At 33.1% G+C, this 57671-nt stretch carries 52 protein-coding genes and 2 tRNA genes (1 of these 54 running past the window's edge); 23 read left to right on the top strand and 31 right to left on the bottom strand.

The features are described from left to right. Positions 1 to 810, top strand: partial view of an Ig-like domain-containing protein gene (locus BSF41_RS11410; protein WP_172426893.1) — the 3' portion only. Its footprint begins 2307 nt before the window's first position; the window shows 810 of its 3117 coding nt (coding positions 2308-3117); the start codon falls outside the window, past its left edge; the stop codon is at positions 808 to 810. A gap of 58 nt (positions 811 to 868) precedes the next feature. Here the strand turns inward: BSF41_RS11410 and BSF41_RS11405 are convergent, their stop codons facing one another. Beyond that, on the bottom strand, positions 869 to 1423 hold the full coding sequence (locus BSF41_RS11405; RefSeq protein WP_095929620.1) for a DUF5683 domain-containing protein: 555 nt from the start codon (positions 1421 to 1423) through the stop codon (positions 869 to 871). Between the two features lie 179 nt (positions 1424 to 1602). Between BSF41_RS11405 and BSF41_RS23755 the strand changes: the two genes are divergently transcribed. Both BSF41_RS23755 and BSF41_RS11400 read left to right on the top strand, forming a co-directional pair. Next, positions 1603 to 1752 (top strand): hypothetical protein, encoded by a 150-nt coding sequence (locus tag BSF41_RS23755; protein ID WP_172426892.1) that lies wholly within the window; start codon positions 1603 to 1605, stop codon positions 1750 to 1752. Continuing rightward, on the top strand, positions 1736 to 2242 hold the full coding sequence (locus tag BSF41_RS11400) for a DUF6169 family protein (protein ID WP_095929619.1): 507 nt from the start codon (positions 1736 to 1738) through the stop codon (positions 2240 to 2242). Before BSF41_RS23755 ends, BSF41_RS11400 begins: the two co-directional genes overlap by 17 nt. 64 nt (positions 2243 to 2306) lie before the next feature. Here the strand turns inward: BSF41_RS11400 and mfd are convergent, their stop codons facing one another. Then, positions 2307 to 5672, bottom strand: coding sequence for a transcription-repair coupling factor (gene mfd / locus BSF41_RS11395; RefSeq protein WP_095929618.1), 3366 nt, complete (start codon positions 5670 to 5672; stop codon positions 2307 to 2309). Next, entirely contained in the window at positions 5665 to 6273 is a 609-nt protein-coding gene (locus BSF41_RS11390; RefSeq protein WP_095929617.1) for a hypothetical protein, read from the bottom strand. Before BSF41_RS11390 ends, mfd begins: the two co-directional genes overlap by 8 nt. A gap of 320 nt (positions 6274 to 6593) precedes the next feature. Here BSF41_RS11390 and BSF41_RS11380 point away from each other — a divergent pair, with 320 nt between their 5' ends. Further along, positions 6594 to 7532, top strand: coding sequence for an L-threonine 3-dehydrogenase (locus tag BSF41_RS11380; RefSeq protein ID WP_095929615.1), 939 nt, complete (start codon positions 6594 to 6596; stop codon positions 7530 to 7532). A gap of 177 nt (positions 7533 to 7709) precedes the next feature. Then, a complete protein-coding gene (locus BSF41_RS11375; protein ID WP_095929614.1) occupies positions 7710 to 8906 on the top strand; it encodes a DUF418 domain-containing protein in 1197 nt (398 codons plus the stop codon). A 130-nt stretch (positions 8907 to 9036) separates the two neighbouring features. Here the strand turns inward: BSF41_RS11375 and BSF41_RS11370 are convergent, their stop codons facing one another. The 3 genes from BSF41_RS11370 to BSF41_RS11360 all read right to left on the bottom strand — a co-directional run bounded on the left by BSF41_RS11370 (position 9037) and on the right by BSF41_RS11360 (position 12785). Next, on the bottom strand, positions 9037 to 10095 hold the full coding sequence (locus BSF41_RS11370; RefSeq protein ID WP_095929613.1) for an SDR family oxidoreductase: 1059 nt from the start codon (positions 10093 to 10095) through the stop codon (positions 9037 to 9039). A 94-nt stretch (positions 10096 to 10189) separates the two neighbouring features. After that, positions 10190 to 10774 (bottom strand): Crp/Fnr family transcriptional regulator, encoded by a 585-nt coding sequence (locus BSF41_RS11365; RefSeq protein WP_095929612.1) that lies wholly within the window; start codon positions 10772 to 10774, stop codon positions 10190 to 10192. 136 nt (positions 10775 to 10910) lie between these two features. After that, the gene (locus BSF41_RS11360; protein ID WP_095929611.1) at positions 10911 to 12785 is read right to left on the bottom strand and encodes a M1 family metallopeptidase; all 1875 of its coding nucleotides are present in this window, start codon (positions 12783 to 12785) and stop codon (positions 10911 to 10913) included. 47 nt (positions 12786 to 12832) lie between these two features. On the opposite strand from BSF41_RS11360, the gene BSF41_RS23750 reads away from it, so the two are divergent. Next, positions 12833 to 12991: a hypothetical protein gene (locus BSF41_RS23750; protein ID WP_172426891.1), complete on the top strand. Its 159-nt coding sequence runs from the start codon at positions 12833 to 12835 to the stop codon at positions 12989 to 12991. 24 nt (positions 12992 to 13015) lie between these two features. Here BSF41_RS23750 and BSF41_RS11350 read toward each other — a convergent pair whose 3' ends face one another. Continuing rightward, on the bottom strand, positions 13016 to 14662 hold the full coding sequence (locus BSF41_RS11350) for a S8 family peptidase (RefSeq protein WP_095929609.1): 1647 nt from the start codon (positions 14660 to 14662) through the stop codon (positions 13016 to 13018). A gap of 299 nt (positions 14663 to 14961) precedes the next feature. Between BSF41_RS11350 and BSF41_RS11345 the strand changes: the two genes are divergently transcribed. Beyond that, the gene (locus BSF41_RS11345) at positions 14962 to 16788 is read left to right on the top strand and encodes a T9SS type A sorting domain-containing protein (protein WP_095929608.1); all 1827 of its coding nucleotides are present in this window, start codon (positions 14962 to 14964) and stop codon (positions 16786 to 16788) included. Positions 16789 to 16860: 72 nt separating this feature from the next. Here the strand turns inward: BSF41_RS11345 and BSF41_RS11340 are convergent, their stop codons facing one another. Together BSF41_RS11340 and BSF41_RS11335 are read right to left on the bottom strand one after the other, a co-directional pair. Then, positions 16861 to 17718, bottom strand: coding sequence for an MBL fold metallo-hydrolase (locus BSF41_RS11340; RefSeq protein WP_095929607.1), 858 nt, complete (start codon positions 17716 to 17718; stop codon positions 16861 to 16863). A 78-nt stretch (positions 17719 to 17796) separates the two neighbouring features. Next, on the bottom strand, positions 17797 to 18711 hold the full coding sequence (locus tag BSF41_RS11335) for a hypothetical protein (RefSeq protein WP_095929606.1): 915 nt from the start codon (positions 18709 to 18711) through the stop codon (positions 17797 to 17799). A gap of 318 nt (positions 18712 to 19029) precedes the next feature. On the opposite strand from BSF41_RS11335, the gene BSF41_RS11330 reads away from it, so the two are divergent. The 4 genes from BSF41_RS11330 to sufD all read left to right on the top strand — a co-directional run bounded on the left by BSF41_RS11330 (position 19030) and on the right by sufD (position 23143). Further along, a complete protein-coding gene (locus BSF41_RS11330) occupies positions 19030 to 19359 on the top strand; it encodes an iron-sulfur cluster assembly accessory protein (protein WP_068841559.1) in 330 nt (109 codons plus the stop codon). Between the two features lie 85 nt (positions 19360 to 19444). Further along, positions 19445 to 20893: a Fe-S cluster assembly protein SufB gene (gene sufB / locus BSF41_RS11325; protein WP_095929605.1), complete on the top strand. Its 1449-nt coding sequence runs from the start codon at positions 19445 to 19447 to the stop codon at positions 20891 to 20893. 120 nt (positions 20894 to 21013) lie between these two features. Further along, positions 21014 to 21760: a Fe-S cluster assembly ATPase SufC gene (gene sufC, locus BSF41_RS11320; RefSeq protein WP_008466070.1), complete on the top strand. Its 747-nt coding sequence runs from the start codon at positions 21014 to 21016 to the stop codon at positions 21758 to 21760. 66 nt (positions 21761 to 21826) lie between these two features. Further along, complete coding sequence (sufD, locus tag BSF41_RS11315) at positions 21827 to 23143, top strand: Fe-S cluster assembly protein SufD (protein ID WP_095929604.1); 1317 nt, start codon at positions 21827 to 21829, stop codon at positions 23141 to 23143. Between the two features lie 115 nt (positions 23144 to 23258). Here the strand turns inward: sufD and BSF41_RS11310 are convergent, their stop codons facing one another. Next, positions 23259 to 23729, bottom strand: a complete 471-nt coding sequence (locus tag BSF41_RS11310; RefSeq protein ID WP_095929603.1) for a hypothetical protein — start codon at positions 23727 to 23729, stop codon at positions 23259 to 23261. 3 nt (positions 23730 to 23732) lie between these two features. Further along, a complete protein-coding gene (locus BSF41_RS11305; protein ID WP_095929602.1) occupies positions 23733 to 25082 on the bottom strand; it encodes a serine hydrolase in 1350 nt (449 codons plus the stop codon). Positions 25083 to 25303: 221 nt separating this feature from the next. Here BSF41_RS11305 and BSF41_RS11300 point away from each other — a divergent pair, with 221 nt between their 5' ends. The 6 genes from BSF41_RS11300 (at position 25304) to BSF41_RS11275 (ending at position 29417) form a co-directional block, all read left to right on the top strand. Continuing rightward, positions 25304 to 26518 carry an aminotransferase class V-fold PLP-dependent enzyme gene (locus tag BSF41_RS11300; RefSeq protein WP_095929601.1) on the top strand — a complete coding sequence of 405 codons (1215 nt, stop codon included), beginning with the start codon at positions 25304 to 25306 and terminating at the stop codon, positions 26516 to 26518. 11 nt (positions 26519 to 26529) lie between these two features. Beyond that, a complete protein-coding gene (locus BSF41_RS11295; protein WP_095929600.1) occupies positions 26530 to 26955 on the top strand; it encodes a hypothetical protein in 426 nt (141 codons plus the stop codon). A gap of 2 nt (positions 26956 to 26957) precedes the next feature. Then, entirely contained in the window at positions 26958 to 27383 is a 426-nt protein-coding gene (locus tag BSF41_RS11290; protein ID WP_095929599.1) for a SufE family protein, read from the top strand. A gap of 89 nt (positions 27384 to 27472) precedes the next feature. Beyond that, a complete protein-coding gene (locus BSF41_RS11285) occupies positions 27473 to 27796 on the top strand; it encodes an SUF system Fe-S cluster assembly protein (RefSeq protein WP_012023258.1) in 324 nt (107 codons plus the stop codon). Positions 27797 to 27878: 82 nt separating this feature from the next. After that, positions 27879 to 28388: a DUF2480 family protein gene (locus BSF41_RS11280; protein ID WP_095929598.1), complete on the top strand. Its 510-nt coding sequence runs from the start codon at positions 27879 to 27881 to the stop codon at positions 28386 to 28388. Positions 28389 to 28466: 78 nt separating this feature from the next. Continuing rightward, positions 28467 to 29417 carry a DUF3078 domain-containing protein gene (locus BSF41_RS11275; protein WP_095929597.1) on the top strand — a complete coding sequence of 317 codons (951 nt, stop codon included), beginning with the start codon at positions 28467 to 28469 and terminating at the stop codon, positions 29415 to 29417. A 163-nt stretch (positions 29418 to 29580) separates the two neighbouring features. Here the strand turns inward: BSF41_RS11275 and hflX are convergent, their stop codons facing one another. The 18 genes from hflX to BSF41_RS11190 all read right to left on the bottom strand — a co-directional run bounded on the left by hflX (position 29581) and on the right by BSF41_RS11190 (position 51360). After that, positions 29581 to 30816, bottom strand: coding sequence for a GTPase HflX (gene hflX, locus BSF41_RS11270; protein WP_095929596.1), 1236 nt, complete (start codon positions 30814 to 30816; stop codon positions 29581 to 29583). A gap of 166 nt (positions 30817 to 30982) precedes the next feature. Then, the gene (locus BSF41_RS11265; protein WP_095929595.1) at positions 30983 to 31840 is read right to left on the bottom strand and encodes a hypothetical protein; all 858 of its coding nucleotides are present in this window, start codon (positions 31838 to 31840) and stop codon (positions 30983 to 30985) included. A gap of 201 nt (positions 31841 to 32041) precedes the next feature. After that, positions 32042 to 33055 carry a hypothetical protein gene (locus BSF41_RS11260; protein WP_095929594.1) on the bottom strand — a complete coding sequence of 338 codons (1014 nt, stop codon included), beginning with the start codon at positions 33053 to 33055 and terminating at the stop codon, positions 32042 to 32044. A gap of 1 nt (position 33056) precedes the next feature. Next, entirely contained in the window at positions 33057 to 35675 is a 2619-nt protein-coding gene (locus BSF41_RS11255) for a hypothetical protein (protein ID WP_095929593.1), read from the bottom strand. 11 nt (positions 35676 to 35686) lie between these two features. Then, positions 35687 to 36184, bottom strand: a complete 498-nt coding sequence (locus BSF41_RS11250; protein ID WP_095929592.1) for a DUF4280 domain-containing protein — start codon at positions 36182 to 36184, stop codon at positions 35687 to 35689. A 13-nt stretch (positions 36185 to 36197) separates the two neighbouring features. Then, positions 36198 to 37433: a hypothetical protein gene (locus tag BSF41_RS11245; protein ID WP_095929591.1), complete on the bottom strand. Its 1236-nt coding sequence runs from the start codon at positions 37431 to 37433 to the stop codon at positions 36198 to 36200. Between the two features lie 192 nt (positions 37434 to 37625). Continuing rightward, complete coding sequence (locus BSF41_RS11240; RefSeq protein WP_095929590.1) at positions 37626 to 38963, bottom strand: DUF5689 domain-containing protein; 1338 nt, start codon at positions 38961 to 38963, stop codon at positions 37626 to 37628. A gap of 11 nt (positions 38964 to 38974) precedes the next feature. After that, positions 38975 to 41794 (bottom strand): carboxypeptidase-like regulatory domain-containing protein, encoded by a 2820-nt coding sequence (locus BSF41_RS11235; RefSeq protein WP_095929589.1) that lies wholly within the window; start codon positions 41792 to 41794, stop codon positions 38975 to 38977. Positions 41795 to 42010: 216 nt separating this feature from the next. Continuing rightward, positions 42011 to 43231 (bottom strand): MFS transporter, encoded by a 1221-nt coding sequence (locus BSF41_RS11230; protein ID WP_095929588.1) that lies wholly within the window; start codon positions 43229 to 43231, stop codon positions 42011 to 42013. A 421-nt stretch (positions 43232 to 43652) separates the two neighbouring features. Further along, positions 43653 to 44696, bottom strand: a complete 1044-nt coding sequence (locus tag BSF41_RS11225) for a Gfo/Idh/MocA family oxidoreductase (RefSeq protein ID WP_095929587.1) — start codon at positions 44694 to 44696, stop codon at positions 43653 to 43655. 185 nt (positions 44697 to 44881) lie between these two features. Beyond that, the gene (locus tag BSF41_RS11220) at positions 44882 to 45952 is read right to left on the bottom strand and encodes an NADH:flavin oxidoreductase/NADH oxidase (RefSeq protein WP_095929779.1); all 1071 of its coding nucleotides are present in this window, start codon (positions 45950 to 45952) and stop codon (positions 44882 to 44884) included. A gap of 116 nt (positions 45953 to 46068) precedes the next feature. Then, positions 46069 to 48219, bottom strand: coding sequence for a peptidase domain-containing ABC transporter (locus BSF41_RS11215; RefSeq protein ID WP_095929586.1), 2151 nt, complete (start codon positions 48217 to 48219; stop codon positions 46069 to 46071). A 6-nt stretch (positions 48220 to 48225) separates the two neighbouring features. Continuing rightward, positions 48226 to 49284, bottom strand: coding sequence for an HlyD family secretion protein (locus tag BSF41_RS11210; protein WP_253251810.1), 1059 nt, complete (start codon positions 49282 to 49284; stop codon positions 48226 to 48228). Positions 49285 to 49392: 108 nt separating this feature from the next. Beyond that, entirely contained in the window at positions 49393 to 49638 is a 246-nt protein-coding gene (locus tag BSF41_RS11205; RefSeq protein WP_095929584.1) for a putative signal transducing protein, read from the bottom strand. Positions 49639 to 49649: 11 nt separating this feature from the next. After that, the gene (locus BSF41_RS11200) at positions 49650 to 50222 is read right to left on the bottom strand and encodes a DUF3267 domain-containing protein (protein WP_095929583.1); all 573 of its coding nucleotides are present in this window, start codon (positions 50220 to 50222) and stop codon (positions 49650 to 49652) included. Positions 50223 to 50696: 474 nt separating this feature from the next. Further along, on the bottom strand, positions 50697 to 50837 hold the full coding sequence (locus tag BSF41_RS23745; RefSeq protein ID WP_172426890.1) for a hypothetical protein: 141 nt from the start codon (positions 50835 to 50837) through the stop codon (positions 50697 to 50699). A 20-nt stretch (positions 50838 to 50857) separates the two neighbouring features. Next, on the bottom strand, positions 50858 to 51010 hold the full coding sequence (locus BSF41_RS11195; protein ID WP_141248136.1) for a class IIb bacteriocin, lactobin A/cerein 7B family: 153 nt from the start codon (positions 51008 to 51010) through the stop codon (positions 50858 to 50860). Between the two features lie 65 nt (positions 51011 to 51075). Then, on the bottom strand, positions 51076 to 51360 hold the full coding sequence (locus BSF41_RS11190; protein WP_095929778.1) for a hypothetical protein: 285 nt from the start codon (positions 51358 to 51360) through the stop codon (positions 51076 to 51078). A gap of 373 nt (positions 51361 to 51733) precedes the next feature. Here BSF41_RS11190 and rseP point away from each other — a divergent pair, with 373 nt between their 5' ends. From rseP to BSF41_RS11170, 4 genes are all read left to right on the top strand, one after another. Further along, a complete protein-coding gene (gene rseP / locus BSF41_RS11185; protein WP_095929581.1) occupies positions 51734 to 53077 on the top strand; it encodes an RIP metalloprotease RseP in 1344 nt (447 codons plus the stop codon). Between the two features lie 83 nt (positions 53078 to 53160). Next, positions 53161 to 53234 (top strand) — tRNA-Asn (locus tag BSF41_RS11180). A gap of 38 nt (positions 53235 to 53272) precedes the next feature. Continuing rightward, positions 53273 to 53346, top strand: a tRNA-Asn gene (locus tag BSF41_RS11175). Positions 53347 to 53399: 53 nt separating this feature from the next. Then, positions 53400 to 53684 carry a GIY-YIG nuclease family protein gene (locus tag BSF41_RS11170; protein ID WP_095929580.1) on the top strand — a complete coding sequence of 95 codons (285 nt, stop codon included), beginning with the start codon at positions 53400 to 53402 and terminating at the stop codon, positions 53682 to 53684. A gap of 1116 nt (positions 53685 to 54800) precedes the next feature. On the opposite strand, the gene BSF41_RS11160 is transcribed toward BSF41_RS11170, so the two are convergent. Then, positions 54801 to 55481 carry a hypothetical protein gene (locus tag BSF41_RS11160; RefSeq protein WP_095929578.1) on the bottom strand — a complete coding sequence of 227 codons (681 nt, stop codon included), beginning with the start codon at positions 55479 to 55481 and terminating at the stop codon, positions 54801 to 54803. Between the two features lie 120 nt (positions 55482 to 55601). Next, on the bottom strand, positions 55602 to 55880 hold the full coding sequence (locus BSF41_RS11155; protein ID WP_095929577.1) for a hypothetical protein: 279 nt from the start codon (positions 55878 to 55880) through the stop codon (positions 55602 to 55604). A 176-nt stretch (positions 55881 to 56056) separates the two neighbouring features. Between BSF41_RS11155 and BSF41_RS11150 the strand changes: the two genes are divergently transcribed. Together BSF41_RS11150 and BSF41_RS11145 are read left to right on the top strand one after the other, a co-directional pair. Then, positions 56057 to 56455, top strand: coding sequence for a helix-turn-helix domain-containing protein (locus BSF41_RS11150; RefSeq protein ID WP_095929576.1), 399 nt, complete (start codon positions 56057 to 56059; stop codon positions 56453 to 56455). Positions 56456 to 56751: 296 nt separating this feature from the next. Further along, positions 56752 to 57671, top strand: a 920-nt coding sequence (locus BSF41_RS11145) for an ATP-binding protein (RefSeq protein WP_172426889.1), incomplete at its 3' end; no start/stop codon positions are given.

Raw genomic sequence — 57671 nt, 5'->3', positions numbered from 1 at the left:
GCTGTTGCAACTGTAAATGCTTCTGGTTTAATTACCGCTGTAGCGAATGGAACGGCAACAATTACTGTTACAACTGTAGACGGAAACAAAACAAACACTTGTTTAGTATCGGTTACGACAGCACCTAGTGGAGGAAATTATTATACGATTAAAAACAGATGGACAGGTGCTTATTTATCTGATGCAGGAACAAATACAGGATACGGAGCAAGCGTTTCTGGAGACAATTACAAATGGCAGAAAATCGCTATTGATGCCACTTATTTTGTACTTAAAAATGTGGCAACAGGTGAACTAATGAATATCGAAGGCCAAACTGGAAATGTACAGTGCAATATAACTGATACTACTTTCTGGAGTGCACAATGGTCAAGCGATTATATCGACGGAACTTGGACTCGTTTAAGAAACAGATGGCAGTCAGGAAATATTATTCATGTTGAAAATCAAACTGGCTCCGCGCAATACGGAAATTCACAAGATGGTTGGTACAGCGCACAATGGCAATTGGAAGCGACAACGGTTGGAACTTCAAAAATGGCTCTAAATGTTGAAGAAGTTTCTACAACTGAACCCGAAATTAGCATTTATCCAAATCCTGCAATTAATAATGAGTTTAATATTGTAATGCCTGAATTAGCAAAGGGAAATTCTGCTGAAATTTTCGTTTCAGATTTAAACGGAAGAACTCTTTTAACAGAAAGACTTTCTGCTTCAGGACAAGTGAATCATCATTTATCTTCAGGAGTTTATGTTGTAAATATTATTTCTAAAGATTTTAAAGCTACCAAAAAACTGATCGTTAAATAAATTCGATTTGGTTGAAATAGAAAAGCGCATGAAATTATCATGCGCTTTTTTTTATTTTTTAAAATGTATAATTCAGAGCAAATCCGAAATTATTCTCCGATGTGATTTCATTTTTATTTAATGCGGGTTTAAAAGCTAAATTCTCATTTACATTAAACTGAGATAAAGCAGCATCAACGTTAGCGTCGATAATATTTAAGACATAAAAACCAACCATAAACAAAGCAGATAAATCTCTATTTCTTTGATAGCCTTTTTGAGCTGTAATCAACTGGCTTTCGCTTAATCCTGCTAAAAATTCCGAATCGCTTTTTTTACCTTCAAGCCTATTTTTATATTCGTTTCTATAAAGATTGTAATTCTTCTGATTGTCGATGTAGAAATAAGCACTCGTGCCAATAGCACCATATACCAAAGGAAGTTTCCAATATTTTTTATTATAAATCTGCCCTAAACCAGGCAAAACTGCAGAATAAAAAGCTGCTTTTGCTGGACGAAGCGGATCGATTGTTTCTGATTTTAAGGAATCATTTGAAATAATTCTATCTTTTCCCTGAGCGAAAATTGAAGTAAATCCAAGAAGTAAAAAAAGAACAAGAAATTGATTCTGCATATAAAGTGTCTTTGAAAATTTTGGCTCAAAGAAAACTTTTTAATTCTAAGGTTTTTCTTAAATAAAAGATAAAGAAAACTTAATTTTTAAATTAACTGATAACCAGTTAAATATCTCTAAAATATAAAAATAATACTACAATTTTTGTATTATTCAACTTAAAACTGTTACTTTGCAACATGAAAACTACAACAGTAAACAAGGAAGCAATTAAACAAGCCATTATCAAGATGAGAGATGATAAGGTTGCTGTACGCTCTTTTTTACAAGGAAAAACTTCTGCAGAAACCTTAACTTTAAAAGGTATCAAACTTGTTAAAACCATATAATTATACTTTTAATTCTGATTCTGGTTATTATAGTTTCTTTACAAAAAGACAAATTGAATACAGAGTTGCTTTCTACGAAGATTTCACATTAGCATCTTGCGTTGGGAACGATAAAGAACTTGGAAATGTTTATCAAATTACCATAGACAAAATTAGCTCTCAGCCTCAACAATTTGATGTGTTGATTTCAGAAACAATCAAAAACATTATTGCCTCGTTTTTTGAAAATATTCATGATGCATTAATTTATATTTGTGATGATAATGATAAAAAAGCATTTCAAAGATTTTCTGTTTTTGATAGATGGTACAAAAAAAGTTCCATGACCAATTATATCACAAAGCTTGATAATATTATTGAACTAGATTCTGATACAGAAACTATTAAACTTTATACATCTTTAATGTTTCATAAAGAAAATACTAATTTTAAAACCATAACAGAAGCTTTTAATAATATCAGTAATGTTTTAAATGGAGAAAAATCATAGTTAGTTCTAGCAACAAAAAACCGATATATTTCTATATCGGTTTTATTATTTATTAGTGTACACTTTACTCCTCAAACAACTCCATCAATTCCAGCGCACGTTTTATCGACTTCACATTTTCAAAAGTCAATAACAAACGTAAGCCGTTTACGGTTTGTTTTTCTTTCATTTTGCAAAGATTACTATGCTTTTGAACAAAGTTTAAAACATTTCTAAACTTCACCGACTGGTAATAATCTGATTGCTGATCGGATACGAAATAACCAATCATTTTGCCTTGTTTCAACACCAATTTCTCGATTCCGACTTTAGTCGCAATCCATTTTATTCTGATGCTGTTTAACAATGCTGTTGCTTGTTTTGGCAAAGGCCCGAAACGGTCAATTAGTTTTTTCTCGAATTCCTGTAAGCCCGCTTCGTCTTTTATTGCTCCTAATTCGTTGTATAAAACCAAACGTTCTGAAACGTTATTGATATATTCATCTGGGAATAATAATTCGAAATCGGCATCGATTTGAATATCTTTTACATACTCTTTGGTATCGATATCATTTTCTTCAGGATACAAATCTTTGAATTCGTTTTCCTTCAATTCTTCAATCGCTTCATTCATGATTTTCTGGTACGTATCAAAACCAATTTCGTTAATGAAACCGCTTTGTTCTCCGCCCAATAAATCTCCAGCACCACGAATCTCCAAATCTTTCATGGCAATATTGAAACCACTTCCCAATTCGCTAAATTGTTCCAATGCTTGAATACGTTTTCTGGCATCTTCGGTCATTGACGAATACGGCGGACAAATGAAATAACAGAATGCTTTTTTGTTGCTTCGCCCTACTCGACCGCGCATTTGGTGCAAATCTGATAATCCGAAATTATTAGCATTATTAATGAAAATCGTGTTTGCATTTGGAACGTCCAAACCGCTTTCGATAATGGTGGTTGCTACCAAAACATCAAAATCACCGTTCATGAAACCTAACATCAATTCTTCGAGTTTAGCGCCATCCATTTGTCCGTGGCCAATTCCGACTCTCGCATTTGGAACCAAACGCTGAATCATTCCTGCCACTTCTTTTATGTTTTCGATTCGGTTATTAATGAAGAAAACTTGTCCGTTTCTCTGAATTTCATACGAAATCGCATCACGAATAATTTCCTCATTAAAACCAACAACATTCGTTTCAATCGGATATCGGTTTGGCGGAGGCGTTGTAATTACCGATAAATCTCGAGCTGCCATCAAAGAAAACTGAAGCGTTCTCGGAATTGGTGTTGCCGTTAAAGTCAATGTATCAACATTGGCCGCAATGGTTTTCAGTTTATCTTTTACGTTTACACCAAACTTTTGTTCCTCATCAACAATCAATAATCCTAAGTCTTTAAAAACTACATTTTTATTGACCAATTGATGTGTTCCAATTACGATATCTAGTTTTCCTTCGGCTAAATCTTTTAAAGTCTGCGTTTTTTGTTTTGCCGTTCTAAATCGGTTTAAGTAACCAATTGTAACCGGCATATCTTTTAATCGTTCCGAAAAAGTTCTATAATGCTGGTACGCTAAAATAGTAGTCGGAACCAAAACAGCAACTTGTTTACTATTATCAACCGCTTTAAAAGCAGCACGAATCGCAACCTCTGTTTTTCCGAAACCAACATCACCACAAACCAAACGATCCATTGGGCGATCGCTTTCCATATCGGCTTTCACTTCTGCCGTCGATTTCATTTGATCTGGCGTATCTTCGTAAATAAACGAACTTTCCAATTCGTTTTGAAGATAACTGTCAGGCGCAAACTGAAATCCTTTTTCTAAACGGCGTTTTGCATAAAGCTGAATCAAGTTGAATGCAATATGTTTTACACGCGCTTTGGTCTTTTGTTTTAAAACCTTCCAAGCGTTCGATCCCAGTTTATAAATTTTCGGAGGCGTTCCGTCTTTTCCGTTGTATTTCGAAATTTTATGCAGCGAGTGAATGCTCACATACACAATATCATTATCGGCATAAACCAGTTTTATAGCCTCTTGCGTTTTGCCTTCAACCTGAATTTTTTGCAAACCGCCAAACTTTCCAATTCCGTGATCAATGTGTGTTACATAATCGCCTACAGAAAGTGCGGTTAATTCTTTTAAAGTAATATTCTGCTTTTTAGAATATCCGTTTTTAATGTTGAATTTATGATAACGCTCAAAAATCTGGTGATCGGTGTAAGCCGTAATCTGATTTTCTTCGTCAATAAAACCTTGGTATAAAGGCAATACAATGGTATGATATTGCTTTCTGATGTTTTCTGAATTAGCTTCATCTAAAGATTCAAAAATATCGTGAAAACGTTTTGCCTGCGTATCATTGGAACAAAACAGATAATTGACATATCCGTTAAAATGATTTTCGCTCAGATTATTCAGCAATAAATCAAATTGCTTGTTGAAAGACGGCTGAGGCTGAATATGAAATTCGAATTTTTTAGTCGTTTTAAAAATCGGTCTTGAGGCCAATTCTACCACCGAAAAATCTAAAGCACGTTTTATAAACGAAGCCTGATTTAAGAACAATTGCTCCGGAGTGGCGTGTTTGATTTCTTTCGACAATTTCTCAAAAGCTTCTTCTGCTCTTGCAAATTGTTTGTCCAGCTGACTAAAAAGTCCGTCAGTATTTTGGATGAAAAGAACTGTTTTTTCGGCAATATAATCTAAGAAACTTTCTCGGTTTTCCTGAAAAAGTTTGTTCTCCACATTTGGGATAATCGTGATTTTTTTATGTGTTTCGACAGACAATTGCGTTTCCACATCAAAAGTTCTGATGCTGTCTACTTCGTTCCCAAAAAACTCAATTCTGTATGGATGATCATTTGAGAAAGAGAATACATCGACAATTCCCCCACGAACTGAAAATTCGCCAGGTTCTGTAATAAAATCTACTCTTTTGAATTCATATTCAAATAAAACTTCGTTAATAAAATCAATCGAAATTTTATCGTTTAAAGCCACTTTTAAAGTGTTTTTATCCAGTTCTTTTCTCGTAACAACTTTTTCAAAAAGTGCTTCAGGATACGTAACAATTACGGCAGGTTTTTTTCTTGAATTAATTCGGTTTAAAACCTCAGCGCGAAGCAGCACATTGGCGTTGTCTGTTTCATCAATCTGATATGGACGGCGAAATGACGCTGGATAAAACAATACATCTTGTTCTCCAATCATTTGCTCCAGATCGTTTAAGTAATATGCCGCTTCTTCCTTATTGTCTAAAACAATCAGAAAAGGCAGTTCGGTTTTCCTGAAAACAGAACGTGTTATAAAAGAAACAGCAGATCCCAACAATCCGCTGATATTCATTTTTACCTGATTTCCTTCCAGTAAACTTTTAGCAATCTGCTCGGCTTTTGGCAGATTATCGTAGGTTGTATATAAGGCGTTTTTACTCAACTTTTGGTATATTTTTATCTAAAGGCGGTGCCGAACTCGGAATCGCGCGTGTTGTGTCTAACATTCTAAGGAAATCTTCTTCTCCTTGTTCTTTAGGTATTTTGGCTTTTTCGACAATTTTATCCATTTGTCTTTCTAAAGAAATCAGCTCTTTATTGATTTCTTGTATCAAGAACACCACTTTATCATCTGGAATGGTGCTCAAATGAATGAATAAATCCAGCATTTTAATTTTAGTAATCAAAATAGAAATACGGCTTTTGATCTGTGGCTGATTAAATTGAGTCGGAATATTATTGTTTAAAGCCATTGCTTTCTTAGAAATCGCAGCCGATTTTTTCTGAAAAGCCCCAATTGTCTTTCTAGGCTTTTCTGAAATTTCTTTATTAAATTCACGCCACTCTGTCCATGAATTCAATTGTGATTCTGAAATTTCATTAATGGGTTCGTCTAGAAAAGTCCAACCTTTATTTATGTTGTTAAAAATAGCTTCTTTCTTTTTTGCTTCTTTTGCATTTTCTGCAAGGCGTTTTTCATTTTCATTTTGGCAAGAAAATAACACAGTTGTCAAAAGCAGAAAAAGAGATATTTTGTATTTCATTTATTAAAATGTTAGGTTGCAAAGTTACGAAGTAAATTTACAATTACGAATTCTGTTTTTTGCTAAAGATTCTATAAATCAAGGTTATTTTTTCGTCTTTTTATCCCTATTCGAGAATCAATTTAAAAAAAAATCATTTGATCATTATATCAATAAAATAGCGCTTTTTCATGGGATCTTAAAAAGGCACAAAGACACACTCTTAAAAGAGAATAATATAACAAACAAACTTTTAAATTATTGAATTTATAATTTATTATTCAAAAAAGCGCAAGTAATTGCGAAAACGTTATATTTGTGTCTCTAAAAATCATCATGAAATGAATCCTAAAATATTGATCATTGGCGCCTGCGGTCAGATTGGAACAGAACTGACGCAAAAACTGCGCAAAATATACGGAACCGAGAATGTAATCGCTTCTGATATTCGAAAATTAAATACTGATGTTGTTAATTCGGGACCTTTTGAAGTGGTCAATGCTTTAGATTTTAATCAGATCGAACATTTGGTAGAAGTGCATAAAATTACAGATGTATATCTAATGGCGGCACTTTTATCGGCAACTGCCGAGAAAAATCCAGCTTTTGCTTGGGATTTGAATATGAATTCACTTTTTCATGTTTTAAATTTAGCTAAAGCCAAAAAGATTCAGAAGATTTTCTGGCCGTCGAGTATTGCGGTTTTCGGACCAACAACTCCAAAAGAAAATACGCCTCAATATACCGTAATGGAGCCTTCTACAGTTTACGGAATTAGTAAACAGGCAGGCGAAAGATGGTGCGAATACTACCATAATATTTATGGTGTAGATGTTCGCAGTATTCGTTATCCAGGCTTAATCAGCTGGTCTACTCCTCCAGGCGGCGGAACTACAGATTATGCAGTTGATATTTTCTACAAGGCGATTGCCGATAAAAAATACGAATGCTTTTTGTCTTCTGAAACCAAAATGCCAATGATGTATATGGATGATGCAATCGATGCGACGATTAATATTATGAAAGCGCCAGCTGAAGAAATCAAAATACATTCTTCATACAATTTGGCTGCTATGAGTTTTACTCCAACTGAAATTGCTGCAGAAATTAAAAAACATATTCCTGAATTTGAAATTACGTATAACCCAGATTTCCGTCAGAAAATTGCAGACAGCTGGCCGGCAAGTATCGACGATGCTGAAGCAAGGAAAGATTGGGGATGGAATCATAAATTTGATTTGGAAACTATGACAAAAGATATGCTGGAGCATTTAGCATAGTCTGAGATGATAAAATTTTAAAAGCGTGTTATTTAAAAAAATAACACGCTTTTTTTGTGAATTTTATTTATAAGAAAAAATACTGATTGTATAATTTATGTACTTTTGATTGCGTTTAAATAATAATCAAGTTTATTCCAAAATCATCAATCAAATCACAACAAAAACATCAATCAAATGACAAATTCTTATCATCCTGTCGAGCAGAGCAAAAGAACTGCAATTGTCGACATTCTTCGGGGCTGGGCTATACTGGGTGTAGCCATTGGCAATTATCTGGATTTTCTATACATCGGTATAGAAAAAGAGCTTAAGCACAGTGCTTTCTCTGAAACTCTTCAATTTATTAACCGCTATTTATTTGCGGCAAAATCTTGGACATTATTAACTCTTTTATTTGGCTACGGATTTGCAATTTTGATTAACAATGTTGCTTCTAAAGGAAAAAATCCTGTCGCTTTTTTTGCATGGCGAATGTTTTTGCTATTTATTTTAGCCTTTATTAATTCTGCTTTTTGGCTTGGCGACATTTTAAAAGATTACGCCTTTTTAGGAGTTGTATTATTGCTTTTTTACAGATGTTCTGCCAAAACTTTAGCCATTATTTCTGCCGTAATTATACTTACAATTCCTTTTGTAATGGCTTATGTAAATGGTTTAAAAATTGAACATCCTGCAATTGCAACAAATCCCGAATATTTAAAACTGTATCATTCTGGAAACTGGATTGACTTTTTCAGATTTAATCTGCTTGCGTCATTCTACGAACAAATTATAATTCCAGGCTATGCAATTACTGCTCATTATGTAATGTTGGGCTGTATGCTTTTTGGATTTATGCTTCAAAAACTAAACTTCTTCAATCGCTTAACAGAATTAAAGAAACTTTTAAAATCTGTCTGCATCATTAGTTTAGCTGTTGCTGTACTTATCGCGATTGGATTTAATATTGCTATAATATACAAAGCTCCGTTATTAAAATTCTTTCACCCACTTTACTGGTTAGTATTAAGTACAATGATTTTTATCTCGACTGGAATCTGTCTTTTATACGTCAATGGAAAATTAAAAACAGTTTTCAGTTATTTTAGCGCAGGCGGAAAAATGACATTGACCAATTATATGAGCCAAAATATATTGGCTGGTATTATTTTTTCTGGAATTGGATTCGGAATTGCAGATTCAATGCCGTATTGGTTTTACTTTTTATTGGCTGTTTTTATCTTTATCATTCAATTGTTTATTAGTAAATGGTGGCTTTCAAAATACAATTATGGCCCAATTGAATGGTTATGGAGATCTGCAAGTTATAGAGAATGGGTTCCTTTTAAAAAAGCACAACCAGAGGTTGCTGCTGATATAAAAATGGTCTAAAATTAAAAATTTGGAATAACCTTGAATATAAAAGAAAAGCCCTTAAATTTAGATTTAAGGGCTTTTTTAAGTAGTCTAAAGGAATTACTTCACTTCAAAATATTGTTTGTTTTACATCTGTCGCTTCAATTTATGGTATGATTTTTTTCTGACGCAATTGATCAAAAAGACTAAAAAACATTTCTTCGGTATCTATAAATTCATAAAAACCCAAACGTCTTGCTTTGGTTCCATCAGCAAAAAAATCATAATCCCACGAAAAAACAAAATCTCCAAAGTTCCAACTGGCTAATTTTTCATAATCGTGTTTTTCTAAATTGTATTTTCCCTGAATATTTCCCCATAAAACCTTTTTGTCAGCCATAACTGTTTTTAATTCCATTTGAAGCGGAGGTGCAACAGGAATATCAAAATAAGAAGCAATTTTAGGCCAAAGTTCTGTCCATCGAAACAGATCGCCATTTGTTATATTAAAAGCCTGATTGGCACATTGCAGATTTGTAGCTGCCCAAACAGTTGCTTTGGCTAAGAGCCCTGCATCAGTCATTTCCATAAGTTTATCGTATGCCCCTGCTTTCCCCGGAAATCGAAGCGGAATATTTAATTCTTTAGAAATTGATGCGTAAACAGCTATCAAAAGTGCCAGATTCATTGGATTTCCTATTGCTGTACCGCCAACAACCGATGGACGGATTGCACTCCAATTCCACTTTTTTCCTTCTTTCTTTTTTTCTAAATATTGCTGCTGATCCATGTTAAATTCAGGAGGCATGTGTCCCGCATCTGTTTCTTTGGCTGGAGTTTTAAATGGCCCTAAATGAGCTCCATAAACTTTATAACCTTGCATCAAACTAATATGCTGTAAGTCTTTAGATATTGGTTCAATTATCTCAACTACATTTTTAAGCATGTTTAGATTTGGCTCAACAAGTTCAGACCATGATGGACGATCTTGATAAGCGGTATAAAATATATGGGTAATATTTTTAAGATCAGATAATTGTTTCTTACTGTTTTCAGTATCCAGCAAATCAACTGGAATGTATTTCAGATTAGGTGCATCGTTGCCTCCTTTTCGGGATAATCCAATAATATCCCAATTGTTAGTAGATAAAAGATATTCTATAAGATTTGCACCGATAACGCCATTTGCGCCAACAACCAATGCTGTGTTTTTATTTGCTGTCATTTTCTTTGTATTTAAAATTGTTTTACAAAGTTCAGACAAGCTAAAGAGCTATAAAATGAAGTGGATTATGAAATAAGGTTGAACTAGTTCAAGTTTACTTTTTCAATTTATTGTTTTTTATTTTTGAAAGAAATTCTGTTGTCATTCCCAAATAAGAAGCCAAAACATATTGAGGTACCCGATTTGCGATTAAAGGGAATTGATTTATAAATTTCTCATAACGCTCTTCTGCCGAAGAAGTGAGATTTGTAATAATTCTTCGTTGAAAAAATGCAGCCGTACGTTCTGCTGTAATACGAAAAAAAGTTTCAAATTTTGGATTAGCCCGTTTTAATTTCGCTTCCGTTTCGAAATCTATTTGCAGCAAAACAGCATCTTCTAAAGCCATAACAAACATCGTAGCTGGTTGCTGATAAATGTAACTATTATAGTCAGAAATCCACCAGTCTTCAATAGCAAAGGCAATCGTATGTTCCTGACCTTCATCATTTACCACATAAGCTCTTAAAGCACCTTCTACCACATAGTTTCTATGTTGAGCCACAAAATCTGGCTGCACTATAAATTGCCGTTTCTTTATCTTTTTTATTTTAAAATTAGAAACAAATTGATTGGCCTCTTCGTCAGAAAGTTCTATTCGGTCTTGCAAATGCTTGATTAAAAACTCGTATTCTGTCATCCTTTTTTGATTTAAATATTTCAATCTACAAGATTACTATTGGATCAAAATTACAACTCTTTTAAATTTATAAAGCAAAAAAAAATCCAAAGCCAGAAACTGCTTTGGATTTTTTCTATTTGAAAATATAGAATCTTTACTTCACTTCAAAAACATTATTTGTTTGTTTTACATCAGCCATTAATCCGCTTGGATCGATAGTGATTTTTTTGATTGCCGTTTTGTTTTTGTCAATTGTAAAACTATAGTTTTGCTGTGCCCAAGCCCAGTCTTCTAGAACTGTTCTTTTCTCGTTCGGGTTTGGATTTGGTTTAATGAAATTCATCATTCTTAATGGAATGTAGAATGTTTCAGATGTTCCGTCTGTGTAATCCACTTTCAAGTCAATTGGCATTGGCATTCTTCCAATTCTTTCTAAAGAAACGGTTGTTTTTCCTGCATTGTCAGCAACGTCTTTAATTCCGTAGTCGATCGTATTTGTAGTTTGTGTCCAATCAATCAAATACCAATCTAACTCAGCTCCAGAAACTCTTTCAGCTGTTCTTTTGATGTCGTTTGGCGTTGGGTGTTTGAATTTGAAATCGTTGAAATATCTTTTTAAAGTTGCATCAACATTTTCTTTTCCGATTATATATTCTAATTGAGAAAGGAAAAGACTTCCTTTAATATAAGAAGAAATACTATACGGACGGTTTTCATCGTAACGATCTCCGTGCGTAGTTTGTGGCTGTTCTTTACCAGAATTTACTAAACTGTAATATGCTTTATAATTTCCTACAAAAGGATTTACTTCTTTTTTGTCTCCTTTTAATTCATTCAAAGCACTGTCTTCGATGTAAGTTGTAAAACCTTCGTCCATCCAAGGGTGTTTTGACTCGTTTGAAGCTAAAATGTGTTGGAACCAAGAGTGTCCTAATTCGTGCGTAGCTGTTCCAAGAATTCCTTCAAGAGTTCCGTTTCCTAGCATTAAAGTACACATTGCATACTCCATTCCGCCGTCTCCACCTTGAATAAATGAATATTGTTTGTATGGATAAGCTCCAACTCTTTGGTTGTAATAATCCATTACTTTAACCATTAAAGGCTCTAACTGTTTCCAGTTTGCAGTTGTTTTTTCGTTGTTTTTGTAGAAGAAATGCAAATCAACATCGTTTGGTCCTTTTACAATATCATGAGTATATTCTTTATCTGCAGCCCATGTAAAATCGTGAACATTTGGTGCGATAAAATGCCAAGTAAGTGTTTTTGCTTTTTTAGGATATGTAACTGTTACGCCCGCATCTTGGTAACCGTGTCCGATAGAGTTTTTGTCTTGCAAATATCCAGAACCACCAATTGTATACTCTTTATCGATTGTAATTTTCACATCAAAATTACCCCAAACTCCATGAAATTCTCTTGCGATGTATGGATCTGCGTGCCATCCTTCGAAATCAAATTCTGCTAATTTTGGATACCATTGCGACATAGAAAGTTCTACTCCTTCAGAATTGTTTCTTCCAGAACGACGAATCTGAACTGGAACTTGTCCGTCAAAATCTAATGTAAAAGTAGTTTTAGAATTTGGAAGGATTGGTTTCGCCAAAGTTACTTCTAAGATCGTTCCAGAAACTCTTGTTTGAGCAACAGCACCGTCTTGTTTGAAGTTTGTAATTTTTAAATAACCAGCTTCATTTGGTTTTAAAGTCTCAATACGGCTTTGTTTTACTTCTTTTCCATCAGCTTGTTTTACTTTGTTTACCATTCTTCCGTCTGGATCTTTAATAAAATGAAGACGTGCATCCATTTCGCTTCCTGGTTGAAATGCGTTTGGATATAAATGATAGAATACTTTTTTTAAAGTATCAGAAGAATTATTGGTATAAACCAATTCTTGTTTCCCTTTGTACTGATAGTTTTTTACATCCATAGAAACCTCCATTTTATAGTCAGCGTGCTGCTGCCAATAAGAAGTGCTCTGTGAATAAATGTTAAAGTGAAGAAAAAAAATAAAAAGAAGTATTTTTCTCATAAAATTTAGTTATGTTTGACATTATATTAATTAAAATTCTTACAATTATGGAATTATCATTAGAAGATTTTTCAACTTTTGAATTAAATGTTGAAGAACAACAAACGATTTCTGGTGGAGACCAAGGAAAAAGATTAAAATTAGGAAACAACTATGACTGTAGTGGCGACGAATACTGCGTAGGTTGGTATTACATGGTTTATTAATCTTTAAAAAGGAAAGTTCAATAATTATTTGGACTTTCCTTTAGATATTTGATCTGCCATCAACAACGCATTATAAGCATTTACCATTTTTGCAGTTTTAGAAGATTCTACAGAAGAAACTGCGACTGGTTTTTCTCCAGGGTTTTCAGGTTTACCTAAAACAACCATTGAAGGAAGCGCTACTCCAGAGTCCATTAAAATCTTTTTAACTTGAGCTGCTTTCAATTTTGGATAGTACGAACGAATTAAAGCTGCAACACCTGCTGCATTTGGAGATGCCATTGAAGTTCCTTGCAAATATTTGTATTTGTTGTTTGGCACTGTTGCATAGATTTCTTCACCTGGAGCAAAAACGTCTACGTTTATTTTTCCAAAGTTTGAAAATGGAGCAACAACATTTTCTCCGTACGATTTATTAATCGCTCCAATTGTAATTACATTATCTGCAAATTCTTTTACGTTGTCTTTAGAATCGTTTGGATAATTGATGTTTTTTGTTTCATCGATATTGTAACCGTCATTACCTGCAGCATGCACAATTAAAACGTCTTTTTTGGCTGCATATTTAATCGCCTCGTAAACCCACTCTTTGTGTGGAGAGAAACTTTTTCCGAAACTTCCATTGATTACTTTAGCTCCATTGTCTACCGCATAACGAATTGCCAAAGCAATATCCTTATCGTATTCGTCTCCATCTGGAACGGCTCTAACTGTCAAAATTTCAACATTTGGAGAAGCAACTCCGTCTCCACCTAAATTGTTGCCGCGAATTTGAGCAATAATTCCAGCTACGTGAGTTCCGTGAAGCGCTTTTTCTTTATCTGGGCCAAAAACGATGTTATTTCCATAATGATTGTCTTTAATATCGTTTGGATTATCGCCAACAATTTTTCTTCCGTCAAAATCTTTGTTTAAATTATATTTTAACTGTTCTTCAACTTGTTCGCTATATTCAGTTAACTCAACTTCTGGATCAAAAGTTGAACCTGCATTTGTGAAAATTTGAGTCATGATTGCTTTACTTCTTGATACTTTTGGATCTGTTGAAGTAATGGCACTTAAATCTTCGACTTTATAGGTCGTCTTATTAAGCTCTTTTTTGATTGTATTATGAACTTCAAGTAAAAAATCAGCTTGTTGTTTATCTTGAAGCGCCTCTTCATATTTCTCTGTGTATTGCGCTAAAGCTGCTTTATATTCTGGAGAACCGTCATCAGCTTTTTTTACGATACGTGTCATTTCTAGATTTTCGTGAACAGCATTTCCAAGGAAATTCCATCCGTGAACGTCATCTATAAATCCGTTTTTATCGTCATCGATTCCGTTTCCTGGAATTTCTTTTTTATTCGTCCAAATCATTCCTTGAAGATCTTCGTGCTCGATATCGACACCAGAATCTACAATTCCTACGATTACTTTCTGCCCTTTTTTACCTTGTAGTAATTCAGCGTAAGCTCTGTCTACACTCATTCCTGGAATAGAATCTTTTATCAAATCAAGATGACTCCATCTTTTTAATTCATTTTCGCTAACTGGTGCTTTTTTTACTACTGCTAAAGGAGCCACAATTGGCTGTTTTGGCACTGAAGTTTGTGCTTGTAAAGTGGCATTACAACCTGCTAAAACAAGTAATGCAAACGCAGATAATTTAAGTGGTTTTATATGACTCATATATCTATAAATAATTGTAAAGTTAAAAGATGGGTCTAAATTATGCTTTTTTGTTACAAAATGCTAACTGTTAACAATGTGTTATGAAATTACGATTATTTTTTTCCAAAATATCTTTTCAATAAAACTATTAACAATCAAATTATTACATAAAAAGCCGTAAGAAAAATATATTATAAATAAACAAATCGTTTTTATAACTGTAAAAAAACAACAAATAATATACCGTTTACGGGTTCACGTAAAGATTATCAGTCAAAAATATGTAGAATTGCGCGACCTAATTCTAAACATGTTCTATGAAGACAAAACTACTCTTGTTGCTGTTACTGGCAAATTTTTCTATTTATGCCCAAACAAACTTAGTTCCAAATGGAAATTTTGAGACTTGGTCTGTGTCATCTAAACCAGATAACTGGTTTCAATATTTTAGCGGTTATATCTCTAAAAGCACCGATGCTCAAAATGGTTTATCAAGCATTAATATGATGGTTGCCAGCGGAACATTTAACTTTATTAATACTGACTATTTTCCTGTAACAGCAGGTAAAACGTATATAGTTACAATGTATCACAAACTTGCAAAAGGTACTTTTTCTTCTGTAGATTTTAGTTTGCAACATAAACCAGGCACTTTTAAAGAGGTAATAATTAAAAAATCAGATGTGGTTTTTTCTTCTACAGAATGGAGAAAAATTGAATTTGAGTATACGCCAACCGTTTCTGAAAATGTCGAAGTTGATATCTGGACTACTGGTTCTCTTAATTCTGAAATTTTAGTTGACAATGTTTCTGTCATAGATAAATACACATCTATTCCAGACATAAATTTCGAAAATAAATTGATTGACCTAGGCATAGATTCTGGTACTGCAGATGGAAAGGTTTTGACTTCAAGCATTTCATCAGTAACTAGTTTGGATGTTTCAAGAAGTTCTATCTCAGACTTGACAGGAATTGAAAACTTTACCTCTTTACAAACTTTAATTGCAAGCCGAAATTCTCTAATAAGTGTCAATCTTTCAAAAAATACAAAATTGACTTATTTAGATCTTGGCACTAATCAACTAACTGCATTAGATTTAAATACAAATACAGCATTAGATAATTTAGATTGTCAGAAAAATAAATTAACGGCATTAGATATTTCTAACAACACTAGTCTTACTCGATTAAATTGTGCCTCAAATGCATTGACTAGTTTAAATGTCACTGCAAATACATTATTAACTGCATTAGCTACTAATACCAACAAAATAACTTCCTTAAATATCGACAGCAATTTAGCATTGCAAAGCATAAACTGTGGAGGCAATCTGTTAACTGCTTTGAATGTAGATAAAAATCTTGCTTTGAAAAGTTTATGGTGTGGAAGCAATAAATTGACAAGTTTAAACATCAATAAAAATCTAGAGTTAAGTGATTTAAATTGCGGAATTAACGAACTAACAAGTTTAGATGTATCAGACAATAAAAAATTAGTTTCTTTAGTTTGTCACCAAAATAAAATTTCAATTTTAAATGTTTCTCAAAACATTCTATTAGAACAGCTGATGTGCCATTACAATGAATTGACAAGCATTGATGTATTACTTAATCCAGAATTGTACATGTTAAACTGTCATTTCAATAAGATTACAGATTTAGATATTTCTAAAAATCCAAAAATTAACGAAATATCGTGTAATGACAATGAACTAAAGTCCCTGAATTTAAAAAACGGAAACAACAATAATTTCGATCTTGTATATACAACCTTTATCAACAACCCTAATTTAACTTGTATCACGGTCGATGATGTGACTTTTTCTAATACAACATGGGCAAATAAAAAAGATGCTTCGACAGTCTATTCTCTAAATTGTTCTGTATTAAGCGTTGAAGATTCAGTATTTTCTAAAGCAGCAATATATCCAAATCCTACAAAAGGAGAATTAAACATAAACAATATTGCCCTAGACAAAGCAACAGTTTACAACTCATTAGGCCAATTAGTAAAATCTTTTACTTTAAACAATGCAAACACAGATTATACAATCAATTTATCTGGACTGCCAAAAGGAATTTATTATATATACTTAATCAATGGAGACACGGCTTCTGCGAAAAAAGTAATAATAGAATAATAGGTTTAGAATTTAATTTGATTTAAAAATCCCGTTTTCAGAATGTTGAAAACGGGATTTTTTATTTGATTGCTACAAAATTTCTTCGCAACTAAAAACATCTTTTAATCGAACACCTTTTTCGGTGTGTTCAACAGTTATAATCTGATTATGGGCATCGTGTTCCAGAAACAAATAATGATTCTGATCTGCAGCTAAGTTCAAGAATTTCGATTTCTCAGGCATTGTCAGCAAAGGTCTTGTATCGTATCCCATAACATATGGAAGTGGAATATGACCCGCTGTAGCCAATAAATCGGCACAAAAAACAATTGTTTTATCTTGGTATTTAATGTACGGAATCATTTGCTTTTCAGTATGTCCGTCAACATAATAAATATCAAACTCAAGTTCTTTTGAGAAACCAAAATCAGATTCTGGTCTTTCAATAAAATTCAATTGACCGCTTTCCTGCATTGGCAAAATATTTTCAGACAAGAAAGAGGCTTTTTCTCTAGCGTTGGGTTTTGTCGCCCATTCCCAATGATTTTCGTTGGTCCAGAATTTAGCATTTTTAAAAGCTGGCTCGTAACCTGTTTTATCAGCATTCCATTGAACACTTCCTCCGCAATGATCAAAATGAAGATGCGTCATAAAAACGTCGGTAATATCATCTCGATTGAAACCATATTTTGCCAGAGATTTATCTAAAGAATGCGATCCCCAAAGTGAATAATACCCGAAGAATTTTTCTGATTGCTTATCGCCCATTCCCGTGTCAATCAAAATAAGACGATTCCCGTCTTCAATCAATAAACAGCGAGCCGCAATATCGATAAGGTTATTGGCATCGGCAGGATTTGTTTTATTCCAAATGGTTTTAGGAACAACGCCAAACATTGCGCCGCCATCTAACTTAAAATTTCCAGATTCTATTGGGTAAAGTTTCATGAGAATGATTTTCTAAAAGAACAAAGCTAGAAAATTCAAACTCCTTTTGCTAAAATTTAAAGCTAAAAAACTTTTAGATTATTCTAATGTAATCGAAGTGCTTCCCATTATTTCCTGCTTATCAAAATAATTCACAAAATAAGTTCCTTTCTTAAACCCATCTGCATTTAAAATTCCATAAGCATTGAGAGATTTACCTTGAAAATCGGTGCTGACAATAAAACTATAAACTAGTGCTTTATCATTTCCAAATTCAATTAATTTGTTATCTCCTAAAACCGTATTTTTTTGATCCAAAACCTGAACATAAAAAACTCTTTTTCCTGTTTTTGCAACCGCATTTCCGTTTACGGTGAAACTAATTTTAAGCTTTTTCGTATTCTTTGCTTTTGTTGTTTCCAATTCGGCTCCAGAACTTTTTTCGCGAAGCGCGATAGCCTTAAAATTGCTTAAATAAAGTTTTGAAGCATCTTTTAAAGTCGATTCCAATTTCACTTGTTTAGAAATCAAAGTGTCATTTTCTGCCTTTTGTTTGTACATGACAACATTCTGACTTTCTATTTCTGTCAATAAATTTTTATTCTGGGATTTTAATTTTTTAATCTCTACGACCTTACTGTCCAATGAAGATTTTAGCCCCGAAAGCTGGTTTCGGTAAATTCTAATTTGATCTGCCGACGGATTTTGAGAAACTTTTATAATTTCCATTAAATTTTCGACATTCTTGCGTTCCAGTTCCAACTCTTTAGATAGAGCCATATTTTCCTGAATGACCAGATCGTATGCTGCTTTCAGTGTACTTAATGAATCTAAAATGTTTTCCTGCTCCGTTCTTTCATTATTAACCACTAAAGCTTTATCGCTTTCCGCTTTAACTTCTTCCTTAATTTTATCAGATTCACTGCTAAAAACCAATACTGCAGCACCTAATCCAAAAACAAAAATTACTGCCAATAAGGGTTTTAGCCACTTATTTTTGTGTTGTTTTTTCATAATTACTCACAATTTTCTGCAAAAGTACCGAATAAATAATGGCTATAATCAGTAGAAATACTTGTTTTTTAACATTTAGGAGCGATATTTGCATCACGATTCAAAAAACAATTCTTTTCGAATTTTGATTTCGATTTTGTCAAAATAAGTATTATCTATTTTCACATTTGTTATAATAATGTGAACCGTTATGGAAAAAGGTTTTTAAGTCGTATCTTTGCAGATAATTTCTATTTAACATTGAAAATTAGCGTTTTAAATCTGTAATAAATTCATTACAGACAAAAAATGTTCATTAAAAACAAACATCTAAGAACAATGATAAAAGTTTCTGATACTGCCAAAAAGAAAATCATCGACCTGATGACGGATGATGGTTTTGACGCCGCAAGCGACTACGTAAGAGTAGGCGTGAAAAGTGGTGGATGCTCTGGTTTGTCTTACGATTTAAAATTTGACAAAACCAAAGGAGATGACGACAAAATATTCGTTGACAACGACATACAAATTGCTGTAGAAAAAAAATCATTCCTTTATTTAGCTGGGACAATTTTAGAATTCTCTGGCGGATTAAACGGAAAAGGATTTGTTTTCAACAATCCGAACGCAAGCAGAACTTGCGGATGCGGAGAATCATTCTCTCTTTAGTCAAAAGCTGAAAGTTGTAAAGTCATAAAGACTTCAATTGACTTTCAAATTTTAGACTTTAAAACATTAGACAATAACAAAAATAATGAGCAAATACACCGAAGACGATTTAAAGATCGAACTGGAAACTAAAGAATATGAGTACGGATTTTATACCAATATAGAATCTGAGACTTTCCCTATTGGCTTAAACGAAGAAATTGTAAGAGCTATTTCTCTTAAAAAAGAAGAACCTGAATGGATGACCGAATGGCGCATCGAGGCTTTCCGTGCATGGAAAGAAATGATCGAACCAGAATGGGCAAACGTTCGTTACGAAAAGCCAGATTTTCAGGCCATTTCATATTATTCAGCTCCAAAACAAGTAGACCCTAATAAAACGCTGGACGATGTAGATCCAGAATTATTAGAGATGTACAAAAAACTTGGAATTTCTGTTGATGAACAAAAAATGATGAACAATGTCGCTATGGATATTGTTGTCGATTCTGTTTCTGTAGCAACAACTTTCAAGAAAACTTTGGCAGAAAAAGGAATTATTTTCTGTCCGATTTCTGAAGCTATTAAAGAACATCCTGAATTAGTGAAAAAATATTTAGGAACTGTTGTACCTCAAAAAGACAACTTCTACGCAGCATTAAACTCAGCTGTTTTCTCTGACGGAAGTTTCTGTTATATTCCAAAAGGTGTAAAATGCCCAATGGAACTTTCAACTTATTTCAGAATCAACCAAGCAGGAACAGGGCAATTCGAAAGAACTCTTGTTATTGCTGATGCTGGAAGTTACGTTTCTTACCTTGAAGGATGTACTGCTCCTAGCCGTGACGAAAATCAATTACACGCTGCTGTGGTTGAATTAATCGCTTTGGATGATGCTGAAATTAAATATTCTACCGTTCAAAACTGGTTCCCAGGAAATAAAGAAGGAAAAGGTGGAGTTTACAACTTTGTAACTAAAAGAGGTTTATGCGAAACAAACGCTAAAATTTCTTGGACACAGGTTGAAACTGGTTCTGCTGTAACTTGGAAATATCCTTCTTGTGTATTAAAAGGAGATAATTCAGTAGGAGAATTTTATTCTATCGCCGTTACCAATAATTACCAACAAGCAGATACTGGAACAAAAATGATTCATTTAGGAAAAAACACTAAATCGACTATTATTTCTAAAGGTATCTCGGCTGGAAAATCACAAAATAGCTACCGTGGTTTAGTGCAAATCTCTCCAAGAGCTGAGAATGCAAGAAACTTTTCTCAATGTGATTCATTGTTAATGGGTAACAATTGCGGAGCGCATACTTTCCCTTACATCGAAAGTAAAAATCCATCTGCAAAAATCGAGCACGAAGCAACTACAAGTAAAATTGGAGAAGATCAGGTATTTTACTGTAACCAAAGAGGTATACCAACTGAAAAAGCGATTGCCTTAATTGTAAACGGTTTCAGTAAAGATGTATTGAATAAACTTCCAATGGAATTTGCTGTTGAAGCTCAAAAATTATTAGAGATTTCTTTAGAAGGATCTGTAGGTTAAGAACCGAGTTTTTAACCATTAAAAAAGAATTTTATATCATATTAAAATAAAAGATTTTTCAAAGTTTCGCTTTTCGGCACAACTGAGAACTTGAAACTTGAAACTTTAAACAAAAAAAAGATGTTATCAATAAAAAACCTTCACGCCGCAATTGGTGATAAAGAAATCCTTAAAGGAATTAATATAGAAGTTAAAGCTGGAGAAGTTCACGCTATCATGGGACCAAACGGTTCTGGAAAAAGTACACTTTCTGCTGTTATTGCAGGAAATGAAAATTATGAAGTTACAGATGGAGAGGTTATCCTTGACGGAGAAGATCTTGCTGATTTAGCTCCTGAAGAGAGAGCACATAAAGGTGTTTTCCTTTCTTTTCAATATCCTGTAGAAATTCCTGGGGTTAGTGTAACTAACTTCATGAAAACTGCAATCAACGAAACTCGTAAAGCAAACGGACAGGAAGAAATGCCTGCAAACGAAATGCTAAAAGTAATTCGTGAGAAATCTGAATTGTTAGAAATTGATCGTAAATTTTTATCTCGTTCTTTAAACGAAGGTTTTTCTGGAGGAGAGAAAAAAAGAAACGAAATTTTCCAAATGGCAATGTTAGAGCCAAAATTAGCTATCCTTGACGAAACCGATTCGGGTCTTGATATCGATGCTTTAAGAATTGTGGCTAATGGTGTAAACAAATTGAAAAGCGACAAAAACGCAATTATTGTTATCACGCACTACCAACGTTTGTTAGATTATATCGTTCCTGATTTCGTTCACGTTCTTTACAACGGAAGAATTGTAAAATCTGGAGGAAAAGAGCTAGCATACGAATTAGAAGAAAAAGGATACGACTGGATCAAAGCAGAAAACTAGTTTACAGTTACAGTTTACAGTTTGCAAAAACTCATAACTCATAACTCATAACTTACAACTAAAGAAATGGATTTAAAAGAAAAATTAGTATCGTCTTTTATGGCTTTTGAAGAACGTGTCGATGTACATTCAGATTTACATGACATACGCACAAATGCCTTAAAAAACTTCGAAAATAAAGGTTTCCCAACCAAAAAAGAAGAAGCTTGGAAATATACATCGCTAAATGCCATCTTAAAAAATGACTTTACGGTTTTTCCAAAACAGGAAAATGCAATCGAATTCAATCAAGTTAAAAAATACTTTTTACACGAAATTGATACTTATAAATTAGTATTTATCGATGGCGTTTTCAGTTCGCATTTGTCTTCTACAACGCATGACGGAATCGATGTTTGTTTGATGTCATCGGCATTGACCAAACCAAAATATAAAATGGTTATTGATACGTACTTTAATCAAATCGCAAGTAAAGATGACAGCTTGACTTCATTGAATACTGCATTTGCAATTGAAGGTGCTTTTATCAATATTCCGAAGAAAAAAGTAGCCGATAAACCAATTGAGATTATGTATTTCTCAACTGGAAATGAAGCTGCTTTAATGGTTCAGCCAAGAAATTTGGTTATTGTGGGCGAAAATTCACATGTTCAAATTATTGAGCGTCACCAAAGTTTGAATGAAAATCCAGTTTTAACAAACTCTGTTACGGAGATTTTTGCTCAAAAACGTGCAATTGTTGATTATTACAAAATTCAAAACGACAACAGCGAAGCGAATTTAATTGACAATACATACGTTTCTCAACAACAAGAAAGTCATGCTTATGTTCATACTTTCTCATTTGGTGGAAATCTAACTCGTAACAACTTAAACTTTTACCACTTTGGTGAAAGATTGACAAGTACGTTAAACGGAATTTCTATTTTAAATGACAAACAACACGTTGATCATTATACTTTGGTAAACCACGCGCAGCCAAACTGCGAAAGTTTCCAAGATTATAAAGGAATTTTCTCTGATCGTTCGACCGGAGTTTTCAACGGAAAAGTTTTGGTAGAAAAAGAAGCTCAAAAAACAAATGCGTTCCAAAAAAGCAATAATATTTTATTGAGTGACAAAGCTACTATCAACGCAAAACCGCAATTAGAGATTTTTGCAGATGATGTAAAATGTTCTCACGGTTGTACTGTTGGACAGCTTGATGAAACAGCAATGTTCTACATGCAGTCTCGCGGAATCCCGAAAAAAGAAGCTAAAGCTTTATTGATGTACGCATTCTCAAATGCCGTTATCGAAAGCATTAAAATACCAGAATTAAAACAAAGAATTACTAAAATCATTGCCATGAAATTAGGCGTGAATTTAGGATTTGATTTGTAGAATTGTTTAACCGAAAGGTTCGCAAAGATTTACGCAAAGTTCGCAAGGTTTAGTTTAAACTTTGCGAACTTTGCGCTTTTTACTTGGCGTCTTTGCGGTTAATTATCTGTAATACTTATAAAATTTCTGCATTTCCAATCAAATTCGGTCCTTCATGAATCCACCAGACCTGTCCTTTATTAAGATATTTTTCAATTGACTGATTAAGCAAAAATCTGACTGTAACTATTTTTTCTTCTCCTAATTCTATAGTCGATTGATTTTCAAATATAATATCTCCCATAAAAGTTTGATTTATTTTCCCACCAATTCCATACTCAAAAACATGATTAGGTCTATAACCACTTATAATTCCAGTTCGCCTTCCTCCCTCAACAGTATCTTTTAATTTAATCTTTGCTTTAACAGATAATAATTCATTTGAATTTTCATACTGTAAATCTGTATAACTCATTAACGTATACTTGTCATAAGCCATTATGTCAAATATTTTAGAATTCCCAGTATTTAACCAACGTTTGTAAATTAGAACTCCATTCATATATAAATAAAGCTCATCATTTTCTATTCTTTTTAGAATCGCCATTTATTATTTGTTGACACTTTCAATTATCTCTTTCAAAAACCCATTAAAGTCAAAACTTTTATCACCTTCTCTTACTCCCATTCTTACAATTACCATATCCAGAGACGGAATAATCGCTACCATTTGACCTTGATAACCGCTGCAATAAAACATATCCCGAGGAACATCAGGGAATTTTCCTCCAGCGTTTAACCAAAACTGTGCACCATATTTGCCATCAGAAGTATTTGTTGGAGTTACGGTGTATTTTACCCAGCTTTCGTCTAGAATTTGCTCACCATTCCAGTTTCCTTTGTGCAGATATAATAATCCAAATTTTGACCAATCTCTTGGCGTTGCCCATCCGTAAGATGAACCTACGAAAGTTCCTGACATATCTTGTTCGACAATCATAGAATTCATTCCGATTTTGTCAATTACGGCGCTGTACCAAAAATCAAGATATTCTTGTTGTGTTTTGAATTGTCTTCTTAAAATCAGAGATAATAAATTGGTCGTTCCTGACGAATAATTCCAATGTGTATTGGGTTTAAATTGTGCTGGTTTATCCAATTGTACTTTTCCCATATCTTCGGCCTGAAAAAGCATTTTTGTAGCATCACAGATTGTACTGTAATTCTCTTCCCATTCTAAACCAGAATTCATGTGAAGCAAATCATTAAGTGTGATGTTTTTACGCTCATCATTTTTCCATTCTATAACTGGAGCAGGTTTGTAAATATCTATTTTTCCTTGTTTAGCCAAAACTCCAAAAGCCGAACTTGTAATGCTTTTTGTCATTGACCAGCCTAAAATTTTACTGTCTTTATTAAAACCTGTATCGTATTTTTCGGCTATCAATCTATCTTTATACAAAACCACAACAGCACGAGTTCTTTTGATTCTTCCGCCTGTTTTGTCAAAAGCATTATCGACAGCTTTTTTCAATTTCGAATAATCTACATCAGAAAATGCAGTGTCTTTTGGCTCATTATTTCCGTATGGAAAAGGAAGATTGTTTTCTAATTTCGTTCTCTTTGGAAGTAGATATGGTTTTGAAACATCAAAATTATCATTAATCAAAGTTGCTCCAAGGCCTTCACGATAAATTGCTTTTCTTTCTTTCAATCCATAAACAGAAGAAATAGCATATTTTCCTGCATCATCAATGGAGTTTTTCGCCAGATCAATCATATCGATATCATTGTCGGTTTTCTCAATTAGATCCAACGGACGATTATCTATAAAATGTCCAGATGCGACACTTTTGGCCGAGAAGCCTGAAATCAAATCAAGCTTTGGATAAGTTGTAAATCCGAAATATAAAAAAGCAAGAACCACTGCAAGCAAAAGTACTTTGAGAAATTTTTTCATGATGATTTAATTTATTTTTAATGCAATATAAATAATTTATGTTCACGATTTTAAGCATCAAATTAGAAAACTGTTTCAGATAATTCAGAAAATCGAACCGATTTTTAAAAAATCATCATTTAAGCCTTTAATCAATGGCATCATAAAAGGAAATTATAGAATTGCTGTATAAACAAATTTAGTTTTAGTACTTTTGTAAATAGATTTTTTCTAAATAAGACATGCTAGATATTCAAAAAATAAGAGCTGATTTCCCAATACTTTCTCAAACTGTAAACGGAAAGCCATTAGTATATTTCGACAACGGAGCTACTTCGCAAAAACCACAAGTTGTAATTGATGCAGAAGTAAAATATTATAACGAAATCAATGCCAATATTCACCGTGGCGTTCACACTTTGAGCCAGTTAGCAACTGATGCTTACGAAGTTGCTCGCGGAAAAGTAAAGGACCATATCAACGCCAAACACGCACACGAAGTTCTTTTTACTTCGGGAACAACACACGGAATTAATTTGGTTTCAAATGGTTTTGCTTCCATTTTAAAACCTGGTGACGAAGTTGTAGTTTCTTCATTAGAACATCACAGTAATATTGTGCCTTGGCAAATGTTATGCGAAAAAACTGGAGCAATTTTAAAAGTTATCCCAATCAATGACAATGGAGAATTAATTATTGAGGAATTTGACAAATTGCTTTCAGACAAAACAAAAATTGTTACCGTAAATCATATTTCAAATGCATTGGGTGTAATCAATCCAATCAAATATATTATTGACAAAGCACATTCTGTAGGCGCAGCAGTTTTAATTGATGGCGCGCAAGCTGTTCCGCATTTAAAACCAAATGTTCAAGAATTAGATTGTGATTTTTATGCTTTTTCTGGTCATAAAATGTGCGGACCAACAGGAACAGGAATTCTTTACGGAAAAGAAGAATGGCTTAACAAACTTCCTCCTTACCAAGGCGGTGGTGAAATGATCAAAGAAGTTACTTTCGAGAAAACAACTTACGCTGATCTTCCTCATAAATTTGAAGCTGGAACTCCAAATATCGCTGGCGGAATTGTTTTAGGAACTGCCATTGATTATTTAAACGAGATCGGTTTTGATAAAATTCATGAATATGAAAATGAATTATTAGAACATGCTACAAAACGCCTTAACGAAATTGAAGGTATCCGAATTTATGGAAACACCAAAAATAAAGCTTCTGTAGTTTCATTTAATATTGATGGAATTCACCCGTATGATGTTGGTTCTATTATAGATAAATTAGGAATTGCCGTTAGAACAGGACATCATTGTGCGCAACCGATCATGAATTTCTTCTGTATTCCAGGAACAATTCGTGCTTCTTTCTCTTTTTACAACACAAAAGAAGAAATTGACGCAATGGTTGATGCTGTGAAAAAAGCACAAACCATGTTAAGCTAAAAAAGAAACGTATGAGAATATTATCACTATTGCTTTTAACTCTTTTTATTGCAACTGGATGTTGCAGTCAAAAAAAGACCGATATGAAATCGACACAAATTGAATACTCCGCTCATTCTAGAGGTTATTTTAAAGTGATAACGGTACAAGACAAAACTGTTTCGGTTATTAAGGAACGTAATGCTGAAGCCGTTAGCAGCAATATAGATGATGCAAAATGGAATAAAATTGTTGATGCTTTTTCAAAAGTAAATTTAGAAGGACTTTCTACTTTAAAAGCCCCAACGGATAAACGCACTTATGACGGTGCTGCAATAGGAAATTTAAAAATAGTAAAAGACGGAAAAACGTATGAAACTCCAGGTTTCGATAATGGTTTTCCTCCAAAAGAAATTGAAAAACTAGTTAATTTATTAGTTGATTTTTCTAAAGAATAATTATGACAATAAAAGAAATACAAAACGAAATAATAGACGAATTTTCAATGTTTGATGATTGGATGCAGCGTTATGAATACATCATCGAACTAGGAAAAAGTCTTCCTTTAATAAAAGAAGAATACAAAACCGACGATAATTTAATTAAAGGTTGTCAGTCAAAAGTTTGGTTGCAAGGTGAACAAAACGAAGATAAAATTGTTTTTACAGCAGATAGCGATGCTATTTTGACAAAAGGAATAATCGCAATTTTAATTCGTGCTTTTTCCAATCAAAAACCAAAAGATATCCTAGAAGCCGATACGGATTTTATCGACGAAATTGGACTAAAAGAACATTTATCTGCAACTCGTGCCAACGGTTTGGTTTCGATGATAAAAAACATCAAAATGTACGCTTTGGCTTTTGATGCAAAAAGCAATAATTAAAATTCTTTCTGCCACGAATTTCACAAATTATCACTAATTTTTAAATTCGGGAAATTTGTGAAATTCGTGGCAAAAAAACAAATAACAAAATGGAACAAGAAATAGACACAAACGAATTAGGAGAATCAATTGTAAGAGTTTTAAAAGGCATTTACGATCCTGAGATTCCTGTAGATATTTACGAATTAGGATTAATTTACGATGTAATGGTAAATACAGATTACGAAGTAAAAATCCTTATGACGCTTACTTCTCCAAACTGCCCAGTTGCCGAAAGTTTACCAAGAGAAGTAGAAGAAAAAGTAAAAACAATCGAAAACATTAAAGATGTTGACGTTGAAATTACTTTTGATCCGCCTTGGAGCAAAGATTTAATGAGCGAAGAAGCGAAATTAGAATTAGGAATGCTTTAATATTTGTTTCAGGTTTAAAGTTTCACGTTTCAGGTTACACAACTTGAAACGTGAAACCTCAAACTTGAAACTAACTTTTCATATGGAAGAAATTATCAATAAAGTTGCCAATAGTGCTTTAGAAGTTTTTGATTTGGAGGATTATTATCCAAAAGGAATGCGTGTGCAGATTGACATTTCGCAATGGCTTTTGGAAGGTTTTTTATTGAAAGAAAAAGACTTTAGAGAACACCTTAAAAACCACGATTGGTCACAATATCAAGATCAATATGTGGCTGTACATTGCAGTACAGATGCTATAATTCCGGCTTGGGCATTAATTTTGGTAAGTGTTCATTTAGCACCTTTCGCAAAAAAAGTCGTTAACGGAACAATTGAAGATCTTGACGCCAGTCTTTACGAAGAAATTCTAACTAAAATTGATTACTCTGCATACAAAGGCAAACCTGTAATTGTAAAAGGTTGCTCGAGAAAACCCGTTCCTATGAGGGCTTACATTTTGGCAACAACTTATCTTCAGCCATTTGCCAGAAGCATTATGTACGGCGAAGCATGCTCTGCAGTGCCTTTATACAAAGAATCTAAGAAATAACCTGCAATAACAGGATAACATCTCTTAACTTTCCATTGGTTTTTAGTATATTTGATAATACACTCTAAACTAAAAACCATGAGAAAGATTCTATCATTGCTCTTCGTTTTAGCAAATCTTACTTTTGTTCAAGCCCAAAACACCGAAAAAGAACTAGCACAAAACACCGAAAAAGCCGTAAAAAAAATCAATGATACAATTGAAAAAGAAGGCTGGAAAGCAAAAGGAACCGTATCTCTTTTATTAAATCAGTCCAGCTTCAATAACTGGATTGCGGGAGGTGAAGACAGCTTTTCGGGAACACTCGGAATCAATTACGACTTCAATTACAAAAAAGAAGATGTAACCTGGGACAACAAAATACTAGCGTCATACGGTCTATTACAAACTAAAAATACTGATTTCGGAAAAAAAACGGATGACCGTTTAGAATTTAACTCCATTCTTGGTAAAAGAGCCTTTGGTGAATGGTATTACTCTTATTTCTTAAACTTCAGAACTCAATTTACGACAGGTTATATTTATGGGCAGGATGCCAACGGTAAAGAAATCAGAACTGAACAGACGAAGTTTATGTCGCCAGGATATCTTACCACTGGACCTGGTATTTATTGGTCTAAAGATGAAAATCTTAAAATTAACTTCGCCCCACTGACTTCAAAATTCACTTTTGTAGACAACGCTTATACAAGCGGCATTGATAGGTTTACTGGTCTGCCTTATGTAGATGGAGATTATTTTGGTGTTGATGAAGGCAAAACCATGCGCTATGAACTGGGTTTTTATGCATCAGTTTATTACAAATTAGCCATTATGACGAATGTAACGGCAGAAAACGCACTTAATTTATATTCTAATTATCTAGAAGATCCTCAAAATGTAGATATCAATTATTCTTTGAATATCATTATGAAAATTAACAAATTCTTATCTGCAAATTTTGCTTTTCAAGCAATATATGATGACAATGCCTTCAGAGGGCTTCAAACCAGACAAGTATTTGGTTTAGGCGTTAATTTTGGATTTTAATCTGAAAATTGAAACTGCTAATATTTTATCTTAAAAAAACGCTAAGGTTTTCATAAGCTACGTTTTTATAAAAATGCAAAGTTCGCAAAGCTAAATCTACATATAGCTTTGCGAACTTTATACTTTTCTGAAAATAATTTAAATAATCTTTGCGGTTAATTAACTATTCCTCTTCGTCATCCTTTTCAACTGCATCCTTATAATCTGGATATAAGAAATTGTTATAAGGAAAACGTGTTATATGAATCTGGCGAACAGCTTCATAAACTGTTTCTCTGAATTCTTCGAAATTCTCTTTATTTCTTGCAGAAATAAATAAAGCTTTATTCTGACCAACATTACTCATCCAAGTTTGTTTCCACTCGTCAAGTGTCCAGTATTTTCTGGTTCTTTCCGTAATCAAATCATCTTCTTCGATAGTTAAATGTTTGTAAGCATCGATTTTATTAAAAACCATAATGGTTGGTTTATCGTTGCTTTTGATCTCTTGTAAAGTCTTATTTACAGACTCGATATGATCCTCAAAATCTGGATGAGAAATATCTACCACATGAAGCAACAAATCGGCTTCACGAACCTCATCTAGGGTACTTTTAAAAGAATCAACCAATTGTGTTGGTAATTTTCTAATAAATCCAACTGTATCAGAAAGCAAAAAAGGAAGGTTTTTAATAACCACTTTTCTAACTGTTGTGTCTAAAGTTGCAAATAATTTATTCTCAACAAAAACATCACTTTTACCAATTGCATTCATTAAAGTCGATTTTCCAACATTGGTATATCCAACCAAAGCTACACGAACCATTGCTCCACGATTGCTTCGCTGAATACTCATTTGCTTGTCAATCGTTTTGATTTTATCTTTCAGCAACGAAATTCTATCACGTACAATACGTCTGTCTGTTTCAATCTCCGTTTCTCCAGGTCCACGCATACCGATACCCCCTTTTTGACGCTCAAGGTGTGTCCATAAACCAGAAAGTCTTGGCAACAAATATTGGCATTGCGCCAATTCTACCTGCGTTCTTGCGTATGAAGTTTCGGCTCTCTGTGCAAAAATATCTAGAATCAAGTTCGTTCTGTCTAAGATTTTGCAGTCAATTATTCTTGAGATATTTTTTTGCTGAGATGGCGTTAATTCATCATCAAAAATTACAGTAGATATTTTGTTCTCTTTTACAAAAAGATTGATGTCGTCAATTTTTCCTGTTCCAACAAAAGTTTTCGGATTAGGGCGTTCCATTTTCTGCGAAAAACGTTTAATAACTTCACCTCCAGCGGTAAAAGTTAAAAACTCCAATTCGTCTAAATATTCATTTAGTTTTTCTTCACTTTGATTCTGAGTAACAATACCAACGATAACTGTTCTCTCAAAATTTATAACTTCTTTTTCTAACATAGTCTTGAATAAGGTGCAAATTTAATCATTTGTCAGCTACAATCAATTATACAATTTTGTTTTTACGTTTATATTAAGACATTATAATTCAAAAAAAAATGGAACCCGTCAAGATAAACTCAACTAAAGCTCCACTTTTCAAATGAATGGTCTAAGTTTAAAACCTTTATTCGTAAATAAACGTTTTTTCCGTTTTCACAATTCCGTTTTCTTCTATTTGAGAACAAGAAATTGGGTAATTTAATTTGTTGTATTTGTATTTTCTGCTCACCGCAACTAAAGCTGTAGATGATGGGCTGAAATTCATTTCGTTATTATAAGAAATAGATTCAAACTCAAATTCCTCTTCATGATAAGAAACCATCGGAACAATTACTTTGTAATTATCTCCAAAAAGACTCTGAACGATTAACTGGTCAACCGACTTTTTATCATCATAAGTATATGATTTAGAGATTTTATCTCCTACCAATCCTTTATGTCTTGACACATTGTCGTTTACATAAACATATTCTAATTTTCCAATAATAGCCTTATTTCTATCTCGTGAAGTACGTCTTACAATAATTCCGTTTTCAACAAGATATTCAATATCGTCTACTAAATTCTGATGGTTGGTGCTCTTTTTTGTAGTTACTTTTACCCTTGCTCCTTCATATACAAAAGAAACCACTTTTGTAATATAATTAGGCCCTTCCTGATATTTTTTTACAAATTTGGTAATATTGTTATCAGCGTTGTAAGTATAGTTGATTACTTCTTTCCAATCGCTTCCAACTTTGTCTTTTACGGTCATATCCAGCAAACCGTTTTTGTTGTAATAGAAATGCTGTACAACATCTGAAGTGGTTATGGTTTGAAGTTTACCTTCTTTAAAAACTATTGTTTTGTTAACAATTTCGCCATCTTTAGAGTTTTGGTAATTTGTTCTTACAATGTTAATCTGCTTTAGTTTAACGTCGTCTTGACTGTGCATCAAGAAAGGAAACACCATCATTAAGATGGCAATAAAGTAGGTTTTCATGTGGTATTTGTATTGATTTGGGATGACCAAAGTACAAAATTCAATTAGATTTTAACGTTTTGAAATACAAAAACTACAAACTTTTCAATAATACTTTAAAAATCAGCACATTATTTTCATTATTCTAAATTAGTTTTTACTTCTCTCCAAATATCTTTATGTCATCTACCATAAAAGCGCCATTTAATGTTTTGTCTTCTTTTAATTTATCATATATAAACCATCTTCTAATTTTTTTCCTTCTGGCAGGTAGAGATAAATTCCAGGCATAATATTAAAATCCTCACTTTGTATTAATAAAGCACCATAGCCTCTGTACTCTAATTGCAGAGATTTTGATTGTAAAAAGAGAATACGGTTATTGCCAAAAAAAACCATCTTATAATTTTCTAGAGGAAGAACTTTTATATTTTTTTCATTTAAATCGGATTCATATTCATTCCAAAGTTCAGCAATTTCAAAAGATCTCCTGTAAAGCGCTATTGCGTTTCTTTTTTCTTCTCCAAAATTTAAACTTGCTTGTAAATTAACATCTTTATTTAGGTAAGTTTTACCGTATTCATTGTAAAATTCTCTAGCTTTTTGTTCTAATAATTTTTGGTCTAGTTTGGTTAAATCCTCGCCATTATTCCATCCTTCGTTTTCATAAGGAACATAAGCATTAAAAGGAAAAGTAAATTCATAATAAGGTTTACCCGATCCAATAAAATTTCCTTTAGCATCGTTTAAACTGCTGTTTTTTATTATTATTTCTTCATCTTCTAGTGTTTTTTTACCATTATTGTCCATTTTTATAATAGAAATTGATATGGAAGTGTTATTAGTTAATGTATTTACATTATCACCCTCACCATAATTCTCTTTAAGAAGATTTCCAATAGGGTAAAGACGATAAGTTAATTTTTGTTCTCCACTTTTTAATATTGCGTGGTTAATTTCTATTGGAGTAGCATAATTAGAGAGTTCGTAATCTTTATGAACAGGATAATCATTTATTAATATTTCGACTAAACAATTTATTTTATTGATGCGCATGTAATACATTGGTTCTTTCTCGAAATGCTTTACAGCATTGGATAATCTTTGCTCAAAATTTTTTGCATTTATGTCAGGATAATTTGTATTCATATTATTGATATTTATAGATTGTTTTTTTTCTTGCCCACAAGCTGTAAACAATATGGCAAGGGAAAATGTTATAATAAGTTTCTTCATTTTATTTTGGTTCTTTTATTGTATCTTTTTCAAATAGGTATATTCTTTCTCCTTTTACAACATATGGTTCCATTAACACAAAGGATGTTTCTGGAATGAAGATATTATTATTTCGTGGAGTTTTTCCATTTTTCTTTGTTTTGACACTACCTGAAAAACTTCCCGCCAATCCAGAGAAAATTACATTATCTACATAATACGATTGTGGTTTTTCGAAGAAATATTTACGTTCGTAAAAAAGACTTCCGTGTATTTCGGCTTGTCCTTCGGCATTAGCTTCTCGATCTATTACAGGTATAACACCTTGTATAAAATTGGGTGCATAGCGCATGATCCATTCGGTTTTTATGTGGTAACCGGTTTTGAGCTCACAAGAGGCCACAGCGTTTATTCCTTTTTTGCGTCCTACAATACCTTTGCTGTTGTTTACGTAGTTTTCTAATTGGTCTTTTATGCTTATAGCTTCTGCGAGATGGTTTATAAAGATTTGGTAATTGGCTTGATATTCTCCTTTTATGGTTACTGTAAAATTGAGTTCATGTCCAAGCTCACTAAAAATGCGTTGTGCACCATTTTCTATAGCCTCTTCCAGCCAGTCGATAGTTTTGTTAAGATCGTTTGTGTTAATTGGGCTTGGCATTTTGTTAGGATCGGAAGGAACACCTTTTAATTTGTTCTGAATTTTTTTAAGCAGGGTAATTTGCCCAAAAATAGATATGGCTTTTCTAGCATAATCAAATACGGTCGAAATACCTGTTAAACTGGTAGTAATTGTTCCTAAGGTATGTTTGTCTTCATATTGTAAACCAAACAAAGGCAATGCCGAGACTTTTTCGGTTTGTACAAAGGCAATTCTGCCATCAGGTTGTTTTTCGTAATACTGTGCTCTGTACGATGTGATTTTAGGAGTTATTAATTCGAAGCCTTTTCTCTTACCAATTATGGCTACTTTTTTACCGTATTTATCGACCGCACTAACAATTTTTCCAACTTTTGATAATGCTCCTCTACCTCGTGTCAAGTACAATATCAAGGCATCTACTAAAACTGAAATAATAACGTAGTGTAGAATTACAGCTTTTGCGATCCATTTATATTTTGCAGTATAATCCATTATTACAGCTGGTTTTAGTCCTTGTTGATCAAAAGAGTGATAAGCATGAATACCAAAACCAAATTGATCTGCTGTATTGTCTAAATAATATATAGCTATATCTGAGATCGCATCGCTAATGTAATCTGAAGGAATATTAAAAGCGTGTTTTATAAATATACCTAGATATTCTTTTATATAATTTAATTCTTCTTTTAAACCGCTTTGAATTTTTATATTAATATCTTTAAATAAGCCACCATTTGGTTTATCGTACTGAAAATGATATGCCCAAGCAACATCTGGTAGCATTTCTATATTTAAAACATGTTGGTAGCTACAGGTCGCCAATGGTATAGCTGCTTTTACGGCAGGTATAGGCAAAATATACTCTGTAAAAAATTGTCTGTAATCATCTTTAAATTTATATTCAAAATTATTTTCGAACGAAAATGAATTGGCAGAAACTCGCTGCGGATTCTGGATTCCTGCTTTTTGCAAATTGGTAATGTCAAATACTTTTGCCTTATGATTATCGCATTTACCTGGAATTTTTTCGCCTAACTCTATTGTTACTTTTTTATTTTTTTCGTCTCCCCCAGCAAATAAATGAGCATAGATGTTTCTGCTTAATTTTTGCCCTTCTATTAATTTCGCTTCATCAAAGAGCATTTTATCATTCATTTTTATAAAGGTGTATTTACAAAAATGATGACTCATATAATTCGTGGCTGGCTCACCAGTTTTTAATGGAGACAAATTTGTAGGCGGGCTTACCTCCATAGAAGCAATTTTGTTTTTTACGCGTAAAAAACGTGCATGTGCTATATCATTATTATAGTCGGTTATATAAGTGCGATTTACGGGATCAAAAATCTGAATATAAAATTCTTCTACTTCATTTTTATCCTTTATAAGGTTGTACCACGAAAAAGAATCTTTTATTTCCAGATTTACCTGACCGTCAATTACATCTATGCTTGTATATCTTTTTATGCTAACATTAATTCCAGCTTTAACTCTTCTAAAAATATCAATAGAGAGGTTTAAGTGTCCGTTTAGCCCTTCGGTTTTTAAATTGAGATAGAGTTTCTCTCCATAAGAGAAAAAGTATATTTTGCGGACATCTTCGGCATTATTGGTTTTACACCATTTGCTGTCTAAAATTTTCGGAGGGCATTCTCCGCGAATAATTAGACCTGTGTCGTTATATAAATCTCTTTTCCCAAAAAGACTTGCTTCCAGATAATACTCGTAGGGTCCACATAGATTTTTAGGAATGCTTAAAAGTTTTGGCGTAATTGATGGTATTAGTTTTTCAGCAATTTCTTTTCTTGTTTTGGCTTCTTGTAAAATCCAGGTTATGTTCCTTTTCTTCTCTTCTTCGGTTGTGCCGTCATACCATGATTCTATTTCAAAAGAAACTTCTTGATCAGGATGTATTACAACTTTTTTATTAGGAATACACAAATTATTTATAACTCTGCCTTTTCCTGTCCACCTTATTTTTTTAACACCTTTTGCCATTTTAGATATATTTAGTTGTTAAATTTTATGCCCTCATGTTTTGCTTCTTGTGTATACATTTCCCTAACATCAACCATTGGATTAATAAGATTATGAATCATAGGGCTGATATTTTTAAAATTTTGTTCGCCAGGCTCAGCTGTTTGCCCGTGATTTATTATTTCGATGCAATCTGGCGTACCCATTGGACAGGTTGCTTTACTATCCTCTAGCAGTATTTTGCCTTGATTGCTAAGGGTTACTTTTTCGTAGAAATTACTCCATTGGGTTATTACTGCCTGACAGGGCAAAAAACTGTTTCCAGCGGGCTGTTTTTTGCATTTGCCAAAAGTGTTATTTTCAAGTGTCTGTCCAATTTCTTTCGTTGTCGCAATTAGTTTGTTGGAGCCTTTATCGTTTCCAAAATGTTTGGATTGTGATTTGACTTTAATTTTATCGGTTTTTGAACTGTCTTCACTAAACTTGCATTTGCAGGTTGCGCCTTGTACTACTAAATGTTTTTCGCTCATTTATTTAAATTTATTAGGTGTATAATTTTGAAATGGCATAGATTAATGCAACGAATATTAAAATCGTAAAAAGCAAATACCAAAATGAGTTTCCAGATTTTGTTTTGATTGCTGTTCCGCTTACAAACAAAGGCTGTCTTGAAGCAATGACAAGTTCTGTAGCGGTGTCTAAATGAGTTGCGGTTACAGTATATTTTTGAGGAATATCCAATTCTAAATCAGCACTCACTATAAATGCTTCTGGCATATATGAGTTTGGGTTTAAATAATATTTTGCCATGTAATTTCCTCCAGCTTTTTCGTCCGAATATTCTTTTACGGGATGATTTAATTCATTTTGAAAATCGGTCTTGGTTCTAGAATCGTCTAGTTTTCCGATTATGTCAATAAGAATCAGGTTATCGGTATCTAGATGTTCGTCTATTTTTTGATTTACTAAATATTGAATACTTTTAGTATTATGAAGATGTGGAAAACTAATATGTTTTTTGAGTGATAAATCTTGAGGATACTGGACATGAATTTCGTTAAACAGAGCATTTAAAAACCAGTCTTTCTGAATAGAAAGAAATAAACTGTCTTCATCTGCGAGATTTTTATCGTAAATCTTGAAATATTTTTCGGTTTGATCGCCTTTATAATATTTTCTTATCTGTTTTTTGGTTTCGTGCCAGCGTTCAACTATTTGATCATAATTATTAACGTAAACCCATTTTCCGCTTTCATCAACAACAATAAGCAGAGGATATAATGCCTGAGATGCTTTTTGAGCAATCTCTTGTGCCATTGTATTTGTAGCGGTGTCGTTTACATATAGCGCCTCATCACGAGATACATAATAAAAATGAAAACCTGCGTTTTCTGCTTGCCAGCTTATTTTGATCTGCTGTTTTATTGAATGAACATCTTTACCATTTTCAATAGTACATAGAACAGCATATTTTTTTTCACCATGAGAATAATTTAAAGAAAGTTTTCCAGGTGAATCATTAAATACGACTTTATTGCGTTGTTGTTCTTTTTCTTCATCTATAAGCTGAACTACTGGAGGTTTTATAATCACAAATTTCAAGTGTCTTGGAAAAACAGGTCCAATACAGTCTTCAACAGATTCACAATAACGATTATGATAACTTCTTAAAGAATATAAATCGATGTCTAGGTTTTTGGCAACACTTTCTGGCGTATCTCCATCTTGGATTTTATACGTCAAAAAATCATCATAAGAAAAAGGCTTTATGTAAGACATGTCTTATATTTTAGAAAATCAAATATAAGGATTAAATCAAATAAGAAAGAAAAATAGTACGTTTTTAAAAATCTCTTCTTTTAATATTTTTCGGTTTTTAATGACCTTAACAGAATGCTATAGATTTAACGGCCTAAACCCGCTAAAAAAAAACTAATTCAACCTCTTAATTTCCTTTTCACAAAATACCACTTACTTCTCTCCAAATATCTTTATGTCATCTACCATAAAAGCGCCATTTAATGTTTTGTCTTTTCCAGAACCAATATATTTAAATGCAATATGTATGTTTCCAGAATAAGCAGAAAGAGCGATTCCGCCAGAACTTATAAATTCTCGAGCAGGCGTTGAAAGCGTTGGCACTTTTGCTTCCAATTTTGTCCATTTTGCTTTGGTCACACTTGCACCGTCAAAATTGGTTGAAACATAAACCTCTAAAGTATTTAGAGGCGAATCTACTTTCAAATCATGCTGTGCACTTCTAAACGAGAGAACAGCATTTTTGTATCCTGTAAGATTTATTTTTGGTGAAACTAACCAAGCTATATTCTCAGCTGCAGTTGTACTTGTGGTATTAAATTCTGCATATCCATTTCCAGAATACACCATGCTTTTCCACAATTTTGCTGCTTTTTCAACAATATTACTCCAACCTGGAAGCGTAAAATTGACATTGTTTTTAACCGATTGAAAATCTTCAGAAAAAAATGGAGTACTTCTTTTCCCATTCATTACAATATCACTTTCATAGCGAACCATAAACTGATAATCAGAACCAAATTTTGTTAGAATACCTCTCACTTTTCCACTTCCCTCTGGTACAAAATGATCTGCAAATTTTGCATAAGCGCTTGTTCTAAAAATAATCTGATTTCCTGTTTTATCCCTCAAATACCAATTCGTTGAACCTCCTACATTATTGGATTCTTCAAAATAATGGCGTCCTAATGCCGCTTCTGTAAATTCAACATCATTTAATTCAATCAAAGTATTTAGTTTAGAATCTGAAAACGCCTCTTCCACAGAAAGTGATTTTACCAATTGATTCTCGTCTATAGTTGTACAGGAAGCATTTAACACATTTCTATATTCATTTTGAGAAATCCTTCCAATTGTCGGGTCTCCAGCATTGCTCACATACAAACTTCCGATTCTTAAACCACCATAATACAAATCTGTAAATTGATTTTTAAGTTTTACAAACACTTTATTTCCCACTCGATAATCAATGTAAGTATTGGTGGCATCAACTGGAGCACTAAAACCAATAGCAGGCGCATTTTCAGTTTCTTTTGTCTGTAATGAAATCGTTTTGAAAAAATTACCTCCTTCATCACTCGATACAACATAAGCTTCTATGATATCATCATATAAATATTGTTTAGCAGTCGTTCCCGAAAGCTCACATACTTTTGCTACCGATTTGTTTACAGTAAAATTAGGTTGATTACATTTTAATTCTGGTGTTTCAACCTCATTACTGCAACCATACAGTAACGATATAACAAAAAATAAAATTAGTTTTTTCATGAGGAATAGGTTTATAAACCGATTGTAAGATTTAGAAAATAAGTTCGGCCATAGCCATAATAATATCTTGGTCCAAAAGATGGCGTTCCACTAGATGCGTCCTGATTTAGTGCTCTAAAATTGGCATTTCTTGCCTGTTCAAAACCACCAGTTTTATACATTAAATCGAAAACATTATTTATGCTGGCAAAAAGCCCCACATATTTTTTATGAATACGCCAAGATTTGCCTCCGCTAAAATTTAGTAATGTAGCAGGATTAAACTTTTCTTGTTTTAACAATTCATTTCCTCTTTCAGATGTTGCTTCAGGAAAAGGAAAACTATTGGCTGGATTGATATAAAATTGAGAAGTACGAGAAATTGGTGAAACATCAATATAGCTTTCTGCCAAATAATTGATGTTGCCTCCAATCCACCAGAACTTTGGATCACGATATTCTAATCCAAAAGAATAAGCCTGCTGTGGAGTCCCTGGCTGCTTATAGTTCTTTAAATAAGCGCTTCCAAAATCAAAAGTTGTTTGCGCTCCTTCTTTCGCTCTATTGGCATCGTTTACAATCATTACATTCGGATTGCTATTGTAGATGTAATTCCCGAATGCTGCAGATAAAGTTGTTTTTACTGTTGGCCAAATCTGATACTCAAAACTTAATTCTGCTCCAATATTTTTCTTATCCAAATTGGTCAAAGTCTGACTTACAAATGCATTGGTTGAATCATAACCCGAACCGTTGTCAAAAATTCCTTCTGCATAGAAGTAAGAAGTTTTCGAAGTGTTTTTAATCAAAGAATAATATGCTGTTAAACGTAATTTGAGTTTTGCAGAACGGTATACATAATTAGCCTCGGCACTACTGATATTTTCACTTTCGATTCCGTCAACGACATTATTATTTAAGCGTGAATTTGAAAACGTATTTCGAAGCGAAGGCGCTCTGGTAAAATGTGCAGCATTAAAAAACAACAATTGTTTTCCTGAAATTTTATAGGTGAAACCTCCTTTGAAGCCGAAATTCTCAAAATTTACTTTCTCACTTTTTCCTAGCGAATTTGTTGGATACAATCCGTTTTGATATAACCCTTCTCTTTGGTAATCTGACATGGAATAGGATTGCGCCAAAAAGAATTCTGTTTTATTATAGCTAAATTTAAACTGCGCAAAAACATCTAAATTATTCGCCAGTAAATTATAATTGTATCCGTAAATATCTCCTTTTGCGGCTTGGCGATTTGGATGCTGCAAATCGGATTGCGAAAGGCTTCCTTTATAAAACGGATCAATATCTTCAAAATAAGCGCCACCAAGAAGATCTAATAAATATTGAAAATTATGAGATTTTAATTTCTTAAAAGTAAATCCGCCATCAAAAGAAATATTGGGAGTTATCTGTGTATTCAGATTTGAATTTACTGCCAAAGTCTGATCATCTGTTCGGTCTTCATAAAGCACATAATGACTTTGAGCAGGCAAATAACCATTTTGCCCTATTTTTTGATTGGCAAAATACATCTCATCCCAATTTATCTGTGACTGGTCCAGAAATGCCACTTTGTTTTTTTCTGCATTTTCATAGTCTGGAATAAACGCACCCGAAAATTCGCCTTGATCTTTCGCGTAAAGCGAACTAAAATAGCTTGGCATTTTTTTGTAATAAACAGGATCGGGACTATCAGCATTTTGATAATCTATATTGCTATTTCCAACTTTTCCAAATTGATACATAATGGCAGAATTCAGGTTGGTTTTATCATCAATTTTAAAATAATGATTCAGCATAAAGAGCGGCTCTTCTACATTTTTTATTCTTGCATTTCTCTTTTTACCATTCTGAAATCCCCAGTACGAATTGTATTTTTCGCCGATTAAATCAGTTACCTCAGCCGTGTTAGCAGAATTTTTTCCGCGAGAATTTGGCGTGTAAAATCCTGTAAAATTGAAAGAATGCCTATGGTTTAGCTTCTTTTCGACACTAAGAAAAAAAGAGTTGGCATCGAAATTGGTTCCTTCAAAATACCCTTCATCTGCCCAGCGTTTTCCAGCCGAAACTACAAAAGCCCAACCAGAAGCATTCATTCCCGAAGCATATGTTCCTATTGCCCGCCATAAATAAGTGGTATTGCTTCCCGAAAATGTTAGTGATGTTCCTTTTCTATACAAAGAAGCACGAGTAAAAATCTGTTGTGTTCCTAAAACGCCTCCAAAAGTATAATTGGAAGCTGCTGTTCCTACTGAGAATTCCTGATTTCGGAGCACATTATTTAAACCGCCCCAATTTCCCCATTGTGGTCTGCCATCGTAAATTTTATTCATTGGCATTCCGTTAAGCATCGTGATGGCGTTTTCGCTATCTAAACCGCGAACACGAAATCTAGCCTGTCCCCAATTGAATGCCGATGCCTGCATAAAAGCATCTCTTGAAGATTGTAAAAGTCCAGATGTCATTTCTGAGGAACTATTATCATCTGAAAAATCATTATCTGAGAGCGTAATCAATGCAGCCGGAACCTCGTCTGAATAAGTGTCTTCTAATTGTAAAATTCCAAGATCAATATCTTGCCCAGAATTAGACTTTACTTTTAAAAGAAAATCTTTGTATCCTTGACTTCTTAGTAAAAGCAGCTGTTCTTTTTTGGGAAATATATGAAGTTCAAATTTCCCTGTTTTTGACGTAAGCTGCATCACGGCTGTGTTCTGTATCGTTACCACTACACTTTCCAACGGATTCTGTGTTCGGGCATCAATAACAATTCCTGTTACCGTAATTTCTTTCTGCGAAAAAGCAAAATTAAAGAACCAAAAAATAAAGAAGACTGCGTATTTTTTTACCATTAAAACCTATTATTAACTTTGAAAATATTCTAGGATTACAATCCTTAATTCAAAAGATAAAATTGGTTTTTGGAAAAAAAAAAATTTCAAACTTCAGCGCTTGAAGTTTGAAATTCAAAAATAAACAAAATATTTAATTGTAATTAAATTCTTTCAAATTTATTTTAATATAATGAAAGAATAGTTAAAAGAAGTCAATTTTACAAAGGGAGTTCATTACGCTTCAGTTCTAATTTTAGAAACCATAAAAGCGATTAGAACACCAAAAATTCCGATAAAGGCAAAAGAAAACTGCAGTCCGAAACTTTGTGCAATGTGTCCAATAACTGGTGGCCCCATTAAGAAACCTAAGAAACTTACACTCGAAACAATAGTTAAAGCCTCTCCAGCTGGAACTGTTGGGTTTTTACCTGCAATACTATATACTGTAGGAACGATCGTTGCAACGCCCAAACCTACAAACATAAAGGCAATGGTACACGGAATGATATAAGGAAGAAAAACAGCTGTAAAAAGTCCAGCTGAAATCATAACTCCACTGATCTGCATAACGCGTTCACGTCCAAATTTATTGATTAATCCGTCGCCAAGAAATCTTCCGCTAGCCATCATAATCATAAAAGAAGTGTAGCCTAAAACCACCAATGGTCCAGGTGCTTTTACAATATCTTTAAAGTAAACGCCGCTCCAGTCGAACATAACGCCTTCGCTGGCCATACTGCAGAATCCGATAACACCTAACCAAAGTAAAGCGGTATCTGGTTTTACAAATAGCTTTTTGCCTTCTTCTTTTGGTTTCTTTTTTTCTTTGGCTCTAACCAAAAATTTAAAGTTAAATGCCACCATTAATAAAACAATCCCGGCTACAATAATAAAATGATGCAGCGGACTTAAATTTAAAGCCAGCATTCCCAAACCTACCAACGCGCCCGTAAATCCCGCAAAACTCCACATTCCGTGAAAAGAGGACATGATTGTTTTTTTAAACAAAACTTCAGTATAAACCCCTTGCGTGTTTACGGCAATATTGGCAAGATTTCCGAACACGCCAAACAAAAATAATCCTAATGATAATTGTAACGATGTTGTCGCCAAACCTAAATTGATTAAGCACAAAACATACATAATTAAAGAGAAAATTAGAATACGATGGCTGCCGAATTTGGTTACCATTTTTCCTGAAAAAGGCATAACAATTAGCTGTCCAACCGGAAGTGCAAAAAGAATAGAACCTAAATCTCCTTCTGTTAAATGCAAAGCTGTTTTGATATCTGGAATTCTACTAGCCCATGTGGCAAAACTCAAACCCATTCCGAAATAAAACATTCCAACAGCAAAACGAATCCGATTTAAATAGGAAGCCTTGGCTTCTCTAAATACTTTCTTGATTTTGGCTTTAGTCTGAAAAAGCGATAATGGATTAATGTTTAACAGCATATTGAATTTTATTGGAATAGGATCAAAAATACTAAAAACGCTCGTTAAAGTGCATAAAGTCTAAGGTTATACACAATATACAACGTTATTGTTTATAAATTCAAAGGTTTTGAGTTGAATTCTTATTCCTAAAATTACAATTTTTCGGCTTTAGTAGAATTATAACTGGTTTGATTTTTTTAAGAAAATAAAAAAGGGATAATCTCAAAAATTAAGACATCCCCTTTTATTTATATTTCTCTGTTCCGTAGGAACATTTCGTTGGTAAAAAAATCGTTGCCAATATTTTACGTTCCGTAGGAACGTTTGAGACATTAGATTATTAAAAAATAATGCGCAAAATCAAACGTTCCTACGGAACGTAAATGCACCTGAATATTATTTTTTTCTACTACCGACGAGACATTCCTACGGAATGTTTTTAGGATATGCCTATTACTTTTTGCTGGGCATTACTCGCAATTGCAGCTTCTATAACCTGCATTACTTTTACACCTTCGTCTGCGGTAACAGGTTCTGTTTTATTGTTTGCAATAGAATCATAAACGCCATCGAAGAAACTGAAATAATTGCCTTGAAGCGTTGGTATTTTTTCTCGCATAATTTTACCGTCTATTTCGGTGTGTAAAAGTCCCTGTAAACTTTCATCTTCTGTTCCCCAAGAATCTAGGTTCGGTTTTTTACCAATTTTCAATTCGTCTTCCTGAACATCTCCGCGAGGTTTTAAGAAAGAACCTTTTTTTCCGTGAATGGTATATGCCGGATTGGCTTCTCTCACAAAAAATCCTGCTTTTAAACGGACTCTGAAATTAGAATAAAACAAAGTCAGATCGATCCAGTCGTCTACAACAGAATTTTCTCTCGTAACTCGAATATCTCCAAAGACAGCTTTTGGACAGCCAAATAAACTAACCGCCTGATCTATAATATGTGGTCCTAAATCTTTTAGAACTCCTGCTCCATCATTGGCAGTTTCTTTATGCGCTTTTGGGCTCAATAACGGATTGTATCGGTCAAAATGAAATTCGGCTTCCACTAAATCTCCCAAAAGACCATCATCGATTACTTTTTTAACGGTTTTAAAATCGCTATCCCATCTTCTGTTCTGGAAAACAACCAATTTCAATCCTTTTTCTTTCGCGATTTTTGCCAATTCTTTTGCTTCTTCAGCCGTTGTGGTAAATGCTTTTTCTACAACAGCATGTTTTCCTGCCAAAAGCACTTTTTTAGCATATTCGTAATGCGTTCCAACTGGCGTATTCACAATTACCAAATCGACATCATCGTTTAATAATTCGTCCAGCGAAGCATAGCTTTTTACGTATGGATAATCTTCTTGAATTAATTTTTTGCTTCTTTCCCAAGAACCTAAAAGTTCAAATCCTTCGTGAATATCTAAAAACGGAGCGTGGAAAACTTTCCCCGACATTCCGTATGATAATAGTGCTGTCTTTATCTTTTGCATGTTGTTATGTTTTTTTTGCCACAGATTATATGGATTAAAAAGGATTTTCTGTCTGCCACGAATTACACAAATTTTCACTAATTTTTTTAAGTTTCTGAACGCAACGATTTGTGAAAATTTGTGCAATTCGTGGCGAAAAAAAAAAATTAAAAAAAATCATTTTAATCTGTGGCTAATAAAAATATTTAAAGTTTAGCTCTTTCGTATTGTTTTGGCCATTGAATATCGTCGTTTAGTTCTTTAGCAAAATCCAACGGAAGGTTTGGTTTTCTTAAAGATTCTCTGGCGAACAGAATTAAATCGGCTTGACTGTTATTTAAAATTTCTTCGGCTTGTTTGGCTTCTGTAATTAAACCCACTGCGCCTGTAGAAATTCCTGCTTCTTGTTTTACTTTTTCTGCAAAAGGAACCTGATAGCCTGGCCCTAATGTGATTTTCTGATGCGAAACTAATCCGCCTGACGAAACATCAATTAAATCTACTCCTTTTTCTTTTAATATTTTAGAAAGCTGCACAGATTCTTCTGGATTCCAACCATTTTCTGCCCAGTCGGTTGCTGAAATTCTAACCAACAAAGGTAGGTCTGAAGGCCATTCTGACTGTACTGCTTCTACAACTTCTATTGTAAAACGAATTCTGTTTTCAAAACTTCCGCCATATTCATCTGTTCTTACATTTGTTAAAGGCGATAAAAATTGGTGCAATAAATATCCGTGAGCCGCATGGATTTCTACAACCTGATATCCTGCTTCGACTACTCTTTTGGTTGCCGTTTTAAAATCGGAGATCACTTTCTGGATTCCGTTTTTATCTAACGTTTCTGGAAGAAAGGGTTCGTTGTCATGATACGGAATCGCACTTGGCGCAACGGTTTGCCATCCGCCTTGAGCGAAATCTAATTTTTTATTTCCCAACCATGGAGCCGAAACACTTGCTTTTCTTCCTGCATGCGCTAACTGAATTCCTGGAATCGAATTTTGAGAAACAATAAAAGCATTGATTTGTTTTAGTTTTTCGATGTGTTCGTCTTTCCAGATTCCTAAATCGGCTGGAGAAATTCTCGCTTCTGGAGAAACCGCCGTCGCTTCCTGAATAATAAGCCCTGCACCTCCACTGGCACGGCTTCCTAGATGAACCAGATGCCAATCGTTTGCAAATCCGTCAACGGCAGAATACTGGCACATGGGCGAGATTGCAATTCTATTTTTTAAAGTGATATTTTTTATAGTAAGCGGAGAAAATAATTTCGTTGCCATATACGTGTAACTTTTAATGAGTTTATACTGCCAATTGATTAAGGCAGTGTTCAAAAAGTAAAGTTACAGTATCTTGTTAAAACGAGAAATCGAAATGTTTATTAATTAACAAACATTTAAATCAAATTCTGCTTATTCCACAAATTGAAATACTCCGTTTTTTGTTCTAACAAATCAAAATGATTTCCAGATTCCACAATTGAACCATTTTTCATAACTAATATAGTATCTGCATTGGCTATTGTGCTCAAGCGATGTGCAATGACGATTATAGTTTTTCCTGAGGATTTAAAATTATCAATAACATCTTTCACCATTTTTTCTGAATGAGTATCTAATGATGCAGTCGCTTCATCCATTAATAAGATTTCAGGATTTTTATACAATGCTCTTGCAATGGCAATTCTTTGTTTTTGTCCGCCCGAAAGCATCGCTCCGTTTTCACCAATCTGTGTTTCAAAACCGTTTGGCAATTTTTCGACAAACTCATGAATTCCAAGTTGTTTTGAGAGCTCTAAAATTCTCTGAATATTAGGAAAAGATTCCCCTAAAGCAATGTTTTCTATAATATTTCCAGAAAACAAATTAAGCTGTTGGGGAATAACACCAACAATTTTTCTTAAACTCTTATAATGAACATGTTGAAGATCAAAATCTCCAATATTAATTTTACCTTCTTTTATTGGGTAAAGATTTTGCAAAAGCGAAATTAAAGTCGTTTTTCCGCTACCACTTTCACCTACAATAGCTGTTGTTTGGTTTTTCTTGAATACAGCATTAAAATTTTTAAAAACTTCGACTCGAGATCCATAACGAAAAGAAACATTTTCAAATTTTATATCTCCCAAATTTTCTTTTGATAATTCAATTTTGTTTTCTGTTTCTTCTCTTTCCAAATCCATGATTTCAAAAAGTCTGTCTGCTGCAATTAGTGCATTTTGTGCTGTTTTATTCATATTAATTAAGGATGCAACGGGCGATGTAAAATAACCGATTAACGCATAAAAAGAAAACAATTCTCCAGGAGTAATTGATCGGTCGATTACATAACCTGAACCAATCCACATTAAGATTACAGTAAATACAGATGCCAGAAACTGTGTCGATGTTGCGGCAAAAATGCCATTTAGACCAGATTTATAGGTTATGAATAATAGTTTTACAAATTTGTTTTCGGTTTTTAAATTTGAAAACTCTTCAATCCCAAATTCCTTTACAGTTCTAACATGCGTAATGCTTTCAACTAATTGTGTTTGTAATTCTGCCGCATTCTCCATTATGTTTCTTTCAACCTTTTTGTTGAATTTATTTAGCAGAAAATAAACAAAAACATAAAACGGAATAACCAGAATAATGACCAAAGCCAATTTCCAATAATAAGTAAACATTAATGCAAATGAAAAGACAACAATAAAAACATTTACAATCATTTCGATTGCGGTTTCATTTATAAAGGATCTTATTTTTACAGCGTCATTTATTCTTGATGTGATTTCTCCAATCTGCATGGTATCAAAAAATCGTTGAGGCAGATGAAGCAAATGTTTATAATACCCTAAGATTAATTTAGCATCGATTAACTGACCTGTTTTCATCACAAAAATGCTTTTCTTTGAGCCAATATACACTTGAAGCAAAATAATAGCTATCATAGAGATACTTAATAAATTAAGAAGATTTCTATTGCCATCAACTAAAACATAATCTGTTATTTTTTGAATATAGATAGACATAGCCAATCCTAAAACTGTAAATACTATAGCGCCAATTAATGCTTGAATTAATATAGTTTTGTGTGGCTGAATTAAATTCCAAAACCTTTTAATAGGTGACGTTTTTTCATCTACTATTTTAAAATCATCATTTGGTGCAAAAAGAATTAAAACACTTGTCCATATTTTTTGAAATTCTTCAAAAGTGTATGTTCCCATTTTGCCAAAACCTGGATCCATAACCGTGATTGTAGATTTTTCAACTTTGTAAATAACTACATAATGTTGCAATTGCTCTTTTACAATAATATGGGCAATAGCAGGAAGCGGTATTTTATCTAAAGAGTCTAAACCTCCTTTTACTCCTTTTGCTGTAAAACCCATTTTCTCGGCAGCTTCAATTATTCCAAGAACATTCGTGCCTCGCTTATCTGTGTTGGCATACTGACGAATTCTCGCTATTGGAAGATTAACTTTGAAATGGTTTCCAATAGATGCCAAACAAGCAGCGCCACAATCTTTAATATCATGTTGTTTTATTTTTATTGAAGCCATTTAATTTTAAGCTGATAGTTGTTTTGGGTTGAGCCAATTGTCTATTTTGTCAAATAGCAAATCGAATAAACTTCGGCGTGTAATTATATATCTCGTAGTTAAGGTCATTCCTTTTGAAACATCAGTCTTATATCCTGATTTTAGATGTAAAGTTTTAGAATCTAATGCACAGCGAACTTTAAAAAAAGCTTGCTCTCCCTGCATTGTTATATTTTGGTCAATATCAATTACTTTCCCTTCCAATAACCCCCATTGATTATAATTAAAAGCATCTATTTGAAATTTTACTTTTTGATTTTTCTTTATCAAACCAATATCGTTTGGAGAAACATTATTCTCAACAATAAGATGATCTGGAGAAGAAATTGTTGCAATAGATTGCGATACGTTTATAAAAGAACCTTTTTGAATCCCTGAAAAGTTTTCTATAGTTCCAGAAATGGGAGCCAAAACGAAATAATTATTGGCCTCAACGTTTATTTTAGCAACAGTTCCATTAAGATTTTTTAATCGTTCTTCTAAATCTCTTTTCTGATTTTCCCATGTTGATTTTTGCTGACTTATAAAACTTTGCAATGCTTGTTTGGCTAAGCTTAACTCATATTCATATTTTTCAAAATCTGCTTTTGCGATAATATCTTTATCGTACAAAATCTTATTTCGGTCATAATTTATCTGAGCGTGAGAAATTTTGCTTTGCAGTTCATTTTTTCCAGATTGAAATTTAAATAAATCTTCACGCGCTGTGGATGTCTGTAATTGTGATGGCTTATTTTGTAAAAGATTTGAAATATCACTTAACAACAACAAAACAGAGCTTGACAATGTATCTTGGGTTCTTTTATCGCTTTCCAAATTTTCTTTAGAGATCTTTAAAAGTGTATCTCCTTTTTTTACAAAAACATTATTCTTTAAAGCTATCCAATTTATTCTGCCACTTACAATTGTTGTAACAGGAACATTATCTATTTTACTTCGAATTATTCCTCTACTCTGACTGCTTATATCTAATTTAATTACTGGCAATAATCCCAAAAAAGTGATAACAGCAAGAAGAATTATCAAATAAATTGAAAAGCTTTTTGTTTTGTTTTTTGCAATAAGATTTTCGAGAGTGTTTATAGGGTCTGAACTAAACTGCATATCAATTAATTTACGGTGCTTGTCAATAAATTAAATATCGTATTCTCCAGAATTGTAATTATCAATTATTGCCTTTGCTTTTTCATAATCTTCTTCAGCTACTTTTAGTTTTATAGCATTTATATCTCCAACTAAAACTCCCCATGGGTTCAAAACAGACATTAGTGATGCATCTTCAAAAACTTGAATAGAAAAACTTTCCAATAACATTTTCAAAACAGTTGCTTCTTCTTTACTTCCTTGATGAATAGATATTCTTCTTTCTTGCTGGATCACTTTATTTCATTTTAATCTATGATCATAAAACCAACTTTGCTCTTATGATCTAATAATTTATGATTTAAACCTACTTTGAATATTAAATAAGCATAGATAAAGTCTCCGACTGCACCTAAAGTCATGGAAAAGCCAATAAATAAAAAAGTCAAATTATTATAAAGAAATCCATAAATTGAAGGCAATAATCCAAGAATAAAAAATGGTGCAAGTGCAACAACTAACATCTTCTTGGATTCTAACGGTTCTATACAATTTGCAAAAGGCATTAAATATTTCTTAATGAAACCAAATTTTACCGATTGCCATCCTTCTTTTGAAAAAAGCGCCATAAAAATTCCATGTATAATTTCATGCACAAGTATACCTACGCAAATAATTAAATTAGGAACCAATAAAATTAAAAGTACGTTTAGTTTTTTATTATCAAAAAACTGAAATGTTTGCTTTACTACTTTCAAATTCGCTGCAAAAATCTCATTCCATGTCAAATACAAAACAAATAGGAAAAGCAAAACAATCGGAACACTTATTAGCATTCCTAAAATTTGAACTTTTTTAGAATCAATAGAGATTTCTTTCATTTTCTATGATTTTATAATTTCTAGCAACTCCTGTGGAATTTTCAATTTATTTTTTGGAAAGAGATTAGTTTTAAAGAGTTAATGGCATATATAATATACAAGCTTGCCACACACATAACCTGCCCAATACAATAAAAATGACATTGCAACTATCAATAAAACAATTTTAAGAAAGGGGTCTTCTTTTAAAAATCCTTTAGAAAAATTCATAACTATTTATTTTTTAATTTTTTGTTTTTTATTAACTATATATATAAAAAACAAAACCGTTAACGAACAAGAAATTCCGATTAAAAAAGAGCTAATGTGTTTTTCAGGATATTCTCTTAATATAACAATCGTAATGAAATATATTATTCCTAAAATGAAGATAATTTTTTTTTTCATAAACAAGGGTATTTAAACCTCTTCTGAGGATGTATTTTAAATTTTTATGAAACTGTCCAAGTTAGGGACAGTTTCATTCTTAAAGTTTTATAAAACCGAAGCTAAAAATCCGGCAAATGCTAAGCCACAAGCAATGCCTTCAACAAAATCTTTTAAATGAGATCCTCCTTCAATTTGGATTAACTCAATTTCATTTAATTGTTCTAATTCTAAATTCTCTGTTTTCATTGTTACATTTTTCTAATTAATTATTGTGCCATAACATATGCCAAACATGCTCCTGCTGCCCATGGAAAAGCTACTGCTGCTACACCAGCCCAGAAACAAGGTTCATGACCTCCTACTACTTCTTCTAATTCCTGAACATTAAGTTCAACTAAATTCAATTCTTCTAAATTCATAACTTTAAAATTTAAATGGTTAATTAATAAATCCAACAAAATTCATTTTCTCGAGAAGCATTTTGTTAGAGCAAACTTATTAGACTTCCGTCCAATAAACTTGGACGCAAGTTAGAACCGCCAAAAATTTCTCTTGATTCATCATCTTTTATTGTTTTTAGCGAAAAAATTAATATCAATTCAAAAGGAGTTTCATAATAAAATGTCTCCCTCTTTTTACAATATTTTACTGGCGCATCGAGTTCTTTTATAAGATCTAGCTCGTTATAAAACTGGCTTCGGCTCAAACATAACCTTTTGGCAAATGTTAAAGGAGAGCCTGTTTTTTCTCCGCAAATTAACTTATGCATTTTTTTGATTCTTTCAATTTGTCTAATAAAATTCATATTCTCACTGTAAAAAATTAATAAAACAAAAAAGTCTTTAAGAAATTCAAAATAGTTTTGTTAACTATTTAAGAATAATCTTTTAAGCTTAAAAAATGAAATTAGAATTGAAATTTTAAAAACACCTCCCCAATAAGTTTTAAAAATATCAGAATAGGACATTTTGTAACATTTTCATGCAATGAAGTACTAATACAATAAGTGAGATTTACTTTTTGTTTAATAAAAACTAATGTAATTATTAACAAACATTTAAAACCTTAAACACTATCTTGCACTCTTATATTAAAATAGAAAACGCTACTTTTGTGCGTTAAATACGAATTAAAAACAAAAAATGGATATAGTTATCAAACTCTCTCAATTTCTATTGAGTTTATCTTTACTTATTATTCTTCATGAATTAGGGCATTTTATCCCTGCTAAATTGTTTAAAACCAGAGTCGAAAAATTTTATTTGTTTTTTGATGTTAAATACTCACTTTTCAAAAAGAAAATCGGAGAAACAGAATACGGTATCGGATGGCTTCCGCTGGGTGGTTATGTGAAAATTTCTGGAATGATAGACGAAAGTATGGACAAAGAGCAAATGGCGCTTCCGCCTGAGCCTTGGGAATTTCGTACTAAACCGGCTTGGCAGCGTTTAATTATTATGCTTGGCGGTGTTACTGTAAACTTTATTCTAGCTTTTATTATTTATATCGGAATGGCATTTGCTTACGGAGATACTTACATTGCAAACTCTGACTTAAAAGATGGTGTTGCGATTGAAAATCCTGCTATGCTTAAAGCTGGTTTTAAAACTGGCGATAAAATTATTTCTATTGATGGTAAAGCGGTAGAAAACTTTGACAGCGATATGAACATGAATGTAATCATGGCGAAACACGTTTTGATTGAAAGAAACGGACAACAGCAAACGATTACTATGCCAACTGATTTTGTTGATCAGCTTTCTAAAACAGAAAAAGGGCTTCTTGTTGGAATTCGTAGACCTTTTGCAATTAGCCAAATTGCGGAAGATTCTCCAAACCAAAATTTAAAACCAAAAGATTTGATTCTTTCTCTTAATGGACAAAAAATTAAATATTTTGATGAAGCTAAAGCTGTTTTGGATATGAACAAAGGAAAACAAATTCCTGCAGTTGTTTTACGTGATCTAAAAGAAACTCCAATTACTCTAAAAGTTACTAATGATGGTAAATTAGGTGTCGTTTCTGGTGGTTTAGATATGAAATCATTAGAAAAACTAGGATACTATAAAATAAGTACAAAAGAATACGGTTTCTTCGAATCTATTCCGGTTGGTCTTCAAAAAGGAAAAGATCAATTGGTAAGTTACGGAAAACAATTGAAAATGATTTTTAATCCAGAAACTAAAGCTTACAAACAAGTGGGTGGTTTTGCTGCGATTTACAATATTTTCCCTAGTTCTTGGAGCTGGGAAGTTTTCTGGTCGATCACGGCTTTATTGTCGATTATGCTTGGAGTTATGAATTTATTGCCAATTCCGGCACTTGATGGTGGACACGTAATGTTTTTATTGTATGAAATTGTAAGTGGCAAAAAACCGAGCGATAAATTCCTAGAGAATGCGCAAATGGTTGGTTTTGTTTTACTTATTTCACTACTACTATTTGCTAATGGTAACGACATTTACAAAGCCATTGTAGGCAAGTAAAAAAAAGTCAAAAAAAGAGTGAAAATGTTTTTGAGAAACTAAAAATAGTTTTATATTTGCACTCGCTAAAAAGAGCAACACTTTCCTCCTTAGCTCAGTTGGTTAGAGCATCTGACTGTTAATCAGAGGGTCCTTGGTTCGAGCCCAAGAGGGGGAGCAACTTTTTTTAGCAAACATATTTACCTTTAAGGTGATTCCTCCTTAGCTCAGTTGGTTAGAGCATCTGACTGTTAATCAGAGGGTCCTTGGTTCGAGCCCAAGAGGGGGAGCTTATTAAATACCACTTACAAATTGTAAGTGGTATTTTTTTTATCCCTATACCATGAATCATATTGTATATATTTTACACTCCCTAAAGCTTAATCGCTATTATATTGGTTATACAACTAATTTTGACTTAAGATTGGAATTTCACAAAAATTCACCTTCCAACAAATTTACAGCAAATGCAAATGACTGGACTTTGTTTCTTAGTTTTGACTGTACCAACAAAACCCAAGCACTTTCAATAGAAAAGCATATCAAAAACATGAAGAGCAAAACTTATATTGAAAACTTAATCAAGTATCCCGATATTATTTTAAAACTGAAAGAAAAATACAACTAACTTGTTAATCAGAGCCCCGATAGCTATCGGGGTTGGTTCGAGCCCAAGAGGGGGAGCAAAAAAGACTATCAGAAATGATGGTCTTTTTTTTTTGCCCAAATTCCAATATTATAGGACTGCTTATTTAACCGCAATGGTCGCAAAGATTTAACGCAGAGAACGCTAAGGTTTTTTTTATCCGAGACTTAATAGGAATCTATAAAAGAGATCACAAAGGTCGCCAATCTTTGCCAATCTTTGCCGATATGCGAGTGTGATCCTTCGTTCCTCAGGATGACAAACTGTAGGTAAAACAAAAAAAAATTCGCAAAGCATTATCTACACAAAGCTTTGCGAACTTAATCTTTAGATTTTGACTAAACTCCAAATTAAAATACCTTTGTGCTCTTTGCGTAAATCTTAGCGCACTTTGCGTTAAAAAAATTAACCCAATCTTGTCATCCTGACGAAGGAAGGATCGCACTAGAAACTCTACAAAGCATATTTCCAATCTGTGTCGATATGCGAGTGTGATCCTTCGTTCCTCAGGATGACAAACTGTAGGTAAAACAAAAAAATTCGCAAAGCATTATCTACACAAAGCTTTGCGAACTTAATCTTTAGATTTTGGCTAAACTCCACATTAAAATAGCTTTGTCCTCTTTGCGTAAATCTTAGCGCACTTTGCGTTAAAAAAATTAATACAATCTTGTCATCCTGACGAACGAAGGATCGCACTAGAAACTCTACAAAGCATATTTCCAATCTGTGTCGATATGCGAGTGTGATCCTTCGTTCCTCAGGATGACAAACTGCAGGTAAAACAAAAAATTCGTAAAGCATTATCTACACAAAGCTTTGCGAACTTAATCTTTAGATTTAGCTCAAAATGACCTTAGCGAACTTTGCGTAAACCTTAACGCCCTTTGCGTTAAAAAAACTAACACAATCTTGTCATCCTGACGAACTGTAGGTAAAACAAAAAAATTCGCAAAACTTTATACACACAAAGCTTTGCGAACTTAATCTTTAGATTTAGCTCAAAATAATCTTAGCGTTCTTTGCGGTAAAAAAACTTTGCGTAAAATCTTAGCCTCCTTTGCGGTTAGAAAAAAAACTTCACACACAAAGAAAACCCTATTTCATACTCAAAGTTTCACTCTTAAACCTTTTCATTAAAGTATTTGCTTTTTCATTTTCATTTATTGCTTTTAAGGACTGAGCATATCTGTAATAATAAATAACCTCCAAATCTTTGGCTTCTTCAAATAACTGAGCGTAATAACCAGCCGCAGCACTTAGATTGCCTTCAAAATAAAAACGGTCGGCTACTTTTTTTAGCATATCGATAGATTTATACCCTTTATCAATAACCTTTGTGTACGTGTCAACCATATTAACGGTTACGTATTTTGAAGTTGTTGGAGCGGGAGCTGTAATTTCGACTTTAACGGGCTCTACAGAGACAGACGAACTTGCAACAAGCGTTTTGGTCTCTATTGCATTTGGAGCTACCTTAGGCTTTCTTTTTACGTAATTAGGAATTACTGTTCTAGTATTGTTTGGTCCAAGATCGTAAGTATCGACCATGTCCAATTTTGAAACTTGGTAGGTAATAATTCTACCTCCAAAAAGTTTATTTATTCTCTCTTCTACATAATAAGATTGAATGACCAAATCATCATTAGAAAGACTATCCGTCAAGAGTGTCGTTTTTCCTGTTGCTGGAGAAGCGGAGGCATGGTTGGTGCGCTGAGCAAAACAGCCGAGAGAAAATACGAACGCAAGTGTACATAAAATTGCTTCATACTTTTTCATGATTTTTGAATAAAATTAGATGCCCCAATTAAAAAACTCAGCCTAAAGTTACTGATTTTCTTTTAGTTAGCTTTTATTCTGACCACGAATTACTTAGAAAACCGATAAAATACTTCTTTTTTACGCGTTTATCATTTTAACGCAGGCTTTTTGGATTTCTTCGTCTGAAAATGGTTCTAGCGCTTTTGCTAGCATTTTACTCGTTCTAATGCAGCTTAGCATTTTAATTCGTAAAGAACGGCTGTCTCCCGATTCTGTTTCTAGAAGATGCTCAAAAATCTCGGTTAAGTATTCTGTATGGTTTTTATATTCTCCGTCGAAACAAAGATCTGATACCAATCTAGCTACCGATTCTATTATTTTGTTTTGATTGGCATTGCTTTCGTTTTCTGTTTTCATGGCGTTTATTTATGGTTTTTGATTACAATTAATTATTGTACGAAAAATTGTATTTTTGTTTCGGCTAAATAAACGATAGCATACATTCTAACAAAACATCGGGTTTGGTAATTCACCAAAAAAGATAGTCTTTTACCAATATCTTAATTTTTAAGGATTTTTAATATCTTTGAAGTATGAGCACAACAGCAAAACCAAAACATATCGGGAGAAACATAAGCCGTATTAGAGAGCTTAGAGGAATGAAACAAGAAGCACTTGCCATTGCTATTGGCATGAGCCAACAGACGATTTCTAATATTGAAGGAAGCGAAACCGTTGACGATGAAAAACTAAATGTCATTGCAACAGCTTTAGGAGTTTCTGCTGAATCAATAAAAAGTTTCTCAGATGAAGGTGTCGTTAATTATTTCAATAATGTATATGACAACGATATTACCGATAGTATTGTTAATGCAAATGCGCTAGAATGCACTTTCAACCCAATTGATAAAATTGTAGAACTTTATGAGCGTTTGGTTCAGGCTGAAAAAGATAAAGTGGAGTATTTGGAGAAGTTGATGAAGGGGAAGTAAGATTGTTTCCTTTTTAAATAAATTAAACAACAAATAATCTTTCTTTATAGATATTCCGAATTACTTCCCTATTAAATAAATGATTTTACCAATTATAATTTTATGAAAATCTTTATATGGTTTCATTTACTATATATTTGCATAAAAACCTTCTCAATATAAATTTTAACAATCATTCTCATATTCTGAATTAAATTTATATGACTTAATCTGAAAATGTTTGGATGAAAATTACCTGTTAAAAAATTATATCGTTTCATAAGATCTGTTTACAGAATAAAATTAGAACAACACTAATGGCTAAAATATCTTTTAAAGTTTCAGCGAGGGCTGGTAAATTATTTGGTAGAGAAAATTTCTCCAATCCAGAAGGTGCTATTATTGAATTGGTAAAAAACGCTTACGATGCTGATGCTAACAATTGCCTTGTATTTTTTGATATTCCTACCAAAAAGATAAAAGAAAGCGATGGTAAAGAAATTGAAATCCCAATAAAGGAAAAAAGTATTCTATACATTATTGATAATGGTGAAGGAATGACAGAGGAAGTCATTAAAAACCATTGGATGCAAATTGGAACAGGAAATAAAGAAAAGGAATATATCTCAGAAGATAAACGCACAAAAACTGGTGCAAAGGGAATAGGTCGTTTTGCATTAGACAGACTTGGTTTCGAAACAGAAATGTGGACGCTTTCAAAAAATGCCAAGGATAAAACTGGCTCATTTTGGAAAATGGATTGGAATCAATTTGATGAAGCTGAAAAAGTAATTTCTGATATTGAAGCTGAACTAGAAACTATAGAAATTGACTTAAAAAACATAGTTAAATCATTTACTAATAAAAATCCACTATTAGGGGATATTATAGAAAACATAAAATTTGATAAAGGAACAATTATAAAAATTTCAAATTTAAAAGATGATTGGTTTAACGAGGAAACTTCCTCTGTTTTCAAAAGCTTGGAAGCGTTAATCCCTCCAAAAGAACTAAACATTCCTTTTGAGGTTTACTTCAAACATTTTCAACAACCGAAAGAATTTGGAAAAGTTGAAACTGCCTTTTTTAATGATTTTGATTACAAACTAAAAGCGACATATAATTCCGAAACCTTAAATATAGATTTTGAAATAACCCGAAATGAAATTGATATTCAATTATTAAAAAAGAAATATCCTGATGTTTATAAATTAAAGGATCATCCATATGATTTAGA

It is taken from the genome of Flavobacterium sp. ACN2 (assembly GCF_002303885.1).
Taxonomy (GTDB): Bacteria; Bacteroidota; Bacteroidia; order Flavobacteriales; family Flavobacteriaceae; genus Flavobacterium.
Note: the sequence above shows the minus strand (reverse complement) of the source record. Positions and strands in the feature narration are given on the sequence as shown.

Coding starts and splice junctions, on each gene's coding strand:
- BSF41_RS11250 (WP_095929592.1), bottom strand. CDS start 36,184: ATGAGCGAAAAACATTTAGTAGTACAAGGCGCAACCTGCAAATGCAAG.
- BSF41_RS11350 (WP_095929609.1), bottom strand. CDS start 14,662: ATGAGTCATATAAAACCACTTAAATTATCTGCGTTTGCATTACTTGTT.
- BSF41_RS11310 (WP_095929603.1), bottom strand. CDS start 23,729: ATGGCGATTCTAAAAAGAATAGAAAATGATGAGCTTTATTTATATATG.
- BSF41_RS11200 (WP_095929583.1), bottom strand. CDS start 50,222: ATGAAAGAAATCTCTATTGATTCTAAAAAAGTTCAAATTTTAGGAATG.
- BSF41_RS11170 (WP_095929580.1), top strand. CDS start 53,400: ATGAATCATATTGTATATATTTTACACTCCCTAAAGCTTAATCGCTAT.
- BSF41_RS11150 (WP_095929576.1), top strand. CDS start 56,057: ATGAGCACAACAGCAAAACCAAAACATATCGGGAGAAACATAAGCCGT.
- BSF41_RS11235 (WP_095929589.1), bottom strand. CDS start 41,794: ATGGTAAAAAAATACGCAGTCTTCTTTATTTTTTGGTTCTTTAATTTT.
- BSF41_RS11365 (WP_095929612.1), bottom strand. CDS start 10,774: ATGACAGAATACGAGTTTTTAATCAAGCATTTGCAAGACCGAATAGAA.
- rseP (WP_095929581.1), top strand. CDS start 51,734: ATGGATATAGTTATCAAACTCTCTCAATTTCTATTGAGTTTATCTTTA.
- sufC (WP_008466070.1), top strand. CDS start 21,014: ATGTTATCAATAAAAAACCTTCACGCCGCAATTGGTGATAAAGAAATC.
- BSF41_RS23750 (WP_172426891.1), top strand. CDS start 12,833: ATGGAATTATCATTAGAAGATTTTTCAACTTTTGAATTAAATGTTGAA.
- BSF41_RS11280 (WP_095929598.1), top strand. CDS start 27,879: ATGGAAGAAATTATCAATAAAGTTGCCAATAGTGCTTTAGAAGTTTTT.
- BSF41_RS11215 (WP_095929586.1), bottom strand. CDS start 48,219: ATGGCTTCAATAAAAATAAAACAACATGATATTAAAGATTGTGGCGCT.
- BSF41_RS11380 (WP_095929615.1), top strand. CDS start 6,594: ATGAATCCTAAAATATTGATCATTGGCGCCTGCGGTCAGATTGGAACA.
- BSF41_RS11375 (WP_095929614.1), top strand. CDS start 7,710: ATGACAAATTCTTATCATCCTGTCGAGCAGAGCAAAAGAACTGCAATT.
- BSF41_RS11195 (WP_141248136.1), bottom strand. CDS start 51,010: ATGAATTTAGAAGAATTGAATTTAGTTGAACTTAATGTTCAGGAATTA.
- BSF41_RS11305 (WP_095929602.1), bottom strand. CDS start 25,082: ATGAAAAAATTTCTCAAAGTACTTTTGCTTGCAGTGGTTCTTGCTTTT.
- BSF41_RS11265 (WP_095929595.1), bottom strand. CDS start 31,840: ATGAAAACCTACTTTATTGCCATCTTAATGATGGTGTTTCCTTTCTTG.
- BSF41_RS11155 (WP_095929577.1), bottom strand. CDS start 55,880: ATGAAAACAGAAAACGAAAGCAATGCCAATCAAAACAAAATAATAGAA.
- BSF41_RS11290 (WP_095929599.1), top strand. CDS start 26,958: ATGACAATAAAAGAAATACAAAACGAAATAATAGACGAATTTTCAATG.
- BSF41_RS11340 (WP_095929607.1), bottom strand. CDS start 17,718: ATGAAACTTTACCCAATAGAATCTGGAAATTTTAAGTTAGATGGCGGC.
- BSF41_RS11230 (WP_095929588.1), bottom strand. CDS start 43,231: ATGCTGTTAAACATTAATCCATTATCGCTTTTTCAGACTAAAGCCAAA.
- BSF41_RS23755 (WP_172426892.1), top strand. CDS start 1,603: ATGAAAACTACAACAGTAAACAAGGAAGCAATTAAACAAGCCATTATC.
- BSF41_RS11335 (WP_095929606.1), bottom strand. CDS start 18,711: ATGAAAAAACAACACAAAAATAAGTGGCTAAAACCCTTATTGGCAGTA.
- BSF41_RS11345 (WP_095929608.1), top strand. CDS start 14,962: ATGAAGACAAAACTACTCTTGTTGCTGTTACTGGCAAATTTTTCTATT.
- BSF41_RS11190 (WP_095929778.1), bottom strand. CDS start 51,360: ATGCATAAGTTAATTTGCGGAGAAAAAACAGGCTCTCCTTTAACATTT.
- BSF41_RS11160 (WP_095929578.1), bottom strand. CDS start 55,481: ATGAAAAAGTATGAAGCAATTTTATGTACACTTGCGTTCGTATTTTCT.
- BSF41_RS11255 (WP_095929593.1), bottom strand. CDS start 35,675: ATGGCAAAAGGTGTTAAAAAAATAAGGTGGACAGGAAAAGGCAGAGTT.
- BSF41_RS11405 (WP_095929620.1), bottom strand. CDS start 1,423: ATGCAGAATCAATTTCTTGTTCTTTTTTTACTTCTTGGATTTACTTCA.
- BSF41_RS11390 (WP_095929617.1), bottom strand. CDS start 6,273: ATGAAATACAAAATATCTCTTTTTCTGCTTTTGACAACTGTGTTATTT.
- BSF41_RS11360 (WP_095929611.1), bottom strand. CDS start 12,785: ATGAGAAAAATACTTCTTTTTATTTTTTTTCTTCACTTTAACATTTAT.
- BSF41_RS11285 (WP_012023258.1), top strand. CDS start 27,473: ATGGAACAAGAAATAGACACAAACGAATTAGGAGAATCAATTGTAAGA.
- BSF41_RS11330 (WP_068841559.1), top strand. CDS start 19,030: ATGATAAAAGTTTCTGATACTGCCAAAAAGAAAATCATCGACCTGATG.
- BSF41_RS11300 (WP_095929601.1), top strand. CDS start 25,304: ATGCTAGATATTCAAAAAATAAGAGCTGATTTCCCAATACTTTCTCAA.
- BSF41_RS23745 (WP_172426890.1), bottom strand. CDS start 50,837: ATGAAAACAGAGAATTTAGAATTAGAACAATTAAATGAAATTGAGTTA.
- BSF41_RS11295 (WP_095929600.1), top strand. CDS start 26,530: ATGAGAATATTATCACTATTGCTTTTAACTCTTTTTATTGCAACTGGA.
- BSF41_RS11245 (WP_095929591.1), bottom strand. CDS start 37,433: ATGTCTTACATAAAGCCTTTTTCTTATGATGATTTTTTGACGTATAAA.
- BSF41_RS11275 (WP_095929597.1), top strand. CDS start 28,467: ATGAGAAAGATTCTATCATTGCTCTTCGTTTTAGCAAATCTTACTTTT.
- hflX (WP_095929596.1), bottom strand. CDS start 30,816: ATGTTAGAAAAAGAAGTTATAAATTTTGAGAGAACAGTTATCGTTGGT.
- BSF41_RS11220 (WP_095929779.1), bottom strand. CDS start 45,952: ATGGCAACGAAATTATTTTCTCCGCTTACTATAAAAAATATCACTTTA.
- BSF41_RS11225 (WP_095929587.1), bottom strand. CDS start 44,696: ATGCAAAAGATAAAGACAGCACTATTATCATACGGAATGTCGGGGAAA.
- sufD (WP_095929604.1), top strand. CDS start 21,827: ATGGATTTAAAAGAAAAATTAGTATCGTCTTTTATGGCTTTTGAAGAA.
- BSF41_RS11370 (WP_095929613.1), bottom strand. CDS start 10,095: ATGACAGCAAATAAAAACACAGCATTGGTTGTTGGCGCAAATGGCGTT.
- BSF41_RS11260 (WP_095929594.1), bottom strand. CDS start 33,055: ATGAAGAAACTTATTATAACATTTTCCCTTGCCATATTGTTTACAGCT.
- sufB (WP_095929605.1), top strand. CDS start 19,445: ATGAGCAAATACACCGAAGACGATTTAAAGATCGAACTGGAAACTAAA.
- BSF41_RS11240 (WP_095929590.1), bottom strand. CDS start 38,963: ATGAAAAAACTAATTTTATTTTTTGTTATATCGTTACTGTATGGTTGC.